We start from the raw sequence: 57,671 nt of genomic DNA, 5'->3' as shown, positions 1-57,671 counted from the left end.
GACGGCCCGTTCGGCGCTGACCACCGACCCGCCTCGGCTGACCGAGGACCGTCTCACCCTCAGGGACCGCTCCGCCGCCGAGCGCCGCACGGTCGACGTGGAAGTGCGGGAGGAGGAGATCGCGGACCTCGGTCCGGCTCCGGTGCTCGGCCTGCCCGGTGTGGACGACGGTGGCCAGGCGCGTGTACTGCACTCCCCCACGCCCGTCTCGGTCCCCGCGGACGGCCGCGCCCACCGGGTGCCGCTCACCTCCGTCAGCACCGCCGCGAGCAGCGAGTACTCCTGCTCCCCCGAACTGTCGCCGCTGGTCACCCGAGTGGTGCGGTTCGACAACACGTCGGGCCACGCGCTGCTCGCCGGACCCGTGGACCTCGTCCGCGGCAGCGGATTCACCGGCCGCGGAACGCTGGATTTCACGGCTCCGGGCGCCCCGGTCGAGCTCGCCTTCGGCAGCCACGACGACTACCGGGTGACCCGGCACACCGAGGAGTCCCGCGACACCGCGACGCTCACCCAGCGAACCGTCATCACCCGCACGGTGCGCCTCCACCTCTCCCGCTTCTCCGCCCCCGGAGAGCGGGGCGAGCAGGCCGTCGCCCTGCGGGAACGCCTCCCGGTCTCCGAGGTCTCGGCGGTGGAGGTACGCCTGCGCAAGGAATCCTGCACACCGGAGCCCGACACGATCGACGCGGACGGCGTCGCCCGCTGGACCCTCCACCTACCGCCCGGCGAACGGCGCACGGTCACCCTGGTCTACGAGATCTCGGCGAGCGGGAAGGTCACGGGTCTCTGAGCAGCGGACCTCCGTCCCGGTCTCGGGGGGTGTGCACGGGACGGAGGCCCTAGCCGATATTTCCGACGGAATCGGCCCAGCGGATGCACTGCTGCGTTCCGGCCGCGCGGACGGATCAAAGCCTGCCAGGCTGTAGGGATGGTGGCCGAAGGCTTGGTGTTTCATGTTCTGCCGGATGGTGGGGACGCTCGGGGCAGCAGCTTCACGTTGCCTGCCACCTGGCTCGCGACGGAAGGCGGCGGACACGTCGATGTGCACGTGACGACATTGGTGCCCGGCGCCGTACGGGGCAACCACTTCCACGTGCGGCGCAGGGAGTTGCTGCTCGTCCTCCACCAAGATGCCTGGTCCGCTCATTGGGATGAGGCCGGCGACGGCACACCGGTGCACAGCCGGGCGTTCGGCGGCCGAGGTGCGGTGCTCGTCGAAGTACCACCGCTCGTCTCACACGCGGTGCGCAACGACGGTTCCTGCCCACTCCAGATCACCGGCTTCAGCGACGGCCGTTACGATCCCGCATCGCCTGACGCCTTTCCCAGGGAAGTGGTGGCCGAATGAGTGCACCGCCGGTGCGATTCGCGACGTTCTGCCACATCAGCGAGCTGGGCGCGGCCGGGTACCGAGACCTGCACCGGATGGTCGCGGCCAGCAGACCGCTCACCCTGTGGGCGCCCTCCAGCGCGCTCCTCAAAGATCCTGAGTGCCGTATCACTCCGGAGCAGTTCGTGAAGCATGTCGAGAACGGGCACATCCGGATCGTCGCCCGCCGAAAATGGCTGATCGACCGCGAAGCACGGGACACGCACCCCTGGGAGGGTGCCCGCTGGGACCCGGCGGTCGACGGCGCGATCCGCGGCATCATGGAAGACGATCTCGGAATCGCGGATCGTAGCCTGCGCCGTGTGGTCGCCGCCGAGGACGAGCAGGGCTGGCAGTTCGCCGAAGAAGCAGTCGAACAGGACCCTCAAGGCACGCGCGAGTGGGAGGCACTCCTCGCCTCCGACGAGGCCGAACAGGTCATCCCACCCGGCACCCTGGAGACCGCCCGCCGCTTCGGTGGCGACGATCCCCGACGCCAAGTGGTGGCGATCCTCCGCGACGCGTTCAACCACGGTAATGCGGTGCGGGAGTCGGACGCCGAGATCCCCTTCCTGATGCGTAGGACGGACCGTGCGTTTGTCCACCGGATCGCGGCGATGCCCGCCCCGGCACTCACCGCGCATGTGCCGCGGCCCACACCGTCCCCGGACAATGGCGCCGTTCCCGCCGATCTCGCCGAGGTCACCGGGCAGTTGCTGGACGTGTTACGCAGCATCGAGACGCGGCGCACCGATGTAGCCAAGTTCGTGGGCACTTCTGGCCATGCGGCGCTCGTGGCCTGGGTCGCCGCGGTCTGCGAGCGCATCAGGGCGAACGGTGTCAACGCGGCGAACGTCGACGTCGCCCGGGAACTGGCCGCCCAGCTCGCGCAGGGCGGCTTCCCAGGGCTCAGCCTTTCGGAGCTGGGACGCCGCTGGTCGGCGGGCGAGTCGCTGGCCGCGGCTGTCGGGACCCTGGATCTCTGGATCACCGTCGGCCCATTCGCCACCGGCAGTCCGGGAGTCAACGACGTCCTCGGTCTGCTCACCGCGGCCTTCCCCGTCGGACGTGGGCTGTGCCAACGCGTGGGCCTGGTCCCCGGGCACTTCGACGGCGAGCAGTGGCCTTTCCTCTACGCCGGCAGACCGGCGACCAGACGTTCCGTGCCGTCACTGCTGCAGCAGCTGGACGAGCGGTCCGAATGACCGACAGTTTCCTACGACGGTACGGGGCCGCCCTTCTCAAGGGCGGCCCCGTACCGTTCCGTGTCCCCGTCGGGGCTACTCGATGTTGATCCTGAAGGTGCTGGTGGTGTTGCGGACGTCCTGGGCGTTGCCGCTCATCCGCAGGTTGCGGAAGGTGGCTTCGCCGACGGCGGGGCCCTGACCGGGTTCCGGCAACTCGTTGGCCCAGATGCCGAAGCCGGACTTGGCGTCGAACGCGTCTCCGCTCTTCTTGGAGTTGGTGATGGAGATGTCGGTGAAGATGGTGTCCTTCACCGGGAACTGTGGTTGTCCTCCTACGTAGTTGGTCTGGAACATCACGCCTCCGTAGGTGGAGTCGTCGATGTCGACGTCGTTCACGCGGATGCCCTGGAAGACCTTCGAGGCGGAGAAGGCCCAGATGGCCGGGAAGACCTGGGAGCCCCAGAAGTGGCCGCCCGTTCGGTCCAGGGAGACGTTCTCGATCGTCGTGGGCTCGGTGCCGAAGCCGTTCATCGGGTAGCCGAAGTCCAGCGAGGAGATCGTGATGCCGGAGTAGACCAGGGTGTCGGCGACGCGGATGTTGCGGAAGGTGTTGTTGTAGCCGCCGTAGACGGCGATTCCGGCCGCGCGCCAGGTGAGGGTCGAGGTCAGGTTCTCGTAGAGGTTGTTCTTCTCGTCGGCGCCGCCGGCGTCGATCGCGGAGAACAGGGCGAAGCTGTCGTCGCCCGTGGCGCGGGCGTCGTCGTTGACGACGTGGTTGTCCGTGGAGCCGTTCGTCATGTTGATGCCGTCGGCGAACATGTCACGGATGCGGGAGTTCTTGATGGTCATGCTGTCGGTGTTGGCGCCCCAGTAGAGGCACACCATGTGCTCGACCCAGATGTCGTCGATGGTGATGTTCGAGACGTTGGAGAAGTCGAAGACCTTGCCGGGGCCGTCGATGCGGGACGTGTAGTTGCCGAAGTAGGAGAAGCCGGCGAACGTCGAGCCGTTGGCCGTGGCATCGGCGCGGAAGCCGACATCGGTGTTCTCCTGCGAGGACGGGGCGTGGAAGCGGGTGAACCACGGCCCGGCTCCGACGACCTTGACCGCCCTGCCGTAGACCTGGAACTTGCTGGAGGTCTCGTAGTCGCCGGCGGGCAGGTAGACGCCGACGAGCTTGCCGGTGGTGTCCATGCGGACCTGGTCGAGCGCGTTCTGCACGTCCTGGTGCGAGAAGCCGGCCGGGACCGCGTAGGCGGCCGGGTCGGGGTTCGAAGTGGCCGTCGCCTGCTCGGTGTTGACGAAGTCGACGGCGTAGGAGGAGGTGTTGGCCGCGTCCTTCTGAAGCCGGATCTTGGACCCGGCCGGCACGGTCTTGCCGAGCAGCAGGTTCGCCTCGTCGTAGATGTGGCGCGGGGCTCCGGAGCCGGGCGAGTTGCCCGGTGACGTCTCGTTGCCGTAGAGCCAGGCGTACTTGGAGGTGAGGTCGATGGCCTTGAGGAACTGGCCGTCGACGTAGACGTCGAGGGTGGTGTTGGTGCCGTCGGGGATGGAGAAGCGGGTGACCAGGGTGTTGGTCGCCGCGCGGGTGGTCCACTCGACGTACTGTCCGGTCGCGGTGAGGGTCACCGCCTTGCGGCCGCTGGCCTCGCCGGCGATGTCGCCGATGGTCCGGTTCGGGCCGACGACCTTGGCGCCGCCGCCGAGCGTGCCGTCCTCGGCCTCGTACATGTCGTACGGCATGTCGGCGCCGCGGCCGATGAACAGGGGTTGTGTCGTGGTGTTGTTGGCGCGCTTGACCGGCAGTTCGTTGGCGTCGTCCGCGATGACGGTCTTCACGGTGTACTTGCCGTTGACGGCCGTCCACGAGCCGAGGCTGACCGGTGCGGTCGTCTGGCCCGCCGCGATGACGCCGTTGTAGGTGCCGGTGAGAGTCTTGACCGTGGCGCCCTTCGAGTCCTGGAGCGTCAGCGTGACGTCGTGGGCCCCGGAGGCGGACGCGACCGTCCCTTGGTTCTTGACGGCGACGGTGAACTTGACGTCGTCACCGGCCGAGGCACTGGACGGGCTCCAGGAGACCGGTGCCGCGAGCAGGTCGGAACTGGCGACGGGCTTGACGACGAGGGCGTCCGAGCGGCTGAAGACGTTGTTCGCCTCGTTCTGCTCGATGACCTTGTTCGACGGGTCCACCTCGGCGCCGACCGGGTAACTGCCCGCGTCCCGGGCGCCGATGCTCGCGGTGACCGTCTTGGTCTCGCCGGCCTCCAGAGCCGGCACGTCCGCCGTGGCGGCCTTCGTGCCGCCCAGGGTGAAGTTCAGGTCGGTGGCCTTGGACGCCTTGCTGCCGTTGTTGGTGACGGTCGCCGTGAGGCTGATGGCGTCCGATTCGACGGGAGCCGTAGGCGAGTTGGTGATGCCGGTGACCTTGAGGTCCGGGTTGGCGGCCGGGGTGCCGATCACCTGGATCTCGGCGACCTGCGCGCCCGGGGCGCCGGTGTTGGAGGCGAATTTGAGCTGGATGTCGGCGGCGGAGCCGGAGACCGGGATGGTGACCGTGTTGCCGCTCGACGGGTTGAACGTGTAGTCCTTCGCCGCGACGAGGCTGGTGAGGGACGTCGCGTCCTGGTCGCGGCCGAGCACCTGGATGTTCTGCGTGCGCGTGGACCAGGCGGCGTCCGGGTTGAGCTTGACGACGACCTGACCGAGGTCGGCGTTGGCGCCCAGCTTGGTGGTGAGGGTGGCCGGGTAGGCGCCGCCCGCACTCTCCCAATAGGTGCTGGTGAGGCCGTCGTTGGCGTTGGCGGCGACGTAGGTGAAGGTGTAGGAGGAGGCCTCGATGGGCTTGCCCTGGGCGAGGTCGGAGCCGGTACCGGTCGCGCCGGGCCGGGTGACGCTGTTGCTCGCCGTCGACACGTTCCCGGCGGCGTCCTTCGCCTTGACGTAGTAGGTGACCGTGGCGGACGCCGACGGGGTGTCCGTGTACGTCGTGATGTCACCCGCCACGGACTTGAGCAGCTTGTCGTTGGCGTAGACGTCGTAGCCGGTGACCTTGGTGTCGTCGCTCGACGCCTGCCAGGTGAGCTTCACGTCGCCGCCGGACTGCGTGTACGCGAGGTTGCCGGGTGCCGTGGGCGCCTGGGTGTCGCCGCCCGATCCCTTGCGGGTGACGCTGTTGCTGTTGCCGGACACGTTGCCCGCGGCGTCCTTGGCCCGGACGAAGTAGGTGATGTCGCTGCCGGCCGGCTGGGTGTCGGTGTACGTGAGGACGTTTCCGGCGACGCTCGCCCGCAACTGGCCGTTGGCGTAGACGTCGTAGCCGGTCACGGCGGTGTCGTCCGTGGCCGCGCTCCAGGTCAGCTTGATCTGCCCGGTGGCCGGCTCGGTGTAGCCCAGGTTCGACGGCGCCGTGGGTGCCTGGGTGTCGCCGGTGGCGGGTCCGTAGACCTCCAGCTCGGACAACTGCCCTGCCGGCCAGCCGGTGTTGGCGGTGAACAGGACGCGCACGTACCGCGTCGTGGTCGTGTCGAGGCTGATGGTCGTCGACTGCTCGTTGGAACTGTCGAAGGTGTACGCCTTGGAGGCCGTCAGGTCGGTGAAGTTCTGGTTGTCGGTCGAGCCCTGGACCTTGAGGGTCTGGCTGCGGCCGGGCCAGCCGCTGGGCAGCCGTAGCGTCACCTGGTTGACCTTGACGGACGAGCCGAGGTCGACCTGGAGCCACTGCGGGAAGGCGTTGTTCTTGCTCTCCCAGTAGGTGTCGCGATTGCCGTCACCCGCGTTCGCGGCGCCGTAGACGTCGGCGTGCCCGCTCTCGGTGAAGGTCTTGCCCTGGGCGAGGTTGGGGGTCGAGGCGGCGGTCGTGAGGACCTGCATCTCGGCGAGCTGGGCGGTGGAGGCGACCGAGTTCTTGGTGAAGTCGGCGCGTACGTAGCGGGCCAGGGTCGCGGGGAAGGAGATCTTCACCGTGTTGCCGTTGCCGGGGCTGAAGACGTACTGCGCCGAGGACTTGAGCGTGGCGAAGCTCTTCCCGTCGGCACTCCCTTGCAGCGCGAGGGTTTGCTTGCGGGTCTGCCACTGCTCGGGCAGCCGCAGCACGACCTGGCGGACTCGCTTGGCCCGCCCCAGGTCGGTCTGCACCCACTGGGCCGACTTCCTGCCGGCCTGCCAGTAGGTGTCGGCGTCGCCGTCGGTCACGTTCGCGGCCGCGTGCGCACGCAGCGCGCTGCCTGCCCTGGTGGCGGCGTCCACGGCGGCGTTGGGGCCGCCGGCAGCGTGCGCGCCGACGGCGGGCATGCCGAGAGCCAGAACGGCGGAGGCGAGCGCGGCGGTTGCCGCGCGCCGTCTCCAGGATCTGGGCTTGGATCGAATCATGCGGAGTCACTCCCTGCGGGGGCGCGCACGCCGAAAGCGGCGGCGAGGGCGGCTCGTTCCTGGGTTGAGCGGTGGCGCGGTGCGACAGGACGGCAGGTGCCGTGCATACGCGGACGCACGACTCCCCGAGAGAGCGTGCGCGCGTTCTTTCAATGTTTCATCGCAATATTGCAGAGTGCTGTGAATGCGTCTACCGCTCAGTCAAGGCAATTTTCCCCTTCGGCCCCCAACCACTCGTCGACGATGGCCGCCACCTGGGTGTCGTCGGGACGGATATCCCTTCCCTAAAGCCTCAATTGACGCGTTGAGGCGCCCCAGAGGGTCGACTTCGGCACTTGCGTCGCAATCCGCAAGTCAGCGCAAGCAACGCAATTTCTTGCGCTCTTCCAAGTCGTCGCACGACTCGGATTTGCGTAGGCGCCCGACATTCGGCTGCCGGGGCCACCGGGGAAAATGCAGGTGCCGCACCGTCGGCAGTCCGGTCACCAGAGGGGATCACCCGTGAACCACCAGCCACAACGCGTCGCTCTCGTGACGCTTCCCACCCCGGTCGAGCCCGCTCCCCGCCTTGCGGAAGCCATCGGCCTACGGCCGGAGGACCTCTGGATCAAGCGCGACGATCTCGTAGGCGTCGGCGGTGGAGGCAACAAGGTCCGCAAACTCGAATACACCGCGGGTCTCGCCCAGCGCGACGGCGCCGACACCCTGGTCACGACCGGCGCCCCGCAGAGCAACCACGCCCGGCTCACCGCGGCCGTCGCCGCCAAGCTCGGCATGAAGGCCGTCCTCGTCTTCCCCGGTGCTCCCGGCGCCTCGTCGTCGGGCAATCTGGTGCTCGACGGTCTGCTCGGTGCCCGCGTCGTCTGGAGCCGCGACGTCGAGACCCATGCGCTCGCCGAGGCCGCCGAGGCCGTCGCCGCCGAACTGCGCGCCGAGGGTGCCCGGCCGGCACTCATCCCCTTCGGCGGGTCCAGCGCCGTCGGCGCCCAGGGATATGTCGACTGCGCGGAGGAGCTTCTCGAGCAGGTGCCCGACCTGGCGCACGTCGTGGTCGCGCTCGGGTCGGGCGGGACGATGGCCGGGCTGGTCGCCCGCCTTGGTGTGGAGCGTGTCCTCGGGGTCGATGTCGGAGCGCGCCCGAATCCCGCCGATGCCGTCGCCACCTTCGCCCGCCCGCTGTCCCGAACGCCCATCTCCGCCAAGGAACTTCGCGTCCGCGACCAGATCGGCGCCGGGTACAGCACTTATGCGGCCGAGGTCGCCGACGCGGTGGTCACGGCGGCACGCACGGAGGGGGTCATCCTCGATCCCACGTACACGGGCCGCGCGCTCGCCGGGCTGATCGCAGCGGTCAAGGACGGTGAGATCGGCCGCGGGGAGACCACGGTCTTCGTTCACACCGGGGGGCTGCCGGGCCTGTTCGGGCACGCCGCGGCCGTTGCGCATGCGGAGAGTCTTCTCTGAGGGAGGCGGGGTGATGCGAAGGCGACGGGGAGTGATGCAGAGGATGTGGAGCGATGCGGAACCAGGGGCCGGGCAGGGCGAGTTGCCGCCGCCCCTCCGTCAACTCCCGTGCGTAGCAACCCATTGACGCTCTCCTTGCCCTTCACTACCTTCTGAGAGCGCTCTCTCCATTCATCCACAGCATGTCCCCCGGGTTTCGCCGTGACCTGCCGTACCACGGACGGCGTGTCCAAGCCCGGCGCGACCAGGGGGCTTGCGTCGGCTGGGAGGCCCCATGACTCCCGTACGAAGACACCGAAGAGCCAACCCCCTTCCCACGAGACCCGTCGCCCTCGCGCAGTCGGCCGCGGCGTTCGCCCTCGCACTGCTCGCGGGCCTCGCCCCACAGCCCGCGTCAGCTGCCGAGGCATCCACCACCGCCGTGGCCGCGACCATCTGCAACAAGTACTGCGACGCGCGTGACCCGGCCCTGTCCTCCGGCGACCGGCAGCCGGTCACCACGACCCTCTACGGACGGTCGATGGCTCTCCACTTCGACGACGCCGACGCGATGGGCTGGGCCTCCATCGACAACGGCAGCCCCGGCGACGAGGTGTGGCTCGACCGCTCCTTCGACGGCGGCCGCACCTGGAGTTCGGGAAGCAAGCTCGGCGACACCACCGTCCCCTCGGGCCAGCGGGGTTGGCGCACCCCGATGTACAACGTCGACGACTGGAACAACCAGGGCGTCGGCGCTCTGCGCGCCTGCGGCAAGGCCGGTGACCGCGCCGAGATCGCCTGCACCCCCTGGGCCCGCACCACTTGGAACGCCGGCGACCGGCGCACCGCGGCGGCGACCGGGCTGATGACCTTCTACAACAACTCGACCGGCCTGTTCGACACCACCGGCTGGTGGAACTCCGCGAACGCCCTGACCGCCGTCATCGACAACATCCGCGTGTCGGGGATGGGCAGTTACTCGTACGCGATCTCCCGCACCTACGACCTCAACGTCAACGCACAGGGCGGGCAGTTCCGCAACGACTACATCGACGACACCGGCTGGTGGGGACTCGCCTGGGTCGCCGCCTACGACCTCACCGGCGACGGCCGCTACCTCACCACCGCGCGCGCCGACGCCGACCACATGGCCGCCTACTGGGACAACACCTGCGGCGGCGGAGTGTGGTGGAGCACGGCGAAGACGTACAAGAACGCCATCGCCAACTCCCTGTATATCCAGCTCAACGCAGCGCTGCACAACCGGGTTTCGGGAGACACGACGTATCTGCAGCGGGCCCGCGCCGGCTGGTCCTGGTTCCAGACCACCGGCATGATCAACGGCTCGAACCTCGTCAACGACGGCATCGACCTGTCGACCTGCCGCAACAACGGCCAGGCCGTCTGGTCCTACAACCAGGGCGTCCTGCTCGGCGCACTCACCGAACTCAACCGGGCCACGGGCGACGGCGCGCTCCTCACCCGGGCACGGCAGATCGCCGATGCCGCGACCACGACCTCGTCCCTGCACACCGCCGACGGCATCCTCCGTGACCCCTGCGAGACCGGGGACTGCGGCGGCGACGGGCCGTCCTTCAAGGGGGCGGACGTACGCGGTCTGGGCAAGCTCAACGCGGCTCTGGCCGACCACCCCTACACCTCCTATCTGCAACGCCAGGCGGACCGCGCCCACTCCGGTGATCGCAACGCCCTGGACCAGTACGGGCTGCGCTGGTCCGGCCCGCTCGACAAGGTGGACGCGGCACGGCAGCAGAGCGCGCTCGATCTGCTCAATGCGACGCCCTGATGGGAACGTTGTGGCTCAGCGGGCCGATGGCCGTTCGACAACGTTGTCCCATCGGGACACTCGGGGCAGTTGGGACCGTGAGACTGCTGCTGCAGTCGGTGCAGTCGCGATAGATGATCACGGCCGGTGACCATCAACCGCTCCACCAGGCGGCCGCCCTCCTCCCCTGGGCGGCCGCCAACTCCCCCTCCACATAAGGCCTTACAGACAGGCGGTACGTCATGTCTGCTCGGATCCACCCCGTCATCGGCGGGCTCCTGGCTCTCCTTCTGGCCCTGACGGGCCTCGTCGCCCTTCCCACACCCTCGCGTGCCGCGACATCGGTCTGTGCCCTCGCCTGCGACACCCTGGACCCCTCGAAGGCGCGCCAGGACACCTTCCCGGTGCCCAGCAAGAACATCAACGGCCGCACCCTGCGGCTGCACGTGTCCGACCCGGACAGCATGGCCTGGGCGAGCATCGACGGCGGCGTGAGTGGTGACTCGGTCTGGCTGGACCGCTCCTGGGACCGGGGCGCCGGCTGGGAACCGCTGCTCGGCAAGGCGAGCATCCCCAGTACGTGGACCGGCACCCGCACCCTCATGTACAACATCACCGACCCCGTCGGGCACCGGCGCGGCTGGATGCGCGCCTGCGGTGACGCCGCCGGGGTCTCCTGCACCGACTGGGTGTACCCGAAGGTGTGCGACGGCACGTCCTGCGACGGCGCGGACCCCGCCACCGCGGCGGGCGACGCCACCCCCGTACCCTCGACGACCCTCTACGGACGCACCATCAGCCTGCACGTCGACCAGCAGGGCGGCATGGCCTGGGGCGTCATCGCCAACGGCGGTGCGGGCGACGAGATCTGGCTCGACCGCTCCTGGGACGGCGGCGCGAGCTGGCCCGAGGGGTCGTCGCTCGGCCGCACGAGCGTGCCGTCGGGGGCCGCCTCGACGCGCACCGCCATGTTCGCCACCCGGGACCCACGCGGTCTCCTCTACGGCGGGGCGGTCCGCGCCTGTGGCCGCGAGTCCTCGCACCAGGAGGGCAGCTGCACGGCCTGGGTCCGGCCCGCGCCGACCCGGGCACGGGCCGCGGCGGACGCGCTGATGGCGTCGTACCAGACCAACGAGGGCTGGTGGCAGAGCAGTTGGTGGAACTCCGCCGCCTCCCTCACCGCGCTGATCGACTTCGCGAAGCGCAGCGGGCGGCACGACTACGACTGGGCGATCGACCGTACCTTCGAGCAGAACCGTGGCGTCTTCCCTGCGGGTGGGCGTAGTTCGGACCCGATCGAGGGCCACTTCATCAGCCGTGCGATCGACGACGCGGCGTGGTGGGCGGTGGCGTGGGTCGCGGCCTACGACTACACGGGCGAGCGGCGCTATCTGGACGAGGCGGTCACGATCACCGACTACGTCCGGCAGTACTGGGACACCGGCACCTGTGGCGGCGGAGTCTGGTGGAACCGCGAGCGCACCTACAAGAACGCCGTCACCAACGGGCTCTACCTGTGGCTCGCCACCGCCCTGCACCAGCGGATCGCGGGCGACACCCAATGGGGCGCTCGGGCGACCACCGCTGCCGACTGGTACCTGGGCAGCGGACTGATCAACTCCTCCGGCCTGGTCAACGACGGGCTGACCTCGGGCTGCGCCAACAACGGCCAGACGGTGTGGAGTTACAACCAGGGCCTGGCCATCGGCGCGTTCACGCAGCTGTGGCGTTCGACCGGCACCGCGCGATACCTGGACACCGCGAAGCGGCTGGCCGACGCGGCGTTGTCCTCGACCGCGCTGACCCGCGACGGCGTCCTGACCGAGTCCTGCGACGTCGGCTCGGGCTCGTGCGACGACAACCAGAAGCAGTTCAAGGGGATCTTCATCCGGCACCTCGCCGACCTCGCGGGCGCCACCGGCTCGGCGACCTACCAGGCGTACATCAGCAGACAGGCGGACTCGATCTGGTCCACCGACCGCGACAGCCTCGACCGCCTCGGTGAACGCTGGTCGGGCACGAGCCCCAACGTGTCCGACTGGCGTACGCAGGCGAGCGCGCTGGAGGCGTTGACGGCTGCGGAGCGGCCCTAGGCCGCGCCCGGAGGCGTCACGGGATGCGCGGCAGCGCGAGCCAGTCCTGCCACGTGATGTCACGGCCCACGTAACGGGGTTGCCGGAAGGGCCAGTCGGCGGCGATCCACTTCGGCACAAGGGCGTCGAGGGCACGCTCCACCTCGCCGCCCACGTGGTCGTCCACCACCCACCAGGAGATGTCCGCGTCGGCCCCGGTGCGCTCGGGCGGGTCGACGTAGACGCAGCCGAGGATCGCCGTCTCCCGCTCGTCCAGCAGCGCGTAGTTGAACGACTGGTGCGCGGCGATCTCCTGCTCGTGCCGCAGCAGATCGGCGCGGTCCTCCTCGTAGGTCATCGTCTCCTGGGGCCAGCCCCAGGCCGGCCCGAAGATCTCCCACAGACGTGCGCGGGAGCCCATGACGGCGGGGTAGTCGACCGTCGTGTCGGCCTCCCTGATCGGCCGCAGGTGCACCGCGGTACCGGGCACGGGCACGTGGAGGGGGTGGACGAAGTCGTCGGGCAGCCAGCTCATGGGGCGTGACGCTACCTGTGGTCGGTGCGGGGCGCGCCGGCATTTTTCGCTGCGCACCCGAGACCGGCTCGAGCCGCGGTGGAGCGCCCCGCGCGCGGGCGGACCGGATCACACCCGTCCCTGGTTAACCGTCAATCGCCATGCTAATTTCGCCTCTTGGTCAGGCGGGCTTACCGGCTCATGGGGGAAAGTCGGTGGAGACAGGAGTGGCTTTCGACGAGTCGGGCGGAGATTCCTGGCAGGCGCCGGGAGATGCGTTGCTGCTCCGGCTGACCGAGGTGCTGTGCAGACTGGGGTGTATGCAGGACACCGCGGGGCGCGGCCAGTTCGCCGTCCTGCTGGGCGACCAGCTTCGGCAGCACATCGACCTGCGCGGCGTCAGACTCCGTGAAGACGTGGTGGTCCTGGTGCGCACGGCATTGAGCGTGCCGGGCGGTGAGCGCGTACTCGTGTGGGTGGTCGATGTCTGCGAAGGGGCCGAGGCCGCCGCCGACTTGAGCGCGGTGGTCGGCTCCGTCGCCACGCCGCCCGCCCCGCCCCCACCGGCCGGCCCGCTCTCGGGATACGACGAAACAACGGCGCACGCGCTCCTTCAGGCCGTCGGCGGCGAGGTGCCGACGGTCCGATTACGCGACGACCTCGTCCAGGAGCTGTCCGGGGTGGACCTCCCCGTCGGCCGGACGCTCGAGCAGCTCTTCACCTACGTCGTCGAGCTGACCGCCCAGCCGGACGGCCTGCCGCCCGCGGTTCTGCTGGTCGACCACGCCGCCCGGCTCGTCGGGGTGGCGGACCACCGCAAGGCCCTCTCCGACTGGGTCGAGGCGTGGGCGCGGCACGCGGGGTTGCTCGAACAGCTCGAATTCCGCCGCGCGCGGCGTGCGAGCGCCGTGTACGACCCGGACATTCCGCGCTGTCTCGTGGTGGCCGTGGAACCGGCCCGTGACGGCTCGGACGAGATCCTGGTGCGCCCCTGGCTCAACGGCGCGCCCGGCCGATGGCAGCCGCAGCCCTGCGAGCCCGTCACCACGACGCTCGACCGTCTCGGCCCCGCGGTCGAGCGGGTGCTGCGCCAGGGAGCGCGGTTGTGGGCGATCGACCACCCGCCGAAGCAGGACGAGCGGGACCAGCCGCCGCCGTACATCGAGTTCATCCTTCCGTATGACCTCCTCAACCACGATGTGGCGAGGCTGAGGCTCAGCACGGGTGGCGGGAACCCGCTTCCGCTCGGGCTCAAGTACGGCGTGCATCTACGCAGTCTGGAGCGGATGCGTACCGACGACGTACTGGTCATGAACCAGTGGCGGGAACGCTGGCAGATCATGCGGGAGCACGGCATCGCGGTGCACGGCTGGGGTGAGCGCGACGTCCGGCGCTTCGAGGACTGGCAGGTCTCGCTCGCCGAGGAGCGCGAGCGGACGGCCGTGGTACTCGACGCTCCCGTCGAGCCGTCCGCGCTCGAAGCCCTCAAGGCGGCCATCGCCGAGGGCATCGGTCTGGCGGTATGGGATCGTCGGGGAGTTTTCCCCGACGAACGGCGGGAAGTAGTGACCGCCGTGTTCGCGTCAGTGCCGACGCCCGCGCAGGTCCCGATGGCCGTCCACCGCCTCCGCCGCAAGGCCGAGGCCAATCCCCGAGGCCCGCTGCTACTGGGAAGACACATCGCCTTCTTCTGGGACGACCCCACCCGACTCGTCGACGTCCAGCCCACCGATTCCGGCGATCTCGCCGGCGAGGAGGCATCGGCATGACCACTCATGAGCAGCGCGCCGCGGAGGGCTGGCGCGTGTTCGAGGCCACCGGGTTCCCGCCGGACGATCCGCCACCGCCGCTGCCCGCGCCGCCACCCTGGCGCCGGTTCCACGGCAGTCCCGTACAGCCCGCACCGCCGGAGGACGAAGCGGCCGCACTGCGCCGGCTGGGTCCCGGCGACACCATCCCCCAGCTGGGCCCCGACGAGATCGACATCGTCAACGCGGCGCTGGTGCTGCGCCGTCCACTGCTGGTCACGGGCCCACCGGGGATCGGGAAGTCGTCCCTCGCCTATCTGCTCTCGCGTGAACTGGGCCTTGGGCGAGTGCTGGAGTGGAACATCGTGAGCCGCACCGTGCTGCGGGACGGCCTCTACACCCACGACGCGATGGGGCGCGCCCAGGCGATCGCCGCCTGGCAGGCCGGCCTCGGCGTGGGCACGCTGCCACCGGCAGCCGGCGCGGACAACGGCGCTCACGGCGATGCGGAAGGCGGCACGGGCGCCGGCGGGGACCGGCCGGGCGAGGGCAGGGCGCCCCGGCCGGCAAACCGTCAGAAACCGCCCGCACTCGACGGGTTCATCACGCTGGGCCCGCTGGGTACCGCCCTGCTCCCCTACGAGCGCCCCCGGGTCCTGCTCATCGACGAACTGGACAAGAGCGACATCGATCTTCCGAACGACCTGCTGCACGTCCTGGAGAACGGCAGCTACGAGATCCCGGAACTGGTGCGTGCCGCCGCCACGCGCGCCCGCGTTCACTCCGCCGATCCGGGGGGGCGCGCGGAGGTGCACGACGGCCGCGTCGAGTGCCGCGAGTTCCCGGTGGTGCTGATCACCAGCAACGGTGAGCGGGAGTTTCCGGCCGCGTTCCGCAGGCGCTGCCTTCCGCTGGAGATGCGCCCTCCGACCCGGGAGCAGCTTCTGGCCATAGTGGAACGGCATCTGACGATGCGTCCGGAAGGCACGGAGGCGCTGGTCGACCTGTTCGTACAGCGGGTTCAGGGCGGCGGGACGCACGCACTCGATCAGTTGCTCAATGCTGTCCAGTTGACTACTGCGGGTGGTTTCCAGGCCGACGGCGACGGGCGTAAGCTCGTGGAACTGCTGCTCCGCGATCTCGCGAAGGGCCGCTGAATGACCGGCTTTCCCAGGGAGCGTGCATCCGGACTCGGCGACACCGAACCCTCCTCGGAGTCGTCGTCGTCCTTGGCGTTCCCTGAGGCCGATCCGCCGCCGCACTGGCAGCAGCTCGCCGAGGCCGTTTGGCTCGCCGCGCACTGGGCCCGTCACGGACGTACGACCGACTTATCGACCGCCGCGGACGCCGGTGAGCCGCGTCCCGAGCCGCCGCCCGGCCGCCGCCCGCCCCTCGCTCCGTCCGGACGCGGGCGCACGGATGACGGCGATCGCCACCCGGGTACGTCGCGCACCCGGCCGCACGAGGCCCCGGAGCCTCGCGCGCCGAGCACGACCCCGAGCGTTCCCCGTAGCGGCGCCTGGCTCGGCGGACCGCTGACCGGTGCCCCCGGACCGCCCTCCGGGCTGTCCCTCGTCCCCGCGCCGGGCGGGCCCGAGGCACTGCACCTACCTCGCCCTCTGCTGCCCGCCACCGACACCGGGTCCGCGAAACGGAACCGCGGCAGGCGAGTCGCCCTCCTGGCCCGCTCCCTGCACCATCTGGCACGGCGGGTGCCCTCACGGCGTGCGAAGGAGCTGGACGAGCGGACCACGGCCGAGCGCGGCATCGTGGACCGTCTCTGGATGCCCTTTCACCAGCCGGTCCGTGATCGCGCCTTCGATCTCGTCCTGCTCGTCGACGACGCCGCGACCATGCGGATCTGGGCGGACAGCGTGGCCGGCCTGGTCGAGGCCGCCGAGCAGAGCGGCGCCTTCCGGATGGTGCGCACGGCCCGGCTCAGCGTGCCCGCCACCGGCGCGGCGACACTGCGCTGGCCGTCCAGCCGTACCGCCACCGGTCTGGGCGAGGTGCTCGACGGCAGCGGAGACCGACTCTTCCTGGTCGTCACCGACGGCCTGGCGCACGGCTGGGCGACCGCCACCGCGGACACCCTGCTGGCCCGGCTGGCGGGGGCGGGTCCCACCGCCCTGGTTCATCTGCTGGCGCCCCACCTTCGCCATCGCTCCTCGCTCTATCCGTACCGCGCGGTCCTGGAGGCGGGCGGCTTCGGTGCGGCCAACGCCCGGCTGGCGCAGCTGGAACCGCCCGGCGGCCCCGATCCGATGCGCCCCCTGCCCGAGACCGCGGACGGCTCCGTGCCGATCCCCGTGCTCTCCCTCAAGCCGGGTTCCGTCGAGTCCTGGGCCCGCCTGGTCACCGGTGAGCGCGGAGTGCGCCGGGAGCTGCCCGTGGTGCTCGCCGGAACGCTCGCGAAGGGCTCCCCCGCCCCCGGGCTACGCGCCCCGCGGATGCCGTCTGCTGCCACCCGGGCCGTGGGTGCGTTCCTGGAACTCGCCACACCGGCAGCCCGCCAGTTGGCGGCCCAACTCGCCGCCATTCCCTTCGAGTTCGATCTGGTCGAGCAGTTACAGGGTCGGACCATGCCGCACACGGGCCCGGGCCATCTCGCCGAGATCGCGATGGGCGGCCTGATCGACTGGGGCGGCAAACGGCCCGAGTTCGGCGCGGGCGTACGCGAGGCGCTCCTCGCCACGACGACGCGCACCCAGCTCGCCCGTACCGTCAGCGTGCTGGGCGATCTGCCGGCCGCGGGAGAGCGCGGGGTCGCCCTGCGCGCCGCGTTGCGCGATCCGGCGGGGGCCGCGCTGCCCGATCCGGCGGACGCGGGGTGGCTGCGGAGCGAACTGGCGGTCATGCGCGCCTTGGCCGGCCCGTACTCCGAACGCGCGAAACGGATCGATCCGCTGGACCGGAGTGCACCGAGAAGTGCTTCCGGCAGCGCAAAAGACCCATCCGGCCGGGGGTCAGCAGGTGGCCGTCAGGGCAGTGATCAAGCGCCTGAGGTCCCTGATCCGACTGGAGAGCCCGTGCCTGTGCCGCTGACCGACGTGTCCCGCCCCGAAGCCCCGGAGGCTGAGTCCCTGATGCAGAGCGCCGCGACCGGATCACCTGCCCTCCTGGTGAACGTACCCCTGCGGAACACGTCGTTCGTCGGGCGTACGGAGTTGCTCCGCACGGTGGAACAGCAGCTCGGTGCCCAGGACACCGCGGCGGTGCTTCCGCATGCGCTGCACGGCATGGGTGGCGTGGGGAAGTCGCAGCTGGCTCTGGAGTACGTCTACCGCCATCAGCAGGACTACAAGGTGATCTGCTGGGTGCCCGCCGAACGGGAGCCGCTGATCCTCGCGGCCCTGGCGGGGCTGGCGGCCCGCCTCCGCCTGACCCCGTCCGTCGCCGAGGGCAGCGCCCCCGCGGCGAACACGGCGGTTCCGGCCGTGCTGGAGGCACTCGGTGCGGGGGGTCAGCACGACAACTGGCTGCTGGTGTTCGACAACGCGGAGAACATCGACGTCGTACGCCGATACTTCCCCACCAACGGCCCCGGCAAGATCATCGTGACCTCCCGCAACCGCGACTGGGAGCGGGTGGCCACTCCCCTGCCGGTGAACGTCTTCGAGCGGGGCGAGTCGATCCAGCTGCTCCAGAAGCGTTCTCCGGACCTGTCCCAGGAGGACGCCGGGCGGCTTGCCGAGGCGCTGGGCGACCTGCCGCTCGCGGTCGAGCAGGCCGGTGCGTGGCGTGCCGTGACCGGCATGCTCGTGGACGACTACCTCGACCTGCTCAACGAGCGCCGGCCGGAGATCCTCCAGCTGGACCCGTCCCCCGACTACCCGGTGTCGGTCGCGGCCGCCTGGGACATCTCCCTGGAGCAGATCAGGGAGAACAGTCCCGGCGCCCGCCAGCTCCTCGACATCTGCGCCAGCATGGCTCCCGAGCCGGTTCCGCTGTCGATGCTCCGCGGCCGCCGCGCCATCGACATCACGCCGGAGGTCAACCCCCTCCTCAGCGACTCGGTCAAGCTCGGCAAGGCCATCCGGGAGCTGAACCGGTTCTCGCTGGTGAAGCTGGACCTGCGCTTCGACACCCTCCAGATGCACCGTCTGCTGCAGAATGTGCTCCTGGCCAAACTGGGGCCCGAAGAGCGCGAAAGCATGCGTGAGGCCGCACACCAGCTGCTGTCGGCGGCCAAACCGGGGCACTACGCCTCGTCCGGCGAGTGGCCCGCCTACCAGACGCTCCTGCCGCATGTGCTCTCCTCGCGCGCGTGGACCAGCACGGATACCTTCGTACGCGAACTCGTCTACGACACCGTGCTGTTCCTGTATTTCTGGGGCGACCACGAGACCGCCGTCGACCTGGCTCGCCAGACGCACACGACCTGGCTGGCGGCGTCGGGCGAGGAGAACATCCACGTCATGAGGATCTCCAAGATCCTCGCCTTCGTGCTGCGCCGGGTCGGGCAGGTCGCCGAGTCGATCCCGCTCAACGAGGGCGCCCTCGAGGTGTCACGGCGCACCGGCGTCGAGCCCGAGGACCTCATCGACTCCATGTCGCAGATGGCGGACGCCCTGCGCTACCAGGGCCGCTTCCGGGAGGCCGAGGGACTCGACCGGCAGGCCACCGAGCAGGGGCAGACCCTGCTCGGCGCGGAGGACTTCAACACCCTGATGGCCGCCCACAACTGGGGCGTGTCACTGCGTCTGTGCGGCGAGTTCGCCAAGGCGCTGAGCCTGGACCGGGAGACGGCCGAACGGCGCGAACTCCTGCTGGGCCCCACCAGCAGCCTGACGCTGGGCACGCTCAGCGGCGTGGGCCTGGACATGCGCGACGGGGGTGACTACCCGGGCGCCCGTGACTTCCTGGAGGATATCTACCGCCGGGTGCGCGAGTCGTCCGGTGAGGACAACGCCGAGGCGCTCGGCAGCGCCCGGAACCTGTCGATCGCAAGGCGCCTGGACGGTGACGTGGCGGGCGCGGCCAAGCTGTCGGAGGACACGCTGCGCCGGCTCATGGCCAGTTACGGCCCGAACCACTTCGGAACCCTCCAGACGGCGGTCGAGGTGGTCATCGACCGCCGGCTCATGGGGGATCTCGACAGCGCGCGCACGCTCGGCCAGGACACGCTGAGGCACTTCGCCAAGAGCCTCGGTGAGGACCATCCGACCACCGTGATCACCAAGGCCGTGCTGGCGACGACGCTCAGGGCACTGGGCCAGCTGGACGACGCGCGGAGCCTGGAAGAGGACGCGGCGACCCGGCTCGCCGAGTCCCTCGGCCCGGAGCACGTCACGACCCTGACCGTGGCCCTGGGCCGGGCGAGCACCGCCTACGCGGGGCTGGACTTCGATCTGGCCCGGGTGATCGACAGCTCCACCCTGGAGACACTGACACGCGTCGTCGGCGAGACCCATCCACTGACCCTCGCCTGCACCGCGAACCTCGCCCTCGACCTGCGCGGCCTCAGTCACCGGCAGGAGGCGGACGAGTTGGAGGCCAAGGCGGTGGAGGGCTTCAACCTGGTCGTACGGGCTGACCACCCCTGGCTGCTCGCGGCCCGCCAACGCCGCCGTATCGAATGCGACTTGGCGCCCCTTCCGCTGTAAGGACGCCGGGCACCGGGGTCGCGACCGTCGTGACCCCGGCCGGAGTTGAGAGCGTGCCGTCACACGCGCAAGAGAACGCAACCGGGGTCACGGGGGATTGATGCCGACCGTCGTCTTCATTCACGGAACAGGGGTGCGGGAGCCCGGTTTCTCCGCACTGGCGGCCCGATTCGCCGCCGGGCTGACGGGCCTGCGGGACGGCCTGCGCGTCGTCCCCTACTACTGGGGTGATCGGTACGGCGCCACGCTCGCCGAAGGCGGCGCCTGTCTGCCGCCGGAACACGGCACGAACCGCGCACTCGCCGGGACGGACGCGCTGGACGACGACACCGAGGCCTGGGCCGCACTGTACGCCGACGCGGACTCCGAGTTACGCCTCGCGGCGTCCGGCGCCGGACCAGTCACCGAACTCCCTCCCGGTTCCGCGCCGGCGGACCAGAAGATCCGCGTGCAGCTCACGACGCTGGCGGCTCAGGGGGACGACCTGGCAGCGGAACTGGGACCCGGTCTGGCCCAGGCCGCCGCGGACTTGGCCGCCCACCCCCTCCTGGCGCCCGCCGCTGCCGCCCTCGACGCCGACGACCTCGCGCACCTGCTCGCCCGCGCTCTGGTGGCCCGCGTCGTCACGGCGGCACTCGACGCGGACTTCCCGATGGTTCCGGTCGGCGACACCCGCGACGCGGTGGCCGACCGCCTCGCCCAGGCGCTGGGCGCACCACCCCGAGGGACCGAACGCGGCCCGCGCTCCCTGCTGTTGCGGACCGCCGGGTCCGCCGCCTCCCGGGCCGTCGTGCGCCGCCGTCGCGCTCTCACACAGGCGACGCACCCCGCCGCAGGAGACATCCTGCGCTACCTCACCCGTGGTGAACAGGTCCGTGCCGACCTCCGGAACGTGGTGGCCGGCCTGGAAGGCCCCGTCACCATCGTCGGCCACAGCCTCGGCGGCATCATCGCCCTGGACACCCTCGTCGCCACCGCGCTGCCGCAGGTCCGACTGCTGGTGACCGCAGGCTCGCAGGGCCCCTTCCTCTACGAGTCCGGATCCCTGCCCACACTCACGCACCCCGATCCGCTGCCGCCCCACGTGCCCGACTGGCTGAACCTCTACGACCCACGCGATCTGCTCGGCTACCTGGGCGCCGCGCTGTTCCCGGGGCGGGTCACGGACATCGCGGTCGACAGCCGCCAGCCCTTCCCGGCCTCCCACAGCGCGTACTGGACCAACCCGGACGTGTACCAGCACATAGCGGACCGGCTGCCGTGACAGAGCAAGGGCGACCTGCACCGCGCGTGGACCCCGCCCGGGTCCACGCCCTCATCGTCGGGGTCGAGTCCTATGCCGCGGGGCGCGGTTGGGATCTGCCAGGACCGGCCCGGGACGCCCTCGCCTTCCGCCGGCTGCTGCTCACCGCCGGGGTACCCGAGACCAATCTGCGCGTGCACCTCGCGCCCCTTCCCCCCTTCGTCCCAGACGTTCCTCACGCAGCCGCCGACCATGCCACCCTGCGCCGTGTGCTCGTCAACGAACTCCCCTCGGCACGCGGTGACATCCTCTGGGTCTGGTGGGGCGGCCACGGCGTCCTCGACCGGGACGGCCATCTGAGGCTGTTCTGCTCCGACGCCACCGTCGCCGACAAGCTGGGCGTCGATCTGGAGTCCGCGCTGGCTCGCTACGGCAGCGACGCCGTACCGGGATTCGCCGACCAGTTGTGGCTCGTCGACGCGTGCGAGACCTTCGAGGAGGATCTGGGCTTCCGGGAACAACTGCCCGCGATGTCACTTCCTTTGGGACGCAGAGGTCTCACGCACCGGCAGACGGTCCTGCGCGCGGCCGGCCGTGGCCGGGCGGCGGCCAACGACCCCGTGCGAGCCACCGGACTCTTCTCGGAAGTGCTGCTTCACCTGTTGAGGGCCCGTCAGGCCGATCTGCCGGCCATTCCTGAGTCGGAGGAGCTGTTTTCCGCCGTTCGCGTGCAGGTCGCCGCACTCCGGACGGCGGGCCGCACCACGCAGCAGCCCGAGATCCTGCTGCATGATCCGGAACGCACCGAAACCCTCACTCCCGCGCCGTCCGGCCCGGCCTCTGCCCCGCCGATCGCGCAGGATTCCCCGCTGGCCGCACTCAAGCGCGTCGTCGACGTCCTCATGTCGTACCCGATGATGGCCGATCCGGTGGAACGGCAGGTCGTGGTCACCGCGTTGAGCCCCCACATCACCGGAACCCTGCCCCGCCACCACCGGGCACGCACCGACATGACCGGCATCGTCACCGCCCTCGCCCGCCGCGGCGCGGACGCGCTGCGAGAGCTGACCGTCGCGGTGGTGTCCGTGGACAACGACCCGGAACGGGAGCGCCAACTAGCCCACGCGATGAACGAATTGATCAAGCCTCCGGGCATCGGGTCACAGACGTCACGTTGATCACGTGGCGTGATCGTACGGTTTCCGTGAACGGCCGGGTCCGTCATGATGGACGGAGAATGGGCACAGCGTGCCAGCGCGGGGAGAAGGGGGACCCACCTTGGACCGGCCGCCCGCACCGCCTACCGCCGACGGCGCGCAGCCTCCACCAGCCGCCTCCGACTGGGAGTCGGATCTCGCCGACCTCGCCGCGGTGCCCATCACCGGCGTGGACAGCCTCGCTCCGCTGCCCCCCACGGCCCGCGTACTCCAGGAAGTCCTGCGCTTCCGCAGCGGGATCAGGAGCGGGGGCGGCCAGCCCAGGGCCGAGTAGCCGAGCCGCCCACGCGGTCCGCGGGGCGGTGCCCCGGCACCGCTCTGCCCGCCCTCACCACCGGAGGTCCCCGGGAATGACCAGCGAGCACCCCCACGCGCCGCTCCGCATGCCCGACCACCTCTTCTCGGAACTCGCCGTCGGCGCCGGCTCACCCGAAGCACTCGCGTTCCTCGAAAGCAGCGAACGGACCCGCCGCCTGCTCCTCCTGCGCACTGCCCTCGCCCGCACCGAGACGCTCCCCTCGCCCCTCGGGCCGCCCGCCCTCGCCTGGCGCGTCCTCAAGGGCGCCGCCGATCAGGCGCCCGATGTCGTGGAGGACCTGCTCCTCGCGCCGCACACGGGCGCCTGGCTCGCCCATCTGCTGCGTCGCGTCCACCACACGGCCCCAGGCCCGCCGCTGTGGGCCGAGACCGGCCAGTTGCATGTGCTGGCTGTCACGGCAGCGCTGCGTGCCGATGTGGAGGCCGAGCTCCAAGTCCCGCTCACCAACGGCTCCTTGGCGCTACCCGGACTCGGCCTCGTCCGCCTGCCCCGCCGCGGCCCGTCCCTCTCGGTCGGGCACGCCACGACCAAGGCGGGCGAACTCACGCTGTCCTCGGGCGACGGTGACACGCCCTTCGTCTGCCGGCCCCGGACCGTGGCGGCGGGCGGGGCGCCTCTGCGGCCGGATACCGATACGGCGGAGGCTGACTCCGATCAGACGGGTACCGGTGACGCGGATACGACGGGTTCCGGTGCCGGCGACACGACGGGTGCCGGTGACGGCGCTTCGTACCTCGGCGACGGATCGTGGGTTCCGCTGCGGACGCTCACTCACAACGGCCCCACCGGCCCGACGACGATCCTGCTCGACGACCTCGGTCCGTACCGCGACCTCGACGAACCCATCGCACCCGACCGGCTCGACGCCGACGAAGCCAGGGCCTGGCAAAGCCTGCTGGACGAGGCCGGCACCTTCCTCGGTGCGTCACGCGAGCCCGGTCCCGGCCGCATGGACGCGTCCCATATCCGGGTGATCGTGCCTTGGGGCCGCACCAAGACCACGCCTCCGCCCCCGCCGCGGGTGGAGCTGTCGGCCTCCAGCGGCGACGCCTTCGGCTCCATGGTGATCACCCGCCCAGGCACCGCGCTCTCTCTCGCCGAGGCCTTCGTCCACGAGTTCCAGCACAGCAAACTCGCCGCTCTGCTCCACCTTTTCCCGCTCCTGGACGACGACCGGGAGGAGCGCTTCTACGCGCCGTGGCGCTGCGACCCGCGCCATCTGACCGGGCTCCTGCACGGGGCGTACGCCTTCACAGCCGTCGCCGGCTTCTGGCGCGACCGGATGGCCGAACGCGCGCACGCGGACATCGCCGCGTACCACTTCGCACTACGGCGGACGCAGACGCGACTCGTCGTGCGCACCCTGCTCACCAGCGGTCGACTCACCGCCCCCGGACAGCACTTGGTCGACGGGCTCGCGCACACCCTCGACGGCTGGCTGCGGGAACCGGTGGCTCCGGAGCCCCTGGCCCGCGCCCGCGCAGCGGCGAGCCTGCACCGGACCGAGTGGCGTCTGCGCAACGTCGTAGCGTCGAAAGGGCCGTCGGACGGAGACGGCGACAACGCACTCCGTCTGGCGCGGCCCAACCCATCGCGGCTCCGGGCCGATCGTCCCCTCTGGCCCGATCTGCGTACCCAGGCCTTCGCGGTGACACCGACCGCGCCGAGCACGGCAGACGATCACCTCGCGGCCGGAGACTCCGCGCGCGCCCTCGCCCAGTACGCCGACGCCCTTGCCGAGCACCCCCACGATCCCCACCTGCTGAGCGGCTGGATCGTGGCGCGGGCCCTCCACGCGCCCGGTGCAGTGGCGCGGCGGATGCTGGCTCGGCCCGAGCTGGTGCAACCGCCGGGAGTGAGTCGGTGACCGCCGGGCATCCGGAGTCTTGGCTCGTCCGGCGGCCCTCAACGCCCGGTCCTCATGGTTCAACGGGAGATTCGCTTGATCGTCGACGGCACACCGGCACCCGCCGAAAGTGGCACCCACCCTGACGTGGAGGTGCGCAAGCAGCGTCTGCGTCGCCGCCTCGAGCGGTTGATCGGCGTGGCGGCCACGGAAGGAAACGAGCTCGTGCCGCTCCGCAACGGCCGCGAGATCTTCCCCGCGATGCTCGAAGCGATCCACTCCGCTCAGCACACGATCGACATGATGACCTTCGTCTACTGGCGCGGTCAGATCGCCCGCGACTTCGCCGACGCGCTCGCCGACCGGGCCCGTGCGGGGGTGCGGGTGCGCCTGCTGCTGGACGGCTTCGGGGCGAAGGAGATCGAAGAGGACCTGCTGGACCTCATGGACGCCGCCGGCGTCGAGGTGGCCTGGTTCCGCAAGCCGATCTGGCTGTCGCCGTTCAAGCAGAACCACCGTTGCCACCGCAAGGCCCTCATCGTCGACGAGCACACGGCGTTCACCGGCGGCGTCGGTATCGCGGAGGAATGGTGCGGCGATGCCCGCAATCCCGGCGAGTGGCGGGACACCCATGTCCAGGTGCGCGGTCCGGCCGTCGACGGCATCGCCGCCGCGTTCGCGCAGAACTGGGCCGAGTGCCACGACGAACTCTTCGACGACCGCGACCGGTTCACCGAACACAGCCAGCCCGGCTCGTCGGTCGTCCAGGTGGTGCGCGGCTCCGCCAGCATCGGCTGGCAGGACATGCAGACCCTCATCCGGGTCATGCTCACCTCCGCGGAGGAGCGCTTCCGCCTCGCCACCGCCTACTTCGCGCCCGACCGGTACTTCATCGACCTGCTGTGCCGGACTGCGCGCCGCGGCGTCCGCGTGGAGATCCTCCTGCCCGGCCCGCACACCGACCAGCGCGCCTGCCAGCTCGCCGGACAGCAGCACTACACCCGCCTGCTGGAGGCGGGCGTGAGCATCAGGCAGTACCAGCCGACGATGATGCACGCCAAGATCATGACGGTCGACTCGGTCGCCACCCTCATCGGCTCCACCAACTTCAACCGGCGCTCCATGAACCACGACGAAGAGGTCATGCTCGCCGTCCTGGACGAAGCGCTCACGGCCTCCCTCGACCGCGACTTCGAGGAGGACATGAAGCACAGCGTCGACATCGACCTCAGCCGGTGGAGGCGACGGGCGGCACTCCAACTGGCCAAGGAGGCCGCGGTCACGCCGATCCGGCGGTTTCTGTAGGCGAGGCACCCTCCCGGTTCGGAAGGTCGGCGAGGAAGTCACCGATGGCCGCCGCCGCGGCAGCAGGTGCCTCGACGGGGAGCAGGTGGCCGGCGGCAGGCACGGTGCGGAATGTCGCGTGGGGTATGTGCGGCAGGAGGTAGTCGCGCAGGACCGACGGCGGTTCCACCACGTCGTGCTCCGCGGCCAGCACAGTGACCGGGACCTCGATGTCGCGTACGGCATCCGTGATGTCCCGCGCGATGTCGTGCAGCGGCCACTCCTGCCTGGCGGCAGCGTCTGCGTCGAGACTCGCGCGCACGGTCGTGGCGCGTATCGTCGCGGGCAGCGGCGCGGCGGTCAGGACATGGTCCAGGGCATGCCTCACCGTCTCCGGTGAGTCGTACGCGTGGGACAGGTTCGTCCGGTACTCCTCGGTGATCGTGGCCGGCGGCATCGGCGGCGCGGGGGCGACCAGCACCAGGCCGGCGAGACCGACCGGACGGCGGGCCGCCACGAGCTGGCTCACCTTGCCGCCCATCGAGTGACCGACGAGGACGTACGGGCCCGGCGCGCAAGCGTCCGCGACGCTCGCCAGGTCGTCGGCGAGTTGGTCGAGGTGATACGGCCCGGGCAGCGCGCGTGCGCTGCCCCAGCCGCGTTGGTCGAAGCGGACCGTCGCCTGCTCGGGCGGCAGGTGACCGATCACTCCGTTCCAGGTGTCGGCGGAACCACCCCAGTAGTGGACGAACACGAGCGTGGGTGGTCCGGTGCGACCCGTGACGTGTGCCTCAAGGGCCCCACCAGCCACAGGTACGGTTCTTGTGGTTTCCCTCATCTTCACACCTCTCACTTCTGGTGCGCCGACCGATGCGGCTGGTGCATCCGGTGCTGACGCGTCCTCGAATGGGTGGCCTGAGCTGTTCGCCAGGCATGCGTTCGACCGTAGGGGGCGTAGCGTGGGGGCTCTTCGAGAAAGAGGCACGCCTGTTGTGGAAAACGGACATGGTGCAGTACGGCAGCTGAGGTACCTGCCTGCGATCGGGTCGCCGTACGGTGTGGAGGTCCTGAGCTTCCAAGCACTGCGCACCATGGACACGCACGGGCATCGCGAACGTCCGCAGCGCCCCGACTTCCACGTGTTCGCCTTGATCACTTCGGGTACCGGCGCTCACGAAGCAGACTTCCGCGACCATCGCCTGGCCCGAGGCAGCGCGGTGTGGATCCGGCCGGGTGTGGTGCACCGCTGGACGGACGTCGATGCCTGCGACGGTCCGCTGATCCTCTTTCGGCCCACGTTTTTGGCCGGCTTCACCGCATCAGAAGCCGGGGTTCCGGCCGGTTGGAATGTGGATCAGCAGCGCTTCGATCTTGCGCTGCTCGCCGCGGAACACCTGGGCGATGAGCATGATGCGGCGGGACGGTCGCCGCGGCTTGCGTCTCCGGCGGTGCTGTCGCATCTGCTCTCGGCACTGATCCTGCGCGCGCTTCCCGCCGGGGACGCGTCGGTCGAGGAGACCGCGGCCGACCACCGATTCACGGACGTGTTCCGTGCCTACCGCGCCGCTGTGGAGGAGCACTTCACCGATTGGCACCACGTTTCTGCGTACGCGCAGGCCCTCGGTTACGACGTGCGCACCCTCACCCGCGCGACACGCGCGGCGGCCGGCACCGGCGCGAAGTCCTTTCTCGACGAGCGTGTCCTGCTCGAAGCCAAGAGACTGCTTGCCCACGGCGATCTTTCTGTCGGCTCCTGTGCGCGGCGTCTGGGCTTCCAGGACGTCGGCAACTTCACGACCTTCTTCCGCCGCCAGGCCGGGATGCCGCCGACCGCGTGGCGCGATGCGTACCGGGGCGGGACGGCGACGCCACGCTGAGGCTCAGGCGCTCGGATGCTGCTGTGCCGAGGCGCGCAGGCGCACGTCGAGCAGATCTGCGTACGCGGGCTGTGCGCCCTGCCGCGAACCGGCCCGTGCGAGCAGTCTGGAGGGTCGGGACGAACGAGGGGGTTCGCGGTGGACAACCACGACTACGACTACGCGGCGATGGCCGGGTGGGCCAGGGAGCGCCTCGTCGCCGTGCGCGACGCCACGCCCGCTCCCGGCGGCGACGTGAAAGAGCTGGCCCTCGAAGTGGCCGACGTGTACGAGGAGTTGGCGGCGATCCTTCCCTTGGAAGGGCCGACCGGCGATCCGCGTCGGTGGAGTGGGCCCGCAGTGGTCAAGGCGGGGGCCGCGGTGATCGGAGTGCTGGACGAGCTGCGCAACCCGCAGGGGCCGGGAAACAAGCGCGACCTGCCCGAGCTGTTCTTCGCGGCCTCCGTGGAGCGAACTCTGACGGGCAGCCCGGCGGGTGTCGAAGCGGCATGCGTGAGTGCACTCACCGGGGACGCCGAACATCTGTGGGCGAAGGCGTTCAGCAAGCTCCTCGTGTACGCGATATCCGTACCGGTCGTGGGTCTCGTCGACGACCTGACTGGCATGCTTGCGGAAGCGGTGGCGGCTCGGCGATGGATGAACCTTCAGCGGCAACTCGCCACCTGTGCAAAGGAGTTGACGCGTCCGCCGGACGCGACGCGACAACGCGTTGAAGCGCCGACCGCCCGACCGGACCACCCGGGTCAGGCGCCCCGGCAGCAGCCGGACGCTCCGGCGGCGCGCGGCCTTGACCTCCGCCGACGCGGGCCGTGGCGCAGAATGCGCGCATACGGAGCCGCGACCCCGCCGAGCACTGGGCCTGACGCGCCCGGCGGACCCCTTTCGCCGCCGCCGACCCCGCCGCCTCCATCGCCGAAAGCCGTTCCTGGACGCAAGTCGGTCACGCCTCCGCCCTCCGACCCCCGTCGGCGGCCCAGGCTGCCCGCCGTGCCACAGGTGGAGGAACCGACCCCACCCACACCCAACTCCGTCGATCGCCGTAAGCCCACGATCGACCATCCACGGCGCGTCCCCCCAAGTCCGCGGACCGACCCGCCGAAGTCACGCGGAGTCAGCCGGCCCAACGCCCCGGGGATGTGACGCCCGCACTGTCCCGACCAACCACCACACGAGCCCCGCTCAGCGGCGGGACATGTACAGGTCGAGCGCCTTGTGGAGGACCTTGTTGAGGGGGTAGTCCCACTCGCCGAGGTATTCGACGGCGTAGCCACCCGTGCCGGACTTGAAGCGGAGCAGGCCCAGTAGGTGGTTGCTCTCCTCCAGGGTGTCGGTGATGCCGCGGAAGTCGTAGACGGCGGCGCCGAGTTCGTGAGCGTCGCACATCATGCGCCACTGGATGGCGTTGTTCGGCTGGACCTCGCGCTTGCGGCTCGTGGAGGCGCCGTAGGAGTACCAGACGTGCTCCCCCACGGTCAGCATGGTGGCTGCGGCGAGCACGTCTGCCTCGTGATGGGCGAGATAGAGCCGCATGCGGTTGGCGTCCTCGGCCCGCAGTGCGGTCCACATCCGCTGGAAGTAGGCCAGCGGGCGGGGGATGAACTGGTCCCGTTCAGCGGTCTCGACGTAGAGGTCGTAGAAGGCGGAAAGGTCCTCGTAGCCGCCCTGGACGACCTTGACGCCGGCCTTCTCCGCCTTCTTGATGTTGCGGCGCCACTGCTGGTTGAGACCGCGGTGGATGTCCTCCAAGGAGCGTCCGGCGAAGGGGACTTGGAACACGTAGCGCGGCTGGCCGGCGGCGAACCCGTCCTCGCTGCCCGGTTCGGTCTGCTGCCAGCCCATACGGCGGAGCCGGTCGGCGAGGTCGAGGGCGTGCGGCTCCTGCTCGGTGGCCTCCACGTCGCGCAGCCACCGGGCCTGCGGATCGGCGATCGCGGTCTTGACCGCCTCGGCGCTCCAGCGGCGTACGACGACGGGCGGCCCCATCTTCACCGTGAAGGCGCCCTGCCGCTTCAGGTACGCGAGCATCGGCTGAAGCCACTGCTCCAGATCGGCGGCCGCCCAGTCGATCACCGGGCCTTCGGGCAGATAGGCGAGGTACCGCTTCAGCTTCGGCAACGGACGCAGCAGCACCAGCCCCACGCCCACCAGGCCGCCCGCCTCGTCGAACCATCCCAGGCTCTCCGCCCGCCAGTCCGGCTTCACATCGCCCCAGGAAGGAACCTGCATGTGACTCGCCGCGGAACGGGCCGTCACGAAGGCCAGATGCTCCTCGCGGGTGATCGCCTTCAGGCGGTAGCTCATGCGCACTGCTCCTCTGTGATCACAGTTCCTGTCGATCACATCTTGCCCACACATGCGCGCCTACGGCGACGTACGCCAACGGGGCGCCGTTCGTGCCCACTCGCTGTCCCATGCGGCGAGGTTGCGGCGCTGGATGATGTGGTGGGCGGTGCCGTATGCGGCGGCCGCCCCGGCGTGGACGGCGAGCGCCGCGACGAGCGCCGAGCCCATGGCGCGGTTGCGGATCTGGTCGGGGCTCAGGGGTGGCTCGGTGATCTTCCCGTCGGTGTCGGCCCAGATGCGGATGGTGCTGCCCCTGGGCAGGGCCGGTTCTACGTCGGCGGTCGCGGTGCGGGCGCGGCCGTGGGGGTCGGCGAAGCGGACCTTCGTCGGGTAGCGGGTCTCTCTGGCCTCGGCGGAGCCGGGCTCGGGGTGCCGCCGGGCGTTCTCGAGGAGCGTGGCGGTGGTGTGGTGGCGCGTCGCGGTCTGCTGCTGGGCGATGCGGCTGTAGTGGCCGTAAGCCGTGTCGCCGACGAGGAACATCGCCGGCGGTGTGGCCGCCAGGGCGGACGCGAGCAGTCCGATGCCGATCCAGGCCTGGGTCAGGTCGGTCCGGCGGCGCAAGGGGTTGCGTCGTAGCCGCCAGAACATGAGCCGTGGCAGCTCCGTGGGTGGTGACGGCGGGGGCAGGCGCGCAGGCACGGTGTTCCTCCTTTCGGCGACGCAGACCGCTCGGGCACGTGAATCGGTACGGCTATCGGTACGGACATCTGTGCCGGCATCGGTACGGGCATATGTGCGCGCATCGGTGCACTGGTCGGTACGCGCATTGGCACGCAACTTGCTTGCCGCTGCGCCTAGTTGAGGTGCGGCTCACGTGGCCTGGGACCGCAGGCCGAGGGGTGGGCGTGCGCCGCGTGCAGGAGCTTCGCGGCACCGCGGACCGCCGCCGTGTGCGGGGCGGGGACGACCCGCAGCGGCGCGTGGAGTCGGCCGGTGAGGTGATACATGACCTCCGGGCGCAGTGCGCCGCCTCCGGCCACGAGCACGCCGCGGTGCAGGGCGTCGACCGTGACGGAGCTGCGGTCCTGCCGGAGCATCGCGGTCAGCATCCGAGCCACCGCCTCGGCGAGTTGCTCGGGCGTGGTCTCCTCGTCCAGGTCACTGGTGCCCAGCGCGGTGGTGCGTGCGTCCGTGACCGCGCCGTCGCACAGCAGCACCACCTCCGTCAGATGGGCGCCCATGTCCAGTACGAGCAGTGGCCAGGACGTGTCGGCCCCTGCGGCCAGGGCGATGCCCCGGGCGCCGGGCACGGTCAGGACACTGCGCGGCCGCAGCACGCCGACCGCGGCGCGGGCCTGGGCGCGGTAGGCGAGACCGTCCAGGACGGGCGCGGCGACGATCACCATCGGGCGCAAGCGCTGGGGCAGCCGATCGGCGAGCAGCCGCTCCAGCATCCGGGAGCAGCCCTCCGTGTCGACGATCGTGCCGCGCCGGATGGGGCGGCTCGCGCCCCTGCCGGGAGGCGCCACGGTCGGCACGTCGACCAGCGCACCGCGTCCCGCGATCCACGCGCGCGTGCGGGCACTCCCCATGTCCAGGGCGATGCCGTAGCAGCGCCGGCACGGCGGCCAGGGCCGGCGCAGGGCGGCAGGGGTGTACGGCTCCAGGGCTCCGGTCACCGTACGGCCTCCTTGACCTGCTGGCAGCGGGCGCAGTACCGGGCCTGCGGCACGATCGTCAGCCGGTCGAGGGCGATCAGGTGCCGGCACAGGTGACAGGTGCCGTATGTGCCCCGGTCCATGCGGTGCAGCGCGGCCTCGACGTCCGTGAGGACCAGGCGCGCGGAGGCGGCCAGCTGGACGCGGACCTCGATCTGGGCAGCGGCCTGCTGCTCGCGCCGTTCTTCGGCGCGCGAACCGGCCGGCCCGGCGAGCTGGCGCAGCTGCTCCTGGCGGAACAGCCGCTGCTCGTGCAGGTTCTCCCGCAGTGCGGCGAGATCGTCGGCCGACAGGTGCGTCGTACGGTGTCCGATGGTCTGGTGCTTCACCACGTCACCCCCCTTTCGTGGGGCAGGGCCCTTCCTGGGAGAGGGCCTTTCTGGGACAGGGCCTACCTGGGGCGGGTCCTAGTGGGGCTGGGCCTACCTCGGACAGGCGGAGACAGCTGATACGGCCGGTGGTCAGGCGGTCCGGCTCCGGCACGGGACGCAATGGCGGGTGTACGGCAGGATCTCCAGCCGTTCCGCGGGGATGGGCCTGGCGCAGCCCAGGCAGGTGCCGTAGGTGCCGTCCGCGATGCGGGCGAAGGCGTCGTCGATCTCCTTGAGGACGCGGTGCATCGCGCTCCGCTGCTCGGACAGCAGGTGATCGTCCGCGCTCTGCCCGGTCTCGCCCAGGGCCCGCAGTTGCGCCATCCGTGAGGTGCGGGCGTGTTCGAGGCGCTGACGCGCTTCGTGCAGGTGGAACTCGGCCCGGGTGACATCGAGCGTCATGGTCGTTCCTTCTTCTCGGCGGGAGGGGTCTCTTCCAGCCTGGCCGTGCGCGCGGCGGATCCCTATCGGGCGCAGGCCCCATTTCCGCCGGGGCGGAGGGGCCATACGGCCGGGCCGCGGACAAGGGGTTCGGGCAGCGCCGGCATGGGTGCTCGCGGTCCGCAGAAATGGGGGTCAGGGCCCATGGACGACCGTTCGGGCCGAGGGCAGGCTGGCCACAGGCTCACCCGAGCGCCCCGCCACCGTCGACCCGAACGACGTTCGGACGGTGCCCGACCGGAGAGGTGGCCTTTGGCGAGGTGAAGTGGAGGAGCGAGACCGGTGCCGTTGTTCTGGCGGATCTTCGCCCTCAACGCCGTCGTGCTGGGCATGGCCACGGCACTGCTGCTGTGGGCTCCCGTGACGGTCTCCGTGCCGGTGGTGCTCACCGAGGCGATCATCCTGATCGGTGGGCTGGCCGTGATGCTGGTCGCGAACGCCGCGCTGCTGCGGCTGGGACTGGCCCCACTGGACCGGCTCGCCAAGCTGATGGCGGGCGTGGACCTCCTGCGCCCCGGCCAGCGTCTGCCCGCCCGCGGGGGCGGCGAGGTCGCCAAGGTGATCCACACGTGCAACGCCATGCTGGAGCGGCTGGAGCAGGAACGGGCCGCGAGCAGTGCGCGTGTGCTACTGGCTCAGGAGGCCGAACGCCGCCGTATCGCACAGGAGTTGCACGACGAGGTCGGCCAGAGCATGACCGCGATCCTGCTGGGCCTCAAGCGGGCGGCCGACGACGCACCGGACCTGTTGCTCAAGGAGCTGCACGAGGTGCAGGAGATCACCCGGGAGAGCCTGGACGAGGTCCGCCGTCTGGTACGTCGGCTACGGCCGGGCGTGCTGGAGGACCTCGGGCTGGTCAGCGCCCTGACCTCGCTCACGGAGGACTTCGCCGCCCACACCGGGCTGCGGGTCACCCGCCGCTTCGACGCCGAACTGCCCATGCTGGACCCGGAGACGGAGCTCGTGCTCTACCGGGTCGCCCAGGAGTCGCTGACCAACGCCGCACGCCATGCGGACGCCGAACGTGTCGTCGTCGACCTGCGGCGCACCGAGGGCAGCGTGGTACTGGCCGTGACCGACGACGGCTGCGGCATCAGCGCGCCTCGCGAAGGCGCCGGCATGCGCGGTATGCGCGAACGGGCCCTGCTCATCGAGGCCGATCTGGAGATCACGCCAGCCCGCACGGGTACGGACGCGGGCCTCGGCGCCGGCACGGGCACGGGCCCCTCCACCGGCAGCAGCACCGCCACCGGCACAGGAATCGGCACCGGCACCCAGGTCAAGCTCACCGCGCCGATCCTCAGAAAGCAGCCGTGACGATGTCCGACACACCTCCCACCACGACCACCCGGACGATCCGCATCCTCCTCGCCGACGACCACGCCCTCGTCCGCCGCGGCGTCCGCCTCATCCTCGACCGGGAAGAGGACCTGGACGTGGTCGCCGAAGCGGGCGACGGCGCCGAGGCCATCGAACTGGCCCGCACCCACGACATCGACCTGGCCGTCCTGGACATCGCCATGCCTCGCCTGACCGGGCTGCAGGCCGCGCGCGAACTCGCCGCCCTGCAGCCGGGTCTACGGATCCTCATGCTCACCATGCACGACAACGAGCAGTACTTCTTCCAGGCCCTCAAGGCCGGTGCCAGCGGCTACGTGCTGAAGTCCGTCGCCGACCAGGACCTCGTCGAGGCCTGCCGGTCGGCCATGCGCAACGAGCCCTTCCTGTATCCCGGCGCGGTCACCGCCCTGATCCGCAACTACCTCAACCGGGTCCGGCACGGCGAGGAGACCCCCGACCAGATCGTCACCCCGCGGGAGGAGGAGGTCCTCAAGCTGGTGGCCGAGGGGCACTCCTCCAAGGAGATCGCCGACCTGCTGTTCATCAGCATCAAGACCGTTCAGCGCCACCGCGCCAACCTCCTGCAGAAGTTGGGACTGCGCGACCGTCTGGAGCTCACGCGCTACGCCATCCGTGCCGGCCTGATCGAACCCTGACCAACTCGAGCGACAAACGACTGGGGGAAGCGCGCATGCACCACCCGCGTCGCCCCTCCCCCGCCACCAGGCGCACCCACTCCCGCACTGCCACGTTGGCGACAGCTGCCCTACTGGCCTTGCTGGCAACCCTGTTCGCCACCGCACGGCCAACCGCTGCTACGACCGAACAGATCACCAACTCGGCCGCAGCCACCAGCGACCACCGTGCACCTGGTCCGCACGTCGCCGATGCGTGCGACACCGCCTGCACCCTCTCGACCGCCACCCGCCAGACACCCCACGGCGAACACCCCAGCCCGCGCAACCACCTCACCCCCGCCCCCGCCGGCGACACGGTCCTCAGCCCACCCCGGCCCGCACCCCACCCGTCAACAACCCGGCGCATCCCCTCCCCCGAGCCGATCCCGACGCCTGACCGCGACCGGGCGCCACCCGCTTCCTCCGGCACCTGACACCCACGTTCTCCTTTCTCCTGCCGGAGGCCTTCCCTTGACCCGTTTGCCCCGTTCCGCGCGCGTGAGGGCGCTGCTCGCCCTCGCCGTGATCGCCGTATCGCTGTACATCGCCGTCGCCGTGCCGGTCCGCCTCGGACTCGATCTGCGCGGCGGCACCCAGATCGTGCTGGAGACCCGTCCCACGCCCACCACAGCCGCGGGCCGCGAGGCCACCGACCGCGCCCTGGAGGTGCTACGCGGCCGTATCGACGCACTCGGCGTCGCCGAACCCACCCTCGTCCGCTCCGGCGACGACCGGATCATCGTCGAACTCCCCGGCGTACAGGACCCGAAGAGGGCCGTCGACGTCCTGGGCCGCACGGCACAGCTCACCTTCCACCCCGTACTCGGCACAGACGCCGGCACCGGCACCGACTCCCGCCCGCTCCCGAAACGGCCTCACGACCGGGTGCTTCCGGACGAGTCCGGCACGCGGCTGCGCCTTGGCGCGCCCGCGCTGACCGGCGCACACGTCGAACGAGCCGCCGCCGGATTCGACCAGCAGAGCGGCGCCGGCTGGCACGTCACCGTCGACTTCGCGGGTGCCGGCCGCGACGGCTGGGCCCGGCTCACCGGCGACGCCGCCTGCCACACCCCCGGCGACCCGGCACGCCGCGTCGCCATCGTCCTCGACGACAAGGTGATCTCCTCCCCGCAGGTCGCACCCTCGATCGGCTGCAAGGCCGGCATCCGCGACGGCGCCACCCAGATCACCGGCTCCTTCGACCCGGAAGAAGCACGTGAGTTGGCCCTGCTCATCAACGGCGGCGCGCTGCCCGTACCCGTCGAGACGGTGGAACAGCGCACCGTCGGCCCGACCCTGGGCGCCGAGGCCATCACCGCCAGCGTCTGGGCCGCAGCCATCGGCACCGCCCTGACCTCGCTGTTCATCATCGTCGTATACCGGCTCATGGGCGCGCTCGCCACCGTCGCCCTGGCCTGCTACGGCCTGATCTCCTACGCCGCCCTGGCCGCCCTCGGCGCCACATTGACGCTGCCGGGGCTGGCCGGATTCGCCCTGGCGATCGGCATGGCCGTGGACGCCAACGTGCTGGTCTTCGAACGGGCCCGGGAGGAGTACACGGCCCGTCGCCGCCCCAGCACCCGTTCGGCGCTCGCCGCCGGATTCCGCAACGCCTTCAGCGCGATCGCCGACTCCAACATCACCACACTGATCGCGGCCGGGCTGCTCTTCTTCCTCGCCTCCGGGCCCGTGCGCGGCTTCGCCGTCACGCTCGGCCTCGGCGTGCTCGCTTCCATGTTCAGCGCCCTGGTGATCACCCGCGTGCTGGCCGAATTCGCCGCCGGCCGCCCCTGGTTGCGCCGTCGGCCTCGCCTCTCCGGCATCGCGACGACGGGGGCCGTCCGCGCTCGTCTCACGCGCCGCAATCCCAAACTGATGCGCCACCCGCGCCGTTGGCTGGCCGTTGCGGCGGCCGGGCTGATCCTGGCCGGCTCCGGCATCGCGGTGCGAGGCATCGATCTCGGCGTGGAGTTCACCGGCGGCCGCCTCATCGAGTACGCCACCGCCGCCCCCGTCGATCCCGACCGGGCTCGCGCCGCTCTCACCGACGCCGGATTTCCCCGAGCCGTCGTGCAGTCGTCCGGCGACACAGGGCTGACGGTGCGCACCGGGGCGCTGTCCAACGCGCAGGAGGCCGAGGTCACCGCCGCCGTGCGCGACCTGGCGGACGGGGCGGACAAGGTTCGCGACGAACTGATCGGGCCCAGCCTCGGCGAGGAGCTGCGCCGCGGTGCCCTCATCGCGCTCGCCGTGGCTCTCGGAGCCCAACTCGTCTATCTCGCGGCGCGGTTCCGCTGGCTGTTCGGTACCGCCGCCGTCACGGCCCTCGCGCACGACGTGCTCGTCCTGACCGGCGTCTTCGCCTGGCTCGGCAAACCCGTCGACGGGGTCTTCGTCGCCGCCCTGCTCACCGTCGTCGGCTACTCGGTCAACGACTCCGTGGTCCTCTTCGACCGCATCCGCGAACTGTCCCGCAAGGGCTCCGGCAAAGACCCCAGCCGCGGAACCGGCCGGGGCCTCAGCAGGCAACTGCCGGACATCGCGAATCAAGCGATCCTGCACACCTTGCCCCGCACCGTGAGCACCGGCATGGGCGCCGCCTTCATCCTCACCGCCCTCGCCGTGCTCGGCGGATCCTCGCTCACCGACTTCGCGCTGGCCCTCCTCATCGGGCTCGCGGTGGGCACGTACTCGTCCGTGTTCACGGCCGTCCCCGTCGCCCTCGAGCTCCAGGCCCATCGGCGCGAAACCCGTTGCTGAACGGTCGAGTTGACGTCTCGCGGACTACGTGAGCATGTCGCCGATCGCCTGCAGCGCGCGCTCCTCCAGCTGTCGGCGATCGGTGGCCGGCACCTCACGCAGCGGCCCCTGACCGGCCAGGACAGCCATGCCGTGCACGGTCGACCAGACGGCGTATTCGACCCCGGGCCGGCGCTCCGGATCGAGTACGCCGCACTCCACCAATTCGTCGAGGGCAAAACGGAGTTGACCCAAGGGCGAGCGGTCCGCCCCGGACACGTCTTCCTGCGTCGGGTACGCGTGCTGCTGCGGCAGCGCGAACGCCGTGGCGAACCAGCCCGGTTCCTCGCGCGCGAACGCGAAGTAGGCCGTGCCGACGGCCCGCAGCCGCTCGCCCGCAGACACAGGATCGCCGCGCCGACCGGTCACGCTCGCCACGCCCTCCGCCATCCGGTCGGCGAGCTCACCGATCGCCGCCGCACACACCGCGGCGAGGAGCTCGTCCCGGTCGGCGAAGTGACGGTAGGCGGCATTGGGCACCACGCCCACGATCCGCGTCGCCTCGCGCAGCACCACGGCGTCCGGACCTCCACTGCGGGCGAGTTCGAGCCCGGCCGCGACCAGCCCGTCCCGTACCGCGCCGCGCGGCCGCCGCTTCCGCGCGGGCGTCGCAGGCGATGCAGGTCCTGCAGGCGCTGCGGATGCTGCTGCTCGATCAGGCGTCACGAGCGCCAGAATAACAATAGTGGACGGCGTCCACCCGGCTCGCTAAAGTGGACACCGTCCACCAACGCGTCGCGAGACCTCGCCGCCCCGCGGCCCCGCCGTCAGCAGGACGGAGAAGCACCATGACCAGGCTGGCTCCCCTCCTCCACCACAACGAACGGTTCGCGCGTGACCACACCCCGGTCCCGCTCGGCCTGCCCACCGCGCGGCTGGTCCTCGTCACCTGCCTCGACCACCGCATCGACCCCGCCGCCCTCCTCGGACTCCGCCCCGGCGACGCACCCGTCATCCGCAACGCGGGCGGACGCGTCACCGAGTCGGTGATCAACGACGTCTCCTATCTGGCCTTCCTGGCCGAGTCACTGCTCGGCGCGACCGGCCCCCTCTTCGAGGTCGCGATCCTGCACCACACCCAGTGCGGCACGGGGTTCCTCGCCGACCCCGAGTTCCTGCGCCGGGCCGCTCAGGCGACCGGCGTCTCGGAGGCGGCACTGGGCGCGTCCGAGGTGGCCGAACCGAAGCGGACGGTCCGGGAGGATGTCGAGCGCCTGCTCGCCTCGCCGCTCGCGCCTCCCGCGGTCTCCGTCTCGGGGCACGTGCTCGACATCGAGACGGGCCGTGTGACGACCGTGACCGATGCCGGGCACCCCCGGCGAGCCGCCACAACAGGCGCCCATCGGCGGTAGGTTCAGCCGGCCGGCACCGTTTCGGCGAGCGGTCGAGGCATGGCGCAACCGGCGGCGGCCCGGCGCGCGACCGGCCCCATGGCGTACGCCGCGGCCACCATCAGCAGGCCCAGTACGAGCCAGCCCGCCGCTCCCCCGCCCAGCAGCAGCGTCGTCACCACCAGCGGGCCCGACGTCCGGGCGACCGTCACGCCCGTACCGAAGAAGCCCTGGTACTCGCCCATGCGGTCGGCGGGCGCCAGGCCGAAGGACAGCTGCCACGAGCCCGCCGACTGCTGCATCTCCGCGACGACCTGAAGCACCGCGCCGACGACCATGATGACGGCCGCCGGCCACGCCGACCGCCCCGTCGACAGCGCGAACACCGCGCAGGACGCCAGCATCACCAGCCCGGACCGGCGCAGCACCTTCAGCGCACTGCCGAGCCCGGTGACCGCCCTCGCCGTCCGCACCTGGAACAACGTCACCGCGAGGGTGTTCAGCACGAACAGCCCCGAGGCCAGCCAGGCGGGCGCCCCGGTCCGCTCGGTGATCCACAGCGGGAGCGCCAGGCTGAGCAGCGGCAGCCGCAGCAACAGCACGGCGTTGAGCAGCGTGAGCAGGGCGTACGGGCGGTCACCGAGGACCGCGAGCCGCCGCGTTCCGGCGGACGCCGTGGCGGCGGTCGCGACCTTCACGGCGGGCAGGCGTAGCAGAAGCACCGCGCAGGCCAGGAAGCAGACGGCGTCCAGCGCGAGCACGCCACGGTACGCCGCCGGTGTCCCGGCGCTCAGCGCGCCGCCACCGAGGGCCGCGCCCACCGCCAGTCCGCCGTTGAGCGTCGACTGCAGCCGGGCCAGCAGCCCCGTGCGCTCCTCGGCCGGTACCAGAGCCGCCAGCAGGGCCTGGCGCGCGGCCGCCAGCCCCGACTGGGCGGCGGCGTACAGACTGGCCGTGACGACGAAGGCCGCGAAGCCCGAGACCAGCAGGAACGTCGCGATCGCCGCCGCGGTGGCCAGCGCCAGCAGCACGGACGTACCGCGCGGCCCGCGCCGGTCCGCGAGCCGCCCGAGCGGCACCCCGACCAGCGAACCGACTCCCCATGCGAGCGTCAGCCCGAGCCCCACCCGTGCGGGAGCGAGATGGGCGACCTGGGTGAAGTACAGCGCCGAGGTCACGTAATAGGCGCCGTCACCGACGGAGTTGGCGAGTTGCGCGAGGGCCAGCAGGCGTCCGGATCGATGGGTCATGACAATGACCGTACGGTCTTATTGGATCGCTGATCAGGCCCAATCCTGGGTTGTTTCCCTGGCCCACTTCCGGATCGAGGACGAGCCGGTCCCGTACCCTTGTGGCATGCGCATGCGCCCCACCCTCAGCTGGACCCCTACCGAGGAGCTGCCCGCGGGCAGCACGGATCCGGGACCGGTCGCCGACGTGCTGAGCGCCGGCGGTGTGCTGGTCCTCAGCGGAGCCGGCATCTCCACGGAGTCCGGCATCCCGGACTACCGGGGCGAGGGCGGGAGCCTGAGCCGGCACACCCCGATGACGTACCAGGACTTCACGGGCGGCGATCCGGCGCGGCGGCGGTACTGGGCGCGCAGTCACCTCGGCTGGCGCACGTTCGGCCGTGCACGCCCCAATGCCGGGCACCGGGCCGTGGCCGCCTTCGGGCGGCACGGCCTGCTTTCGGGTGTGATCACCCAGAACGTCGACGGACTGCACCAGTCCGCCGGCAGCGAGGACGTCGTGGAACTCCACGGAAGCCTGGACCGGGTGCGCTGCCTGGCGTGCGGTGTCCCCACTCCGCGGAGCGACCTCGCGCTGCGGCTGGAGGCGGCCAATCCGGGTTTCGCTCCCGTCGCCGCCGGGATCAACCCGGACGGCGACGCCGATCTCACCGACGACCAGGTCGGCGACTTCCGGGTGCTGCCCTGCACCGCATGCGGCGGCATCCTCAAACCGGATGTGGTGTTCTTCGGCGAGAACGTTCCGCCGCAGCGGGTGGAGCAGTGCCGCGCGCTGGTCCGCGAGGCGTCCGCGCTGCTGGTCCTGGGCTCCTCGCTGACGGTGATGTCCGGGCTCCGGTTCGTCCGGCAGGCGGCGGAGGCCGGGAAGCCGGTGCTGATCGTGAACCGTGATCCCACGCGCGGCGACAAGCACGCCCTCGCGCGGGTCGCCCTCCCGCTGGGAGCGACCCTCACCACCGTGGCCGACCGGCTGGGCATCGCCGTCGACGGCCAGGCGGTGGCCTGACCAGCCGACGGGGACACCCAGCCGGTGCGATGACCTCAGCTCGTGGTCAGCAGGCCCTCGCGCAGGCGGGCCAGCAGACGGTTGAGCAGGCGTGAGACGTGCATCTGCGAGATGCCCAGGCGTTCGCCGATCTCCGCCTGCGTGCGCTCCTCCACGAACCGCAGGTGCAGGATCAGGCGGTCGCGTTCGTCGAGGTCGTGGATCAGCGGCGCCAACGCGTGGTAGTCCTCGACGAGTTCCAGCGCCGCGTCCTGGCTGCCGATGAAGTCGGCCAGGACGCTTTCGCCGTCCTCGCTGCTGGAGATGGCGGCGTCGAGGGATGAGGAGTTGTAGCCGTTGGAGGCCACGCGCGCCTCGATGACCTCCTCCGGGGACAGGCTCATCAGCTGCGAGAGCTCCGCGACCGTCGGGGTCCGGCCCAGACGGCTGCTCAGTTCCTCCGTGGCCTGGGCCAGCTGGACCCGGGCCTCCTGGAGCCGGCGCGGCACATGGACGGCCCAGGACGTGTCACGGAAGAAGCGCTTGATCTCGCCGACGATGTAGGGGATCGAGAAGGAGGTGAACTCGACCTCGCGCGCCACCTCGAACCGGTCGATCGCCTTGATCAGCCCGATGACGCCGACCTGGACGATGTCCTCCATCTCCTGCGGTCCGCGGCTGCGGAACCGCGCGGCGGCGTAGCGCACCAGCGAGATGTTCATCTCGATCAGCGTGTTGCGCGCGTACTGGAACTCCTGCGTGCCCTCTTCCAGGACGGCCAGCCGCGCAAGGAAGTGGCGGGTCAGCTCGCGGGCGTCCTTCGGAGCAACGTGAGTGGCATCGGCGACTTCCGACAGCTGTTGCGCACGGGCCTCAGTCGTCAACACCGGCGTCATCTTGGAGCCTTTCCCTTGTATCCGAAGCGGCTGGTCAGCCGTTCGCTGCCGAGTACCCCTGATTCTCGTTTTCATCGGTCCCTCACGCATCTTCACGAACACCTGGCCGAATCCGATCGCCCGCCAGGGTGCGCAGCAGGCGGTTGCGCCCTCGGTCGGGCACGGTCCACAGCGGATGGCCTCGTACGCCCCACGCCTGCAGCAGGGCGTTGGCGGCGAGGAATCCGCTGGTGGCCGCCCGTTCCATCAAGGCGACGGGGAGGTGCGTGCGTACCAGATCGCCCGCGAGTACGAGGCCGGATCGCGGCGTGCGTACGGAGGGACGGTCGCCGTACGCGCCGACCGGGAACAGGGGGCAGTCCTGGCGCCATTCATGGCGTTCGTCGAGGATCCGCGCGTCACGTGTCTCCGGGTAGACGCGCCGCAGTTGCTCGACCAGACGGTGCGCCTCCACCGCCTGATCCGCATCCTCGGGCAGCGCGTACCCGTGCAGTTCCACGACGGACCCTCCGGTCCGGGACGCGTGGCGGGCGGCTTCGCCCTCCCAGCGTTCCAGGACGCTGATGTTGTCCAGGGAGCCGTATCCGGCCGTGCCCAGGAAGCCGGGGCGGTCGGCGCCGACGCGGCGGTCCAGCCAGAGGCGGGAGACGAGGAAGGGCGGGGCACTGCGCAGCCGGTCGATGCGTTCGCGCCAGGCGGCGTCGCCGAGTCGGGGGGAGCGGGCGACCAGGGCGCGGAGCCCAGGGGTGTCGAGGGCCAGGACCACGGTGTCGTACCGGGTCTCCTGGCGATCGGTGACCACGGTGAAGGCGCCGTCCGCGGTGGGCGCCACGTGCGCGACGGGCGTCGAGGTGTGCACGGTGGCGCCGTGCCGGTCCAGGTGGGCGCGCAGGGGTTCCCACAGGGCCGTCGGGAAGGGGCCGTTGGGCACGTCGAAGAGCAGGCCCTCGGCCGAACCGAGGAAGTAGATGTGGAACATCAGGACCATCTCGGCCGCCGACAGCTGCCGGGGATCGGCGAAGAAGCTGCGCGAGAAGACCTCGAAGGCCAGGTGGCGCGCGGCCTCCGGAAAGCGCAGTGAGGCCAGGAAGTCGTAGGCGCTCACGCCGTCCAGTCGCTCGTAGACCTGGGGGACGCGGACGTCGAGCAGGGGGCGCGCGGCGGCCGGGTTCATGCGCACCAGGTCCCGCGAGCGGAAGGACGGGCTGAGCGCCGCGAACCCGAGCGCGCTGAGCGGCGGTGTGCGGGGGACCCTGCGGAAGCTGTCGTGCAGACCGCTGCTGTGCCACAGGGGGTAGTCCGGCAGGCCGGTCAGTTGCCCGAGGTGGGGATCGGTGCGACGCAGGAGGCTGCGGAGGTTGTAGTACTGGCGGAAGAAGGCGTGGAAGCCGCGGCTCATCGTCGCGGTGGAGCCGTCGTGCAACTCTACCGGCCAGCCGCCGACCCGGCCGCCCAGGTAGGCCTCACGCTCGTACAGGGTGACGGCGACGCCGCGTTCGGCCAGCGCCGTGGCGGCGGCCAGGCCCGCGATGCCCGCGCCGACGACGGCGGTGCTGCGCGCTGGTCCGCCCAGCCGGGGCGCGCCGGGCGGCGGGGGCAGAAAGACGGCGCTGCGGTCCCGGCCGGGGCGAGTGGTCCCGGTCATCGCGGCGCCCGGCGGGCCGAGTTGGCGCGTCTGCCCACGGACGAGTCGGCGCGTCTGCCTACGACGGTGTGGGTGATGCCCGTCTGCCAGCCGGGCAGCGGCAGGGCACGCACGTGCTCGAACCCGCGGGCGCGGACGCGGGCGGCGAACGCGTCGACGGTGTCGAAGTCGACGACGCTGCGCCACAGATGCCGGTACAGGTCGCCGTCGCCCAGTGCGGCGGCGACGGGCAGCACCAGGCCCCGGCACACGGCCGTCCACACCGCGCGGTGCACCGGGCGCCCGCTGAGGGTGTACTCGTGCACGGCGAGCCGGCCGTGGGGCGCGAGCAGGTCGTGGACGGTGGAGAGTACGGCGTCGGGGTCGGCCACGTTCCGGAAGAGATAGGCGGCGAACACCGCGTCGAAGGGCCCCTCGACACCGGCCGGTTCGAGGGCCTCCGCCGGGGCGCACACGAACCTGACCGTCTCGGGCCAGCGTTTGGCCCGGGCGCGGTCGAGCATCCCCGCCGACGCGTCCACGGCCGTGATGTCGGCACCCGGCAGGACGGCACACAGCGCGGCGGTGGACGCGCCGGTACCGCAGCCGAGGTCGAGCACCCGCAGCCCGGTGCCGGACGGGGGCAGGCCGAGCCTGCGCGCCGAGCGGCGCAGGTGGGCGTGGTAACCGGGGTTGGCGGCCACCAGCGTGTCGTAGGTGTGCGCCGCGTGGTCGAAGGCGACGGCCAGGTCCGCGTCACGCAGCAGGGTCATGGCGTCTCCTTCGCAGTGGGGGGTCGGTGGTGAGTGGTGAGTGGTGGGCGGTGTCCATGGGCGGCGGGCAAGATGCGTCAGCCGACAGCCGTTTCCCGACGGCCGACGGCCGTCAGCCGTCGGGAAACGGGCGCCGAGGCAGTCGTGGGACCTCCGCGGCGGCGCGGAGCATGGGCAGGACGGGGGTGCGCAGACCGATGCAGAGGTCTTCGTGCGGGCGGGTCCTGCCGTCCAGGAAGCGCAGCAGCCGGGTCATGGGCACGCGCGCGAACAGGCTGGAGAAGAAGGCGGGACCGTCCACCAGGCCGCTGTCGAGCGCGTGCAGCAGTACGGCGTCCATGGCGCGCGAGCGGGCCGAGTGGGGCGGTGGCGGCACCGGCCGGCGTCCCTGCCGGAGGGCGGCCGCCACGGCGGCGGTCTGCCGCTGCACACCCGCGAAGGTGTAGCCGGTCGAGGGCCGGGTGGCGCCACCCGCCGCGCCGATACGGAAGACGCACGGCGCCGTCTGCCGCGCGAACGGGGCGTCGGTCATGGGGATGACGCCCGTCTCGGTCCTGACGACCTCGAGGTCCTTCAGGCCGAGCACGGCGCCGGTGTAGTGGTCCAGTGCCGTGTCGTAGGCGTCCTTGGACAGGACGGAGGGGGAGAACTCCGTGTACTCGACCAGGGCCTCCCGTGAACCGGTCGGCAGCACATAGCCGAAGGACAGGCCCTTGGCGGGCTGGGGCATGCGGAAATCCATGAGGTCGGCCCGTGACGGATCGAAGGCCGGACGCCTGGTCCGCACGAACCAGCCGCGGAAGTGCTGGAGCAAGGTCGTCCGTGCCGCGGGCAGGCTGCCCGCGGGGCGGGAGTCGAACACCCAGCGGGCGCGCACCGATCGGGCGTGTCCGTCGGCCGTACGGGCATGGATCACCGCGCCCTGCTGGAGGGCCTCCACACTGTCGACCGTCGCTTCCATGCGCCGCACTCCCTCGTATTGCGCGAGGTCGTGCGCGATGAGGAACTCGTAGTCCTCCGAGCGGATCATCTTGTAGCGCAGGGGCGAGATGTCGTCCTCGATGGGCCGGCCCGCGGGCGGGTGCACGCGCAGGCGGCGCCAGGACGCGGTGACGGCGGCGTCGTAGCGGCCGCGGCCCGCCTCCCAGAAGCACCAGGTCCGCCGGGGAGGGCGCAGCGGGCCCGGCGGGGCGTCCACCAGAACCGCCGACAGCGGGCGGGCGCCGGGTACGGGGCGGGCCAGCCGGTGGGCCAGGGACAGCCCTGCCGCCCCCGCCCCGATGATGGCGACGTCCGCCTCCTGCACGACCACCTCACCCTTTCCGAGCCCCTTGCCCGTGTCGATGCCGGTCCGTGGACACCATTCCCGGTGCGGTACCCCTCCGGATGCAGTCATCACGCGAGCGTGGTCACGAACTTCCGGGCGGCCGGAAGAGAGGCCCGCCCCACCGGCCCCGCCCACGGTGCCCCGCACGCCCTTGCCCGTTCTCGGACCCGCCGCATCCGTCTCCCCTGCCGCTTTTCGAACCCGCCGCATCCGTCTCCACGCCCCGGCCCGAACCACGGACGACGACATCAGCTCCGATCGCGAGGCACTCGATGACGGGACCCGGCACGAGCCCCACCGCGGCCAAAGGTCACTGCCCGCCCCCCTGCCCGGGCGGGGAGCCCTCCTCCGAGCAGGGCTTTCCCCCTCTCGTACAGCGCCCTGGCGAGCAGTGGGACCCTGTGCACGCCGACCACCCACGCGCCGACCACCCACGCGAACCCGCGCCCGGCGCACGCCGGATGGGTCCCGACGACGCCCGTGCCGTGGACGCGGACGTCGCCGGGGCCGTGCGCCGCGTGCTGTCCGCGGTGCTCGCCCAGCGGATGAGCGCGGCCGAGTCCCTGGACCCTCTCTTCGCCAAGGACGTGGCCGCACGGGTCGCCGACTTCGCGCGGGACGGCGGCAAGCTGACCCGCTCCCGCTTCGTGTGGTGGGGGATGCGTGCCTGCGGCAGCGGCTCGTCCGTCACGGCGCCGACGCTTCGGATCGCCGCCGCCCTGGAGCTGATCCAGACCTGTGCCCTCGTGCACGACGACGTGATGGACGCCGCGCCGGTGCGCCGTGGACGGCCCTCGCTGCATGCCGATGTCGCGGCCCAGTACGCCGACACGGTCTCGGCGTCGCACAGCCCGCGCCTCGGGCAGGCGGCCGCGATCCTGGCCGGTGATCTGGCCCTGGTGTGGGCGGACGACCTGGTGGCCGGCACCGACCTGCCCTCCGCCGCCGCGGCGCGGGTCGGGGACCTGTGGAGCACCATGCGCATGGAGATGGTGGCCGGGCAGTACCTGGACGTCCAGGGCGAGGCCACCTCGGCGCGATCGCTCGCCCGCGCCGTCCGCACCGCCTGCCTCAAGAGCGCCCTGTACTCCGTGGAACGCCCGCTGTCTCTGGGGGCCGCGCTGGCGGGCGCCGCTCCCGGCACGACCCGGGCCCTGTCCTCAGTTGGACGCAACATCGGCCTCGCCTTCCAGCTACGCGACGATCTCCTCGACGCCTTCGGCGAGGCGCACGCCACCGGCAAACCCGCGCGGGGCGACATCCGCAGCGGCAAACCCACCTACCTCGCCGCCGTCGCCCGGGCGCGGGCCGAGGGCGCGGGCGATCGGCGCGCCCTGGCCCTCCTGCACGACACACTCGGCCGGGCCGACGCCTCCGACGCCGAACTGGCCGAGGTGTGCGCCGTGTTCGAGGCCACCGGCGCCAGGGCCACCGTCGAGACCAAGATCGGACGACTGGTGGACCAGGGACTGCACCACCTCGACAGCGTCCCTCTCGTCCCGCACGCCGGAAGCCGGCTGCGCGAGTTGCTGTGCGCGGCGGCCGGCGCACCCTCGGACGCCATGGGCACAGCGCCCGGCGCACCCCCGGACCGGGCGGGCACAGCGCCCGGTGCACCCCCGGACCGGGCGGGCGGAGCGGCCGGTGCACCCCCGGACCGCGCGGGTGGAGCGGCCGGCGCACCCCCGGACGCCGTAGGCGACGCACCCGACGCCCCCGTCCGCGTATCCCTGCTGCCGACCGCCGACGAGGACGGGGGACGTCGATGACCCGCACCGTTCCCGGGCGCACCGACCACGTCGTGGTCGTCGGCGCCGGGCTGTCCGGGCTGGCCGCGGCTCTGCATCTGCTGGGGGCCGGGCGCCGGGTCACCGTCGTCGAGCGCGACAGCTCACCCGGAGGGCGCGCGGGACGCCTGACGCGCCGCGGCTACCACATCGACACCGGCCCGACCGTGCTGACCATGCCCCACCTGGCCGACGAGGCCTTCGCCGCCGTCGGCGAGCGGCTGACCGACCGGGTCGAGCTCATGCCCCTGCACCCGGCGTACCGGGCCCAGTTCGCCGACGGAAGCCTCCTGGACGTCCACACCGACGCGGAGGCGATGGAGGCGGAGATCGAGAAGTTCGCCGGAGCGCGCGAGGCCGCCGGTTACCGGAGGCTGCGCGCCTGGCTCGAAAAGCTGTACCGGGCCCAGATGCGGCGCTTCATCGACGTCAACTTCGACTCCCCCGCGCAGTTGCTCGCCCCGGACCTCGCCCGGCTGGCCGCGCTCGGCGGCTTCGGCCGGCTGGACGCGCGCATCGGCCGTCATCTGCACGACGAGCGGCTGCAACGGATCTTCTCCTTCCAGTCCCTGTACGCGGGCGTGGCGCCGGCCCGCGCGCTGGCCGCGTACGCCGTCATCGCGTACATGGACACCGTCGCCGGTGTGTACTTCCCGCGCGGCGGCATGCACGCCCTGCCACGGGCCATGGCGGACGCCGCAGCGGCGGCGGGGGCCGACCTGCGATTCTCAGAACCGGTGACCCGGCTGGAGCGCTCCGGCGACCGGGTCACGGCCGTCGTGACGGCACACGACCGGATTCCCTGCGACGCGGTGGTCCTCACGCCCGATCTGCCCGTCGCCTACCGCCTGTTGGGCCATGTCCCGAGGCGCGCGGTGCCGCTGCGCTTCTCCCCCTCGGCCGTGATCCTGCACGCCGGCACCGACCGCACCTGGCCCTGGCTCGCCCACCACACCCTCTCGTTCGGCGCGGCGTGGCGGAGCACGTTTTGTGAACTCACCGAAACCGGCCGCCTGATGAGCGACCCGTCGCTGCTCGTCACCCGCCCGACCGTGACCGACCCCACGCTCGCCCCGCCCGGCCACCACCTGCACTACATCCTCGCGCCCTGCCCCAACACCAGGCTGGGCCCGGGCGCCGCGGAGTGGGGCGACCTGGCCCCCCGCTACCGGCACAGCCTCCTCGCCGAACTCGACCGGCGCGGCCTCGACGGCATCGCGTCCGCCATCGAGGAACAGTGCCTGGTCACGCCGGCCGACTGGCAGGCGCAGGGCCACGCGGCGGGTACACCCTTCTCCGCCGCCCACACCTTCGCGCAGACCGGGCCGTTCAGGCCGCGCAACCTGCCGCGCGGGACGGTCAACGCGGTCCTCGCGGGCTGCGGCACCACGCCCGGCGTCGGCGTACCGACCGTCCTGCTGTCCGGCAAGCTGGCCGCGGCGCGGATCACGGGCGGCCCACGCTCGGGCCGTACCGGTGCGCCGTCACGGGCGCGCCGCCTCCGGGAGAGGAGGCCGGCGTGACGGACCGCGAGCTCGACGCGGCGGGCATCACCGATCCCGGCCTGCGCCAGGCGTACACGAGGTGCCGGCAGCTCAACGCCCGGCACGGCAGGACGTACTTCCTCGCCACCCGCCTGCTGCCGGTGGCGCGCAGACCCGCCGTGCACGCCCTCTACGGATTCGCCCGCTGGGCCGACGACATCGTCGACACCCTCGACCCGACGACCGGTGCACTGGAGCGTTCCGCCCGACTCGCCCGCCTGCACCGGGAGTTGCGGACGGGTCTGTGCGACGGGGACAGTGCCGAGCCGGTGGTCCGCGCCCTGGCCGACACCGCCCGCCGGTACGCCATCGACCCACGGCACTTCACCGACTTCATGACCGCGATGCGCGCCGACCTCGACGTCACCGACTACGCCACGTACGCCGATCTGCGCCGCTACACCTACGGCTCGGCCGAGGTGATCGGCCTGCAGATGCTGCCGGTGCTCGGCACGGTGGTCCCGCGCGAGGAAGCGGCACCGCACGCCGCGGCCCTGGGCGTGGCCTTCCAACTCACCAACTTCCTGCGGGACGTCGGCGAGGACCTGGACCGCGGTCGCGTCTATCTGCCCGCGGACCTACTGACCGCCCACGGGGTGGACCGCCAACTGCTGTACTGGAGCCGGGAGTCCGCACGCCCCGACCGCCGCATCACCTCCGCGCTGCGGGAGTTCGAGCACCTGACCCGCGAGGTCTACCGCGAGGCGGCCCCCGGCCTGGCCATGCTCGAACCGGTGTCACGCCCCTGCATCCGCACTGCTTTCGTCCTCTACGGCGGCATCCTGGACGCCGTCGCCGCGGACGGCTACCGCTCGGTGCAGCGCCGGGCCGTCGTCCCGCGCCGTCGCCGCGCCGCGGTGGCCCTCGACGGCCTGGCGCGTGTGGTCGCGGCCAGGCTGCGCACCCACGCACCCGTGCGGCAACGGGAGTCGGCGCCCGTCACCCCGGAGGAACCGCCGCTCTCGTCCACCACCGAACCGATGCACCGGAGGCTCGCATGACATCTCGTCGGCGGTCAGGCCGCCATGCGCTCTCGCTGCGACGGCATCCGGTGCGCTGGGAACGGCAGCACCCCACCTGGCGTCAGGCCCGGCCCGGCGTCATCGCCGCGGCCCTGAAGCGTTCCCAGTCCCGCCCGTCCGGCAACTGGTACGTCGTCGGCGCGACCCGCGACGTACGCGACGACCGGCCCCTGGCGGCCACGGTGGCCGGGCACGAGATCGTGGTGTGGCGCACCGCCGACGGGCGGCTGGCGGCGGGCCCCGGCGTCTGCCCGCACCTGGGAGCACCCCTGGCCGAGGCTCCGGTGCACTGCGGCACGCTCGTGTGCCACTGGCACGGACTGGCACTGGACGGTGCCCCGTTCGCGGGCTGGGAGCCGGTGCCCGTGCACGAGGACGGCGTCCTGGTGTGGGTACGCCTGGACGCGGTGGGTGGTGAACCGCCCCTGCAGGCACCGGTCGTGCCGGCCCGACCGCCGCTGACGCGCTCGGTCGCCGCCGTCTACAAGGGAGTTGCGTTCTGCGAACCCGAGGACGTCCTGGCCAACCGGCTGGATCCCTGGCACGGAGCGTGGTTCCATCCGTACTCCTTCGTGGACCTGACGGTCGTCCGCACACCGGACGCGGCCGGGTCGGACGAGCCGGGCGACGACGGATTCACCGTCGACGTCTCCTTCAAGGTGGCCGGGCGGCTCGTCGTACCGGTGCGGGCGGTCTTCACCAGCCCCGAGCCGCGCACGATCGTCATGCACATCACCGAGGGCGAGGGCCGCGGTTCGGTCGTCGAGACGCACGCCACCCCGCTCGGGACGGACGGGCGCGGACGGCCGCGCACCGCCGTCGTGGAAGCGGTGGTGGCCTCCTCCGAGCGTCCCGGATTCGCCGCGGCCCGTACGGCGGCACCGGTGCTGCGCCGGCTCATGGCCTCGACGGCCGGGCGCCTGTGGCGCGACGACCTGGCCTACGCGGAACGCCGCTGGCACCTGCGCTCCACCGGGCGCTTCCCCGGCTGACCGGGCGGGGCGCCGACCGTTGAAGCGGCCGTTCGGGGGCAGTCGGAACAGGCATGCACCGGGGAGAGGACCCGGTCCGGTGGAGGGAGCCTGTCCGCGATGGGAACGGCCGTGCACGTCCCGCAGACCAGGGACATGATCGGGGAGGAACTCTCCGGCGACGAGGCGCTGACCGCGCTGCGGCGCTACGGCGGCATGCGGCTGCTGGTCGACTCCTTCGCCCGGTTCCGCTACGCCGACGGCTTCTCCCACGCAAGGGCCCTCGGCTTCCAGATCGTGGTCGGCCTGGTGCCGCTGGCCCTCGCACTCGTCGGCCTCGCCACGTCCGTGCACACCGACGCGGTGGGCCGGATCGTCGAACGCTCCCTCGGCGACATCGTGCCCGGGACCGGTGCGGAGGTGATCCGGGAGGCCTTCGCGAGCTCTCGGCAGAGCGCGCACGGCGACGTCTGGAGCACCCTCGCCCTGTGGCTGGGCCTCGCCTTCGCCCTGCTCAACCTCGCCTCGGCGATGGGCCAGATCGAGCGGGGAGCCAATCGCATCTACGGCATCGAGCGGGACCGGCCCTTCACGCACAAGTACGGCCGTGCGCTGCTGCTGGCGACGGCGGCCGGGCTGCCGATGGTGCTCGGGTTCGTGGTCCTCGTGGCCGGCGAGCCGGTCGGCGACGCCATCGCCACGACCCTGGGCTCCTCCGCCGACGCGGACCACTGGTGGGCCGCGCTCGAGATCCCGGTCGGGCTGGCGCTCGCATGGATCGCCTCCGCCGTGATCTTCCGGTGGTCACCGCGCCGCAGGCAGCCGGGCTACACCTGGCTCGCCTTCGGCAGCGCGGTCCACCTCGTCCTGTGGGTCGTGGCCACATGGCTGCTGGCGCTCTACGTCGGCGAGAGCAGCTCCTTCGGAGCGGTCTACGGCCCCCTCACCGCCTTCGTCGCCCTGATGCTGTGGGCCAACGTGACCGGCGTCGCCCTGTTCCTCGGAATCGCCTTCGCCGCCCAGCTGGAGGCGGCGCGCGCCGGCATCACGTCGGCCGTCCACCCGGATCCCGGACCGGGCAGCTGAGACCGGAGGAGACGGGGCCTACCGCTCCTCGAAGTCCTCCGGGCTCACCCCGGCCTCCTCGAGCGCTTCGCGCACGGTGCGACCGGTCGCACCCGCCGGCGCGTGCCGCACAGGGCCGTGCGGTGCGTCACCGGTCGACGTGATCGTCCTCGCCTTCGCCTTGTCGTGCTCGGTGTCGTGTTCGGGCTTCTGCTCGTTTACGGCCATGATCCTCGTGTACCCGTGCGGGCGGGGATATGCGCCCGCGCTATCCGAGCTTCGCCTTCCTGGCACGCCTCCACGCCTCCGGCAGCTGACGCTCGCGCGCCTCGCCCGAGGCCATCTCCTCGCCGTACAGCACGCCCCAGGTGAAGTTGGGCTCGCCTGCCGCGTGGGCCGCGATCGCCAGGTCGCGCAGCACATCGCGGGCCACGACGCCGTCGTGATGATCGCCGCTGATCTGCTGGACGGCCTTCATACGCTTGCCGAGACGCTTGGCGGGCTTGCCGAGCGCCGGGCGGGCCGCCTCCGCGGCGTAGCGGACCCGTTTGGCCGCCTTGCGGGCGTGGTGGACGGCCGCGTCACGCTCGGGGCCCGCGGGCAGTGCCAGCGCACGGTCCATGCGCCCGCGCAGCCGCCCGTGCTCCCTGACGATCGCCTTGGTGAGAACCTTCTCGGGCCTGCCCGACGCCTTGGCGCGCAGGGGCGGGTCCTCGAGCAGCCGGGTCAGCGACTCCAGCAGCTCCAGATAGCGGGGCGAGGCCAGCGCGGCGAGCGTACGGCGGCGGGCCTGCGCCTGCTCCGCCGCGTCCCAGACCTGCAGCCGGGCGCTGACCGGCCCGAGGACCAGCTCGCCGGGCAGCTTCGTCACGCCTGCCGCCAGCCGGTCGCGCAGGACCTCGTGGTCGCGCTCGTCGGCCAGCTCCCCTGCCAGCCACTTCAGTTCCGCCCGCACCGGATCGGTGACCTGGCGGTCGAGGACGGACCGGCAGGACCGCAGACAGCTGCGCAGCCGGCGGATCGTGGTGCGCGTCTTGTGCACCGCGTCGGGCCGGTCGCGCCGTACCGCCGGGTCGAGGTCGGACAGGCCGCGCACCAGGCGCTCGATGTAGGCGTGTACGTGCGCGCCCGCCGAATCCGGTTCGATGCCGGCGCCCAGATGATCGCCGTTGGGGGCGGGGGTCGTCTCCCGCAGGGCCCGGGCGACCTTGGAGGGGCTGTCCGCCCGCTCGATGCCGTTCCTGCGCAGCACCTTCTCGACCTGCTTCAGGAGCCTGGGGTCGCCGCCCTCGGCGAGTTCGACCTCCATCTCGGTCCACATGGCGTGCAGCCCGGAGACCAGCCGGGAGTCCGCGCGCACCGAGTCGAGGCTGACCTCGGCCACGGCGACGCCCTCGGCGTCGAGCAGATCGCGCACGGAGCGTGTGGAGCGGATCCGCACCACGGGTCGCAGCGGCGCTCCACGGGTGCGGGACAGAGTCAGTTCCCGGAGGTCGGCCGGGACGTTCTCGTCGCTCTCGGACAGCGGGAGGCGGATCTCCTCCCTGCTGTCGCCGGACAGCGGGAGCTTCAGGTGCCATCCGGCATCCGTACCGCCGGTCCTGCGCCGCAGACTGGCGCCACCGCTCGTCAGGCGCAGGTCCTCGGTGTCGTAGTAGACGGCGTCCAGCTCATGGACTCCCCGGTCGGCCAGCGACACTACCGGTCCCGCACCGACCAGCTCGGACAGCCAGGAGATGTCGTCGGCCGCAGGCGCCGCGTACTTGCGTTCTGTTTCCTGTATCGACTGGGCCATACATTCCGGCTGTACCGGATCGCCGGGATCAAACCGACAGACACGGATTCTTCGGCCGTATGTCACGTGGAAGGAGTGGCGATCGTCGTAGACGTGTGAACTGGCAGCCCGACGGCAAAGGAGGCGGAGGGCACCGTGACGGACGAGGACAGGAAACGGGCCGCGCATCAGGCACTGGTGGAGCGTGTGCTGAGCGGTGAGGGCCAGGCGTCGGCGGAGCAGCGAGCGCTTGCCTTCGGCAACGACCGCGGGCTCGCGCCGCCGCTCGACGCGCTGGTCCGCAAGGTCGCGGACATGCCGGCGCGGGTCGGCGAGGCGGACCTGGCGGCGGCGAAGGCGGCGGGGTGCACCGAGGACGAGGTGTTCGAGCTGGTCGTCTGCGCCGCCGTCGGCAAGTCGGCGCGGCTGTACGACGCGGGGCTCGCGGCGCTGGCCGAAGCGACCGCCGAGGAGGCATGAGCATGAGACTCGGCATCCTCGATCACGGCTACTCCCCCGGAACGAAGCTGCTGTTCGCTGTCATCCGCCTGTTCTCCCGGCAGCCGGTGCCCGACGCCGCCAAGCTGGTCTTCTACCGGCGCGATTTCTACGGCACCCGAGCCAAGGCGTTCACGCACGAGGTGATGCGCGGGCCGTCCGACTGGTCCGTGGGCGACCGGGAGCTGATGGCCGCCTACGTGTCCAAGGTGAACGAGTCCGCCTTCTGCGTCGGCGCGCACACCGCGACCGCCGGACAGGCCTACGGGGACGGCCGGAAGGTCGCGGCGGTGCTCGACGACCTGGAGTCCGCGCCGCTCGCGGAGCCGCTCCGGGCGACCCTGCGGATGCTCGGCGAGCTGACCCGGGAGGGGAAGGTCGGCGCCGACGACATGCGGGAGGTGCTGGCCGCCGGCGTCTCACCCCAGCAGGTCAGGGACGCGCTCGCGGTCTGCGCCGCTTTCAACGTCACCGACCGGCTCGCCGATGCCTTCGGGTTCGAACTGCTCAGTCCTGAAGGGTTCGAGGCGGGCGCCGAGTATCTGCTGAAGCGGGGTTATCGGTAGTCAGTCGTGGTCGTAGCGCTTGCCCAGATCGAGTGCTTCGGGCAGACCGACCGTCTGGAAGAAGTCGTCGAGCCCGGGCAGGTGCCGTACGGCGCCGACGGGCGTGCCGGCCGCCGCGACATCGGCGAGGACGTCCCGTACGGCCGTGGTCGCGGCGAGAAGCGTCGAGAGAGGGAAGATGACCAGGCGGTAGCCGAGTTCCGTCAGGCGCGCCAAGCCGGTGGGCGGGGTCTTGCCGCCTTCGACCCAGTTGAAGAGCAACGGCGTATCCGGGAAGGCCGCCGCGGCCGCCTCGATCTCGGCGTCGGTCTGCAGGGCTTCGAGGAAGAGCATGTCGGCGCCGGCGTCGCGGTAGCGCCTGGCTCGCTCCAGCGCTGCGTCGAAGCCCTCGACTGCCCGTGCGTCGGTACGGGCGATGATCACGAAGTCCGGGTCGCGCCGGGCCTCCACGGCCGCCTCGATCTTGCCTGCCATGGTGCCCGCCGCAATGACCTTCTTTCCGTCCATGTGGCCGCAGCGTTTGGGGGCCGGCTGGTCCTCCAGATGGATCGCGGCGACGCCGGCGGCCTCGTACTCGTGGACGGTGCGGATGACGTTGATCGCGTTGCCGTAGCCGGTGTCGGCGTCCGCGATCACCGGCACGCCGACGGCCGAGACGATACGGCGGGCCGCGTCCGTCATCTCGGTCATGGTGAGCAGGCCGATGTCGGGACGGCCGAGCAGCGAGGCGGTGGTGCCGAAGCCGGTCATGTACACGGCCGGGAATCCCGCCTGCTCGACGAGCAGGGCGCTCATCGCGTCGTACGCCCCCGGCGCGAGCACCGGGTCCGGTCCGCGCAGCAGCTCTCGTAGCCGCCGCGGGCCGCTCGTACGCGAATCCGGCAGTGGGGCCATGGTCGCTCCTTGTCGCCTACGGGCCGCGGGGCGGCGGACCGCGTACCCAGGGGGTGGATCTCCTGCACATCGGCCCGATCTCCGGGTCGCCGCGCCATCGATACCCTGCCCCGGTATGGTGTGACGGCAGGCATCGAGCACGCGGGGCGAGTGAGAGGGACGGGTACGCAGGTGGACAGCGCACAGGCGGCCAAGCGGGGCACGGCCCGGCTGCTGGCCGTGTGCGCGGTACTGTTCGGACTCTTCCTCATGCACGGCGCCCCGTCCACGGCGGCGGAGGGCTGCCACGGCGCCATGGGCGCTGCCGGCGGCACGACGACGGGGATGGCGGGCACGCCGATGACCGGCGTCGCGAACGCACCCGTCGCCGGTGGTCATCACACCGCCATGGCGTCCTCGACGCCGCCCGTCGTGGACGCCGCCTCCGGCCCCACGATGCGAGGTGCCGCCTCGTCCGGGATGCCCGGGACGCTGTGCGTGTCGACGCCGGCTCACGACCGGATCCCGCTCCCCGCGTCCGGACTGCTCGCCGTCACGGGCGCCCTGGCCGTCGTCCTGTGGGGACCGGCCGGGCTGCGAGCGGCAGCCGGCGGGACAGGGCGGCGCGGGCCACCGACCGGTGGACGAGGTCTTCTGCTTCAGGTGTGCGTCGCGCGGACGTGACGGGCGCACCGGATCCAGCCGTTCGGCTCGATCCGGACCCGCGTCCTGCTCGTTTCCGCGTGCCACCGGTGTGGTGCGCCCACCTGGAAAGACCCACATCCATGCGCTCTTCCCGGCCTGTTGACCGGCTCACCTTCCGTTCCCTCTCCCGTTCCGCCACGCGCCGCCGCAGCCTCGCGGCGGCCGGCGCGGCCACGGCTCTCGCGCTGGCCCTGACCGCCTGCGGTTCCTCCGACGATTCCTCGTCGTCCATGCCCGGCATGGACCACGGCGCCAAGTCCTCCGCCTCCCCCAGCACCTCCCAGGCGATGGGTGACATGCCGGGGATGGAGCACGCGGCCACCGGCAACGGCCTGTCCGCCACCCAGGACGGCTACCGTCTCTCCGCCAAGGACTCGACGCTGCCGTCGGGCGAGCCGACCGCCTACCGGTTCGCCGTGACCGGCCCCGACGGCAAGGCGGTCACCCGCTTCGCCCTCGACCAGACCAAGCGGATGCACTTCTACGCCATCCGCTCCGACCTGACCGGCTTCCAGCATCTGCACCCGGCCATGGCCGCGGACGGCACCTGGACCGCCGGCCTGGCCTCGCTCGCGCCCGGTTCGTGGCGCGTGTTCGCCTCCTTCACGCCCGCCGCCGGGTCCGGCAAGGGCCAGGACTTCGTGCTCTCCCGGACCGTCTCCGTGCCCGGCAGCGCCGCGAAGAACCCGCTGCCCGCACCGGCCCGCAGCACCCAGGTCGACGGGTACACCGTGACCGTCAAGGGCGAGCCCATGGCGGGGATGGCACACCCGCTGACCGTCAGCGTCGCCAAGGACGGCAAGCCCGTCACCGATCTCCAGCCCTACCTCGACACCTACGCCCATCTGACCGCGTTCCACGAGGGCGACGCCGCGTTCGCCCATCTCCACCCGACCACCAAGGTGACCGGTGACCACGGCGGCCCGGACCTGGCGTTCCACGCCGAGCTGCCCACGCCCGGCAACTGGCGGCTGTTCCTGCAGTTCCGGACCGGCGGCACGCTGCACACCGCCGCGCTGACCCTGCGCGCCGGCTGACCCTGTGTGGGGGGGCGCCGGGGGAGGGGGGGGCCCCCCCCCCCACCGGCGGAGAGGGAACGAACACAAAAGGGGGGTTTTTTGTCCTCCTTCCGCCGCCCATTTCAAGGGAAACCCCCCAAATGGGTGCC

Annotated in this window: 47 protein-coding genes (1 of these 47 only partly in view); 30 read left to right on the top strand and 17 right to left on the bottom strand. The window is 71.5% G+C overall.

What is annotated here, in order from left to right; all coding sequences use genetic code 11:
- The 3 genes from ACFU97_RS12660 to ACFU97_RS12650 form a co-directional block, all read left to right on the top strand.
- Nucleotides 1-793: the 3' portion of a mucoidy inhibitor MuiA family protein gene (locus ACFU97_RS12660; protein WP_384254633.1), read on the top strand. The gene continues 767 nt to the left of window position 1, outside the view; the window shows 793 of its 1,560 coding nt (coding positions 768-1,560); its start codon lies off the left edge, out of view; it ends in the stop codon at nucleotides 791-793.
- A gap of 138 nt (nucleotides 794-931) precedes the next feature.
- Nucleotides 932-1,351, top strand: coding sequence for a hypothetical protein (locus ACFU97_RS12655; RefSeq protein ID WP_384254630.1), 420 nt, complete (start codon nucleotides 932-934; stop codon nucleotides 1,349-1,351).
- A 167-nt stretch (nucleotides 1,352-1,518) separates the two neighbouring features.
- Nucleotides 1,519-2,577: a hypothetical protein gene (locus tag ACFU97_RS12650; protein WP_384254628.1), complete on the top strand. Its 1,059-nt coding sequence runs from the start codon at nucleotides 1,519-1,521 to the stop codon at nucleotides 2,575-2,577.
- 75 nt (nucleotides 2,578-2,652) lie between these two features.
- Here ACFU97_RS12650 and ACFU97_RS12645 read toward each other — a convergent pair whose 3' ends face one another.
- Nucleotides 2,653-6,927 (bottom strand): discoidin domain-containing protein, encoded by a 4,275-nt coding sequence (locus tag ACFU97_RS12645; protein ID WP_384254625.1) that lies wholly within the window; start codon nucleotides 6,925-6,927, stop codon nucleotides 2,653-2,655.
- A 501-nt stretch (nucleotides 6,928-7,428) separates the two neighbouring features.
- Between ACFU97_RS12645 and ACFU97_RS12640 the strand changes: the two genes are divergently transcribed.
- The 3 genes from ACFU97_RS12640 (at nucleotide 7,429) to ACFU97_RS12630 (ending at nucleotide 12,249) form a co-directional block, all read left to right on the top strand.
- The gene (locus ACFU97_RS12640; RefSeq protein ID WP_384254623.1) at nucleotides 7,429-8,391 is read left to right on the top strand and encodes a D-cysteine desulfhydrase family protein; all 963 of its coding nucleotides are present in this window, start codon (nucleotides 7,429-7,431) and stop codon (nucleotides 8,389-8,391) included.
- A gap of 274 nt (nucleotides 8,392-8,665) precedes the next feature.
- Nucleotides 8,666-10,177 (top strand): glycoside hydrolase family 76 protein, encoded by a 1,512-nt coding sequence (locus ACFU97_RS12635; protein WP_384254621.1) that lies wholly within the window; start codon nucleotides 8,666-8,668, stop codon nucleotides 10,175-10,177.
- 221 nt (nucleotides 10,178-10,398) lie between these two features.
- Nucleotides 10,399-12,249, top strand: coding sequence for a glycoside hydrolase family 76 protein (locus ACFU97_RS12630; RefSeq protein ID WP_384254618.1), 1,851 nt, complete (start codon nucleotides 10,399-10,401; stop codon nucleotides 12,247-12,249).
- Between the two features lie 16 nt (nucleotides 12,250-12,265).
- Here the strand turns inward: ACFU97_RS12630 and ACFU97_RS12625 are convergent, their stop codons facing one another.
- Nucleotides 12,266-12,763: a GNAT family N-acetyltransferase gene (locus ACFU97_RS12625; protein WP_384254615.1), complete on the bottom strand. Its 498-nt coding sequence runs from the start codon at nucleotides 12,761-12,763 to the stop codon at nucleotides 12,266-12,268.
- Between the two features lie 299 nt (nucleotides 12,764-13,062).
- Between ACFU97_RS12625 and ACFU97_RS12620 the strand changes: the two genes are divergently transcribed.
- From ACFU97_RS12620 to ACFU97_RS12585, 8 genes are all read left to right on the top strand, one after another.
- The gene (locus ACFU97_RS12620) at nucleotides 13,063-14,511 is read left to right on the top strand and encodes a hypothetical protein (protein ID WP_384254612.1); all 1,449 of its coding nucleotides are present in this window, start codon (nucleotides 13,063-13,065) and stop codon (nucleotides 14,509-14,511) included.
- On the top strand, nucleotides 14,508-15,647 hold the full coding sequence (locus ACFU97_RS12615) for an AAA family ATPase (protein WP_384254609.1): 1,140 nt from the start codon (nucleotides 14,508-14,510) through the stop codon (nucleotides 15,645-15,647). The genes ACFU97_RS12620 and ACFU97_RS12615 overlap by 4 nt, the downstream gene beginning before the upstream one ends.
- Complete coding sequence (gene fxsT, locus ACFU97_RS12610; RefSeq protein ID WP_384254607.1) at nucleotides 15,648-20,096, top strand: FxSxx-COOH system tetratricopeptide repeat protein; 4,449 nt, start codon at nucleotides 15,648-15,650, stop codon at nucleotides 20,094-20,096.
- A gap of 133 nt (nucleotides 20,097-20,229) precedes the next feature.
- Complete coding sequence (locus ACFU97_RS12605; RefSeq protein WP_384254604.1) at nucleotides 20,230-21,360, top strand: hypothetical protein; 1,131 nt, start codon at nucleotides 20,230-20,232, stop codon at nucleotides 21,358-21,360.
- Between the two features lie 26 nt (nucleotides 21,361-21,386).
- Entirely contained in the window at nucleotides 21,387-22,517 is a 1,131-nt protein-coding gene (locus ACFU97_RS12600) for a caspase family protein (RefSeq protein WP_384254602.1), read from the top strand.
- A 100-nt stretch (nucleotides 22,518-22,617) separates the two neighbouring features.
- Nucleotides 22,618-22,830, top strand: a complete 213-nt coding sequence (locus ACFU97_RS12595) for a hypothetical protein (RefSeq protein WP_384254599.1) — start codon at nucleotides 22,618-22,620, stop codon at nucleotides 22,828-22,830.
- A 76-nt stretch (nucleotides 22,831-22,906) separates the two neighbouring features.
- Nucleotides 22,907-24,742, top strand: a complete 1,836-nt coding sequence (locus ACFU97_RS12590; protein WP_384254597.1) for an HEXXH motif domain-containing protein — start codon at nucleotides 22,907-22,909, stop codon at nucleotides 24,740-24,742.
- A gap of 75 nt (nucleotides 24,743-24,817) precedes the next feature.
- A complete protein-coding gene (locus tag ACFU97_RS12585; RefSeq protein WP_384254594.1) occupies nucleotides 24,818-26,026 on the top strand; it encodes a phosphatidylserine/phosphatidylglycerophosphate/cardiolipin synthase family protein in 1,209 nt (402 codons plus the stop codon).
- On the opposite strand, the gene ACFU97_RS12580 is transcribed toward ACFU97_RS12585, so the two are convergent.
- Nucleotides 26,001-26,843 carry an alpha/beta fold hydrolase gene (locus tag ACFU97_RS12580; protein ID WP_384254592.1) on the bottom strand — a complete coding sequence of 281 codons (843 nt, stop codon included), beginning with the start codon at nucleotides 26,841-26,843 and terminating at the stop codon, nucleotides 26,001-26,003. The two genes, ACFU97_RS12585 and ACFU97_RS12580, sit on opposite strands and share 26 nt — an antisense overlap.
- A 253-nt stretch (nucleotides 26,844-27,096) precedes the next feature.
- On the opposite strand from ACFU97_RS12580, the gene ACFU97_RS12575 reads away from it, so the two are divergent.
- Entirely contained in the window at nucleotides 27,097-27,882 is a 786-nt protein-coding gene (locus ACFU97_RS12575) for a helix-turn-helix domain-containing protein (protein WP_384254589.1), read from the top strand.
- A gap of 138 nt (nucleotides 27,883-28,020) precedes the next feature.
- Entirely contained in the window at nucleotides 28,021-29,022 is a 1,002-nt protein-coding gene (locus ACFU97_RS12570) for a hypothetical protein (RefSeq protein ID WP_384254587.1), read from the top strand.
- Between the two features lie 39 nt (nucleotides 29,023-29,061).
- Here the strand turns inward: ACFU97_RS12570 and ACFU97_RS12565 are convergent, their stop codons facing one another.
- From ACFU97_RS12565 to ACFU97_RS12545, 5 genes are all read right to left on the bottom strand, one after another.
- The gene (locus ACFU97_RS12565) at nucleotides 29,062-30,183 is read right to left on the bottom strand and encodes a lipid II:glycine glycyltransferase FemX (protein ID WP_384254584.1); all 1,122 of its coding nucleotides are present in this window, start codon (nucleotides 30,181-30,183) and stop codon (nucleotides 29,062-29,064) included.
- Nucleotides 30,184-30,243: 60 nt separating this feature from the next.
- Complete coding sequence (locus ACFU97_RS12560) at nucleotides 30,244-30,813, bottom strand: hypothetical protein (RefSeq protein ID WP_384254723.1); 570 nt, start codon at nucleotides 30,811-30,813, stop codon at nucleotides 30,244-30,246.
- 206 nt (nucleotides 30,814-31,019) lie between these two features.
- Nucleotides 31,020-31,757 carry a hypothetical protein gene (locus tag ACFU97_RS12555; RefSeq protein WP_384254720.1) on the bottom strand — a complete coding sequence of 246 codons (738 nt, stop codon included), beginning with the start codon at nucleotides 31,755-31,757 and terminating at the stop codon, nucleotides 31,020-31,022.
- Between the two features lie 83 nt (nucleotides 31,758-31,840).
- Nucleotides 31,841-32,215 (bottom strand): TraR/DksA family transcriptional regulator, encoded by a 375-nt coding sequence (locus tag ACFU97_RS12550; protein WP_384254582.1) that lies wholly within the window; start codon nucleotides 32,213-32,215, stop codon nucleotides 31,841-31,843.
- Nucleotides 32,216-32,344: 129 nt separating this feature from the next.
- A complete protein-coding gene (locus tag ACFU97_RS12545) occupies nucleotides 32,345-32,656 on the bottom strand; it encodes a TraR/DksA C4-type zinc finger protein (RefSeq protein WP_384254579.1) in 312 nt (103 codons plus the stop codon).
- A gap of 321 nt (nucleotides 32,657-32,977) precedes the next feature.
- Between ACFU97_RS12545 and ACFU97_RS12540 the strand changes: the two genes are divergently transcribed.
- From ACFU97_RS12540 to secD, 3 genes are all read left to right on the top strand, one after another.
- Complete coding sequence (locus ACFU97_RS12540; protein ID WP_384254577.1) at nucleotides 32,978-34,012, top strand: HAMP domain-containing sensor histidine kinase; 1,035 nt, start codon at nucleotides 32,978-32,980, stop codon at nucleotides 34,010-34,012.
- 2 nt (nucleotides 34,013-34,014) lie between these two features.
- Complete coding sequence (locus ACFU97_RS12535) at nucleotides 34,015-34,692, top strand: response regulator (protein ID WP_384254575.1); 678 nt, start codon at nucleotides 34,015-34,017, stop codon at nucleotides 34,690-34,692.
- Between the two features lie 501 nt (nucleotides 34,693-35,193).
- Nucleotides 35,194-37,473 (top strand): protein translocase subunit SecD, encoded by a 2,280-nt coding sequence (gene secD / locus ACFU97_RS12530; RefSeq protein ID WP_384254718.1) that lies wholly within the window; start codon nucleotides 35,194-35,196, stop codon nucleotides 37,471-37,473.
- 24 nt (nucleotides 37,474-37,497) lie between these two features.
- Here secD and ACFU97_RS12525 read toward each other — a convergent pair whose 3' ends face one another.
- Nucleotides 37,498-38,028: a WHG domain-containing protein gene (locus ACFU97_RS12525; RefSeq protein WP_384254572.1), complete on the bottom strand. Its 531-nt coding sequence runs from the start codon at nucleotides 38,026-38,028 to the stop codon at nucleotides 37,498-37,500.
- A gap of 272 nt (nucleotides 38,029-38,300) precedes the next feature.
- On the opposite strand from ACFU97_RS12525, the gene ACFU97_RS12520 reads away from it, so the two are divergent.
- Complete coding sequence (locus ACFU97_RS12520) at nucleotides 38,301-38,864, top strand: carbonic anhydrase (RefSeq protein WP_384254570.1); 564 nt, start codon at nucleotides 38,301-38,303, stop codon at nucleotides 38,862-38,864.
- 2 nt (nucleotides 38,865-38,866) lie between these two features.
- On the opposite strand, the gene ACFU97_RS12515 is transcribed toward ACFU97_RS12520, so the two are convergent.
- Nucleotides 38,867-40,093, bottom strand: a complete 1,227-nt coding sequence (locus ACFU97_RS12515; protein WP_384254567.1) for an MFS transporter — start codon at nucleotides 40,091-40,093, stop codon at nucleotides 38,867-38,869.
- A gap of 106 nt (nucleotides 40,094-40,199) precedes the next feature.
- On the opposite strand from ACFU97_RS12515, the gene ACFU97_RS12510 reads away from it, so the two are divergent.
- Entirely contained in the window at nucleotides 40,200-41,099 is a 900-nt protein-coding gene (locus ACFU97_RS12510) for an NAD-dependent protein deacetylase (protein ID WP_384254565.1), read from the top strand.
- Nucleotides 41,100-41,134: 35 nt separating this feature from the next.
- Here the strand turns inward: ACFU97_RS12510 and ACFU97_RS12505 are convergent, their stop codons facing one another.
- The 4 genes from ACFU97_RS12505 to ACFU97_RS12490 form a co-directional block, all read right to left on the bottom strand.
- Complete coding sequence (locus ACFU97_RS12505) at nucleotides 41,135-41,974, bottom strand: SigB/SigF/SigG family RNA polymerase sigma factor (RefSeq protein WP_384254562.1); 840 nt, start codon at nucleotides 41,972-41,974, stop codon at nucleotides 41,135-41,137.
- Nucleotides 41,975-42,056: 82 nt separating this feature from the next.
- The gene (locus tag ACFU97_RS12500; protein ID WP_384254560.1) at nucleotides 42,057-43,619 is read right to left on the bottom strand and encodes an FAD-dependent oxidoreductase; all 1,563 of its coding nucleotides are present in this window, start codon (nucleotides 43,617-43,619) and stop codon (nucleotides 42,057-42,059) included.
- Nucleotides 43,616-44,371 carry a methyltransferase domain-containing protein gene (locus ACFU97_RS12495; RefSeq protein WP_384254558.1) on the bottom strand — a complete coding sequence of 252 codons (756 nt, stop codon included), beginning with the start codon at nucleotides 44,369-44,371 and terminating at the stop codon, nucleotides 43,616-43,618. Before ACFU97_RS12495 ends, ACFU97_RS12500 begins: the two co-directional genes overlap by 4 nt.
- A gap of 112 nt (nucleotides 44,372-44,483) precedes the next feature.
- Nucleotides 44,484-45,677 (bottom strand): lycopene cyclase family protein, encoded by a 1,194-nt coding sequence (locus ACFU97_RS12490; RefSeq protein ID WP_384254716.1) that lies wholly within the window; start codon nucleotides 45,675-45,677, stop codon nucleotides 44,484-44,486.
- A gap of 482 nt (nucleotides 45,678-46,159) precedes the next feature.
- Between ACFU97_RS12490 and ACFU97_RS12485 the strand changes: the two genes are divergently transcribed.
- The 5 genes from ACFU97_RS12485 (at nucleotide 46,160) to ACFU97_RS12465 (ending at nucleotide 52,108) form a co-directional block, all read left to right on the top strand.
- Nucleotides 46,160-47,467, top strand: a complete 1,308-nt coding sequence (locus tag ACFU97_RS12485) for a polyprenyl synthetase family protein (RefSeq protein ID WP_384254555.1) — start codon at nucleotides 46,160-46,162, stop codon at nucleotides 47,465-47,467.
- A complete protein-coding gene (gene crtI / locus ACFU97_RS12480; RefSeq protein WP_384254553.1) occupies nucleotides 47,464-49,008 on the top strand; it encodes a phytoene desaturase family protein in 1,545 nt (514 codons plus the stop codon). Before ACFU97_RS12485 ends, crtI begins: the two co-directional genes overlap by 4 nt.
- The gene (locus ACFU97_RS12475; RefSeq protein ID WP_384254550.1) at nucleotides 49,005-50,030 is read left to right on the top strand and encodes a phytoene/squalene synthase family protein; all 1,026 of its coding nucleotides are present in this window, start codon (nucleotides 49,005-49,007) and stop codon (nucleotides 50,028-50,030) included. The genes crtI and ACFU97_RS12475 overlap by 4 nt, the downstream gene beginning before the upstream one ends.
- Nucleotides 50,027-51,043, top strand: a complete 1,017-nt coding sequence (locus ACFU97_RS12470) for a DUF5914 domain-containing protein (RefSeq protein WP_384254548.1) — start codon at nucleotides 50,027-50,029, stop codon at nucleotides 51,041-51,043. The genes ACFU97_RS12475 and ACFU97_RS12470 overlap by 4 nt, the downstream gene beginning before the upstream one ends.
- A 99-nt stretch (nucleotides 51,044-51,142) precedes the next feature.
- Nucleotides 51,143-52,108: a YihY/virulence factor BrkB family protein gene (locus ACFU97_RS12465; protein WP_384254546.1), complete on the top strand. Its 966-nt coding sequence runs from the start codon at nucleotides 51,143-51,145 to the stop codon at nucleotides 52,106-52,108.
- A gap of 18 nt (nucleotides 52,109-52,126) precedes the next feature.
- Here ACFU97_RS12465 and ACFU97_RS12460 read toward each other — a convergent pair whose 3' ends face one another.
- Together ACFU97_RS12460 and ACFU97_RS12455 are read right to left on the bottom strand one after the other, a co-directional pair.
- A complete protein-coding gene (locus ACFU97_RS12460; RefSeq protein ID WP_384254543.1) occupies nucleotides 52,127-52,315 on the bottom strand; it encodes a hypothetical protein in 189 nt (62 codons plus the stop codon).
- Nucleotides 52,316-52,355: 40 nt separating this feature from the next.
- On the bottom strand, nucleotides 52,356-53,882 hold the full coding sequence (locus ACFU97_RS12455; RefSeq protein WP_384254541.1) for a CHAD domain-containing protein: 1,527 nt from the start codon (nucleotides 53,880-53,882) through the stop codon (nucleotides 52,356-52,358).
- 135 nt (nucleotides 53,883-54,017) lie between these two features.
- Between ACFU97_RS12455 and ACFU97_RS12450 the strand changes: the two genes are divergently transcribed.
- Complete coding sequence (locus tag ACFU97_RS12450) at nucleotides 54,018-54,341, top strand: hypothetical protein (RefSeq protein ID WP_384254539.1); 324 nt, start codon at nucleotides 54,018-54,020, stop codon at nucleotides 54,339-54,341.
- Nucleotides 54,338-54,925, top strand: coding sequence for a carboxymuconolactone decarboxylase family protein (locus tag ACFU97_RS12445; RefSeq protein WP_384254537.1), 588 nt, complete (start codon nucleotides 54,338-54,340; stop codon nucleotides 54,923-54,925). Before ACFU97_RS12450 ends, ACFU97_RS12445 begins: the two co-directional genes overlap by 4 nt.
- On the opposite strand, the gene ACFU97_RS12440 is transcribed toward ACFU97_RS12445, so the two are convergent.
- Nucleotides 54,926-55,819, bottom strand: a complete 894-nt coding sequence (locus tag ACFU97_RS12440; RefSeq protein ID WP_384254534.1) for an oxaloacetate decarboxylase — start codon at nucleotides 55,817-55,819, stop codon at nucleotides 54,926-54,928.
- 171 nt (nucleotides 55,820-55,990) lie between these two features.
- On the opposite strand from ACFU97_RS12440, the gene ACFU97_RS12435 reads away from it, so the two are divergent.
- Together ACFU97_RS12435 and ACFU97_RS12430 are read left to right on the top strand one after the other, a co-directional pair.
- Complete coding sequence (locus ACFU97_RS12435; protein WP_384254532.1) at nucleotides 55,991-56,482, top strand: hypothetical protein; 492 nt, start codon at nucleotides 55,991-55,993, stop codon at nucleotides 56,480-56,482.
- A 101-nt stretch (nucleotides 56,483-56,583) separates the two neighbouring features.
- Entirely contained in the window at nucleotides 56,584-57,540 is a 957-nt protein-coding gene (locus tag ACFU97_RS12430; RefSeq protein ID WP_384254529.1) for a hypothetical protein, read from the top strand.
- Nucleotides 57,541-57,671 lie beyond the last annotated feature (131 nt).

The organism is Streptomyces sp. NPDC057616 (assembly GCF_042800575.1).
GTDB lineage: Bacteria > Actinomycetota > Actinomycetes > Streptomycetales > Streptomycetaceae > Streptomyces.
Note: the sequence above shows the minus strand (reverse complement) of the source record. Positions and strands in the feature narration are given on the sequence as shown.

Bases quoted from the DNA above. Each gene is read 5' to 3' on its own strand.
- ACFU97_RS12495 (WP_384254558.1), bottom strand. From the start codon at position 44,371: ATGACCCTGCTGCGTGACGCGGACCTGGCCGTCGCCTTCGACCACGCG.
- ACFU97_RS12455 (WP_384254541.1), bottom strand. From the start codon at position 53,882: ATGGCCCAGTCGATACAGGAAACAGAACGCAAGTACGCGGCGCCTGCG.
- ACFU97_RS12520 (WP_384254570.1), top strand. From the start codon at position 38,301: ATGACCAGGCTGGCTCCCCTCCTCCACCACAACGAACGGTTCGCGCGT.
- ACFU97_RS12445 (WP_384254537.1), top strand. From the start codon at position 54,338: ATGAGCATGAGACTCGGCATCCTCGATCACGGCTACTCCCCCGGAACG.
- ACFU97_RS12620 (WP_384254612.1), top strand. From the start codon at position 13,063: ATGCAGGACACCGCGGGGCGCGGCCAGTTCGCCGTCCTGCTGGGCGAC.
- ACFU97_RS12655 (WP_384254630.1), top strand. From the start codon at position 932: ATGGTGGCCGAAGGCTTGGTGTTTCATGTTCTGCCGGATGGTGGGGAC.
- ACFU97_RS12565 (WP_384254584.1), bottom strand. From the start codon at position 30,183: ATGAGCTACCGCCTGAAGGCGATCACCCGCGAGGAGCATCTGGCCTTC.
- ACFU97_RS12645 (WP_384254625.1), bottom strand. From the start codon at position 6,927: ATGATTCGATCCAAGCCCAGATCCTGGAGACGGCGCGCGGCAACCGCC.
- ACFU97_RS12430 (WP_384254529.1), top strand. From the start codon at position 56,584: ATGCGCTCTTCCCGGCCTGTTGACCGGCTCACCTTCCGTTCCCTCTCC.
- ACFU97_RS12460 (WP_384254543.1), bottom strand. From the start codon at position 52,315: ATGGCCGTAAACGAGCAGAAGCCCGAACACGACACCGAGCACGACAAG.
- ACFU97_RS12505 (WP_384254562.1), bottom strand. From the start codon at position 41,974: ATGACGCCGGTGTTGACGACTGAGGCCCGTGCGCAACAGCTGTCGGAA.
- ACFU97_RS12440 (WP_384254534.1), bottom strand. From the start codon at position 55,819: ATGGCCCCACTGCCGGATTCGCGTACGAGCGGCCCGCGGCGGCTACGA.
- ACFU97_RS12515 (WP_384254567.1), bottom strand. From the start codon at position 40,093: ATGACCCATCGATCCGGACGCCTGCTGGCCCTCGCGCAACTCGCCAAC.
- ACFU97_RS12625 (WP_384254615.1), bottom strand. From the start codon at position 12,763: ATGAGCTGGCTGCCCGACGACTTCGTCCACCCCCTCCACGTGCCCGTG.
- ACFU97_RS12485 (WP_384254555.1), top strand. From the start codon at position 46,160: ATGGGTCCCGACGACGCCCGTGCCGTGGACGCGGACGTCGCCGGGGCC.
- ACFU97_RS12470 (WP_384254548.1), top strand. From the start codon at position 50,027: ATGACATCTCGTCGGCGGTCAGGCCGCCATGCGCTCTCGCTGCGACGG.
- ACFU97_RS12635 (WP_384254621.1), top strand. From the start codon at position 8,666: ATGACTCCCGTACGAAGACACCGAAGAGCCAACCCCCTTCCCACGAGA.
- ACFU97_RS12535 (WP_384254575.1), top strand. From the start codon at position 34,015: ATGTCCGACACACCTCCCACCACGACCACCCGGACGATCCGCATCCTC.
- crtI (WP_384254553.1), top strand. From the start codon at position 47,464: ATGACCCGCACCGTTCCCGGGCGCACCGACCACGTCGTGGTCGTCGGC.
- ACFU97_RS12630 (WP_384254618.1), top strand. From the start codon at position 10,399: ATGTCTGCTCGGATCCACCCCGTCATCGGCGGGCTCCTGGCTCTCCTT.
- ACFU97_RS12510 (WP_384254565.1), top strand. From the start codon at position 40,200: ATGCGCATGCGCCCCACCCTCAGCTGGACCCCTACCGAGGAGCTGCCC.
- ACFU97_RS12615 (WP_384254609.1), top strand. From the start codon at position 14,508: ATGACCACTCATGAGCAGCGCGCCGCGGAGGGCTGGCGCGTGTTCGAG.
- ACFU97_RS12575 (WP_384254589.1), top strand. From the start codon at position 27,097: ATGGACACGCACGGGCATCGCGAACGTCCGCAGCGCCCCGACTTCCAC.
- ACFU97_RS12545 (WP_384254579.1), bottom strand. From the start codon at position 32,656: ATGACGCTCGATGTCACCCGGGCCGAGTTCCACCTGCACGAAGCGCGT.
- ACFU97_RS12465 (WP_384254546.1), top strand. From the start codon at position 51,143: ATGGGAACGGCCGTGCACGTCCCGCAGACCAGGGACATGATCGGGGAG.
- ACFU97_RS12580 (WP_384254592.1), bottom strand. From the start codon at position 26,843: ATGAGGGAAACCACAAGAACCGTACCTGTGGCTGGTGGGGCCCTTGAG.
- ACFU97_RS12500 (WP_384254560.1), bottom strand. From the start codon at position 43,619: ATGACCGGGACCACTCGCCCCGGCCGGGACCGCAGCGCCGTCTTTCTG.
- ACFU97_RS12560 (WP_384254723.1), bottom strand. From the start codon at position 30,813: ATGTTCTGGCGGCTACGACGCAACCCCTTGCGCCGCCGGACCGACCTG.
- fxsT (WP_384254607.1), top strand. From the start codon at position 15,648: ATGACCGGCTTTCCCAGGGAGCGTGCATCCGGACTCGGCGACACCGAA.
- ACFU97_RS12555 (WP_384254720.1), bottom strand. From the start codon at position 31,757: ATGGGGAGTGCCCGCACGCGCGCGTGGATCGCGGGACGCGGTGCGCTG.
- ACFU97_RS12590 (WP_384254597.1), top strand. From the start codon at position 22,907: ATGACCAGCGAGCACCCCCACGCGCCGCTCCGCATGCCCGACCACCTC.